Source organism: Nocardia sp. bgisy118, assembly GCF_057708605.1.
Genome location: NZ_JBYISM010000009.1, coordinates 114,010 through 170,564 on the forward strand (window position 1 = coordinate 114,010; position 56,555 = coordinate 170,564).

A 56,555-nucleotide genomic window follows, 5' to 3' on the forward strand; every position below is an offset into this window, starting at 1 on the left:
CCACACCGAGGTCGCCATCGCCACCCAGGCCACCTTCGGCTACGTGCAGAATCGCGTCCTCGAGGCGGTCACCGACACCGCCCCGGACATCACCGCGGTGGTCGAGGAACTGTTCCCCCTGGAGGCGCTGCGCGACCCGCACGCCTTCTACGGCAGCGGCGGCGACGATGCCGAACTGAACCGGCGCATTCAACGCATGATGACCAGCGTGGCCGCGTTCGGCGCCGACCACGACATCGATGTCGTTCCCACCAGCCGGTACGTATTGCGCTGAGCCGCAAGGGATCCGGACACCATCTCAGCGAGGCAGCTCTGCCGCGACAGCGGTGTAGGGCGTGGTCGGCTCGGGCGGGGTGTCGAAGCGAGCGTTCGGCAAGTACAACCGACCCGCGAACGCGGCGACAGTGGCCGGTACGTCGAAGCGCGGGTCGATGATTCGCCGTACCAGCGTGCCCTTCGTGCCCTCGGGATCGAGGGCGATCACGGCGATCGCATTGCGCCGGTTCTGGACGACATACAGTGTGCTGCCGTCCAGGAGCAGTCCGTCGCCGTCGGGCAGCTCCTCGCCACCGAGGTCGACGTGGCGCGCCTCGCCTGTCGCGGGGTCGACGCGGAACAGACGTCCGGTCACCGACTGCACGACGATCAGGCCGGCGCCATCGGGCGTGCGCGCGATGCCGTTGGCGTTGAACGCGTTCGGCACGTAGGTGAGGTCACCGGTCAGCGGGAGCCGAACCACCTCCTCGGGCGCGGGCAACTTACCGTCCGGCCCGATGGGCAAGTGATACAGCACGGGCGCGCGCGAGTCGGTGAACCACGCGCCCGACGGCGTGAACACCACATCGTTGACGAAAGTGTCCGGCGGGGTTGCCAGTTGGTAGTTCGCCAGCACCGCGCCCGTCCAGGCGTCCACGATTCGGACGTCACCGCCGGTGCCGCCCGCGACGAACAGGCGACCGCGGTGATCGAGCCGCAGGCCCAGCGCCTGCGTCCCCGGGCCGCGGCTCAGCAGGTCACCGTGCCCGGTCACCAAGTCGACGCGATAGATGGAACCATCGGCCATGGAACCGAAATAGGCCACCGGCAGCGCACCGATCGCGATGCCCTCCGGACGGAATCCGGCAGGCAGGGCGATCGTGGCGGGGAACACCGGGCTGTCCGCCACCGCCCGGTGCGCGGGTGCCAGCACGGTCCCTCCGAGGCAGACCAGCGCGGCCGCCGTACCGAGTGCACGCTTCATCTCATCGGCCTCTCGTCCGCGGCTCCGTCGACGGCGATCTTCATCGAGACGTCCTTTCCCGGGTGGGTGGATCGGGAACCCGCTGCGCTGCTGGACTTTTCATACTCACGATCTCAGCCGAGATCGATTGATGAATCCAACACATGTTTGTCACTCCATAGATCGTGATTCACGATTGATCCATGGAGCTTCAGCAGTTGCGCTATGTCGTCGCCGTCGCCGAGACGAACAGCTTCACCCGCGCCGCCGCACGGTGCCTGGTCGTCCAGTCCGCCCTCAGTCACCAAATCGGCCGCCTGGAAAGGGAACTCGGCGCACGACTGTTCGAGCGCACCAGCCGCCGAGTGCGGCTGACTCCGGCAGGCGCGGCCTTCCTCCCGGCCGCCCGCCAGTGCCTGGACGCCGCCGAGCGCGCGGCCGCCGAGGTCGCCGCGGCCGTCGGCGAGGTGCGCGGGCGGCTCGCCGTCGGCCTGATCCCCACCGTCGCCGCCGTCGACGTCCCCGGCGCGCTGCGCGAATTCCGCAAGCTGCACCCGCACGTGCGCATCGGCCTGCGGGTGGGCGCGAGCGAGGATCTCGTCGATCAGGTCGAGCAGGGAGCCATCGACGTGGCCTTCCTCGGGTTGCCGACCACCGCGCGACCCCGCGGTGTCGCCGCCCGCGAACTCGCCCGTGACCGGCTCGTCGCCGTGGTCGCGCCGGACCATCCGCTCGTCGGCGAACCGACGGTCGACCTGCGCAGACTGTCGTCCGAGATCTTCGTCGACCTGCCCGCCGGGACCGCCGGACGCGCCCAATCCGACCAAGCTTTCGCGGCCGCGGGCCTGCACCGTGACGTCGCCTTCGAAGTGACCACCGCCGACTACATCGCCCGGCTCGTCGGGCAGGACCTGTGCGTGGCCATGCTCCCCGCCGCCTACGTGCCGCAGCTCACCGGTGTGGTCACCGTCGAGGTCGACGACGCGCCTGCCCGCGTCGAATACGTCGTCTGGAACCGCTTCAGCCGCACGCCCGCGGCGACCGCCTTCCTCGCCGTCATCGACATCCCGAATCCGCATACTCCCGCCGACGATTCGGCGGGCGACGCGGTTCACTGACGGGCGATCGCTTCCACGGATCGGGGCTGCACGGCGATCACCCGGTCCAGCGCCCGCAGGTCGGCGTCGAGCGTCCTGAAAAGCCAGTACGCGGCGACGAAGGCGAGCCCGCCGCCCGCGCACAACCCCAGCACCGAATCGCGAACGAGCGCGAGCTCGCCCGATTCGAGGGCACCGAATCCCGCCAGCACGCCGACCACCGGCACAGATGCGGTGATCGCGAGATAGACCGTGGTTCTTCGGCGCAGCCAGTGCAGATCGGCCGAGTCGCGCTCCGTTGTGCGGCCATGGCGCAGATGGATGGGATAGACGCAGCGCACGATGTAGAAGGTGGAGAGGAAGAACGTGTAGGCGACGGAGATGGTGCCCGCCACCAGCACGGTCATCGCCGCGTGGATCTGTAGCCGCAGCGAAACGTCGGTGAACGCGCGCAGCAACATCACGCCGGTCACCGTGGCGATAACCGCGGCGAGAAGGGTGTTCAGCGCACACAGGTCGCCCCACAGCAACGTTCGCGACCGCACCCGCGCGAGCGTCGACTCGTCGTAGCGCCTGCCCTCGCGCAAGCCACGCAGAACCGCGAGCAGATCACGCGATATGTACACGTAGATGACGACGGCCAACGGCAAGACGCCGAGGATGCAAGCGATCACGCCCCTGTCCATCTGCGTGTTGACAGCGTCGGGCACTCGCTCTCTGATCAGTTTCTGAACGTGTGTCGCCAGATAGATCGTCGCCAGGCCGATACCGATCAGCGAAGACAACCAGAGGATCGGGGTCGGCCACCGAGAAAGCCGCGCCCGCCAACTGTTCGGTGGCGGATAGACGAGGTCGCGAGCCCTCGCCTCGAGGCACAGGTCGAGCTGCTGGGCCAATTCCGAACCGCACGAGTAGCGATCCGCGGGGTCGGGCGACAGGCACTTCAGCAGCACCTGGCAGAGCGCCGGGGGGCAGTCCGGCGGTAGATCGGACAGGAACTTCGAGTCGATGGGCCTGCGCCGCAGTTCGAGCATGCGGGCCAGCGACGTCTCCGACTCGCCCGCGGATGTTTCGTCTGCGAAAGGCCGCCGTCCGGTCAGCAGTTCCCACAGCATGACGGCCAGCGCGAAGATATCGCTTCGCGTGTCGAGATCGGCGGCGGACGCGGGCAGCTCGGGATGACAGGCCTCGAGCTGTTCGGGCGACATGTACGCCAGCGATCCGCCGAAGTACGCCAGCGGGCTCGCGCCCTTGACGCGTTTGCTGAAGCTGACGTTGAAATCGGCCAGTTTCGGGATGCCTTCGGCGCTGAGCAGCACGTTCGCGGGTTTGATGTCGCGATGCAACACCCCGCGTTCGGACGCGTGCTGCAACGCGTCCGCGAGGCGGCGGCCCAGCCAGGCGACGGTCTCGGGCCAGGTCAGCGCGGCGGTCCGTTCGCGAACAGCCGAATCGGCGGGCCGCACCTCGCCCTTGTCGGCGAGCACGGCGTCGACCGCGTCGAGCAGCAGCTGCCCGCTGTGCTGCCCCTCGGGCGTCGCGCGCCGCAAGCGCAGCACGTCGAGCAGCGTTCCGCCCGGGAGATACTGCATGTAGAGCAGCTTCAGCTCGCCGTCGCCGATCAGTCGCTGGTCGAAGATGCGCACGATGTATTCGTGGTCGAGCTGGGCGAGGGTCTGCGGCTCGATGCCGTGGTTGTGGGAGATCTTCACCGCGACCAGTCGCTGCATGGATTGCTGCCTGGCCAGATACACCTGGGCGAAGGCGCCCGCGCCGATCCGCATCAGGAGGTCGAAATCGTCGACCCGGTCGCCGACGTCGATGGAGTCGAGCAACACCTGGGCGCCGGGGCGGGCGATCATCGTGCTGTGGTAGTCGTCGGCGATCTGCGCGAGCTCGGAATCGGCCGCGGCGGCTGTGGCAGCGGTGACGGCGGCCGCCGTCTCGGGCGCCTCCCCGCCGCGGCGCCGGGCGTGGAATTCCTCGTAGACGAGCTCGGCCGGGAGCGGCCCCTCGCGCAGCTCGGTGAATTCCGTGCGGTAATCGGCCAGTCGTTTGGGATAGTGATGACGCAGCCAGCGGTATTCGAGATCGATCTTGATCAGTTCGATCAGTACCGTCCGCCGCGCGGCCGGCTCACGCGGTAGATACGCCGACAGGTCGGGCGGTGCCCCTGACGCCCAGGCTTCGGAGAACCGTGCCACGGCGGTGGCGAGCACGGTGCGGGTCCGTTCGGCTGAATCGACCAGGTCGATCGGCTCGTACATCGGTAGCTCGGGATCAGCCCAGGGCGATCACACGGCGGGCTACGTGTGGTGCGGCCGCTCCTCGCGATTGCCCCACATCAGCTCCTTTCCGCCAACCTCCCCGCTCCAGCGTATCGCTCACCCACCGGCGAATGGATGGCAAATGGCGTGCGGCGAGCAGCGGCCGCCCGAGCTCACCTCATCGCTCCGGGACCGCCATCTCGGCCAGGACCACGTCGATCGGGGTCGGTGTGACATTCAATGTCGTCGCTGTCGATGACGCGTCGAGGATGTTGGGCCGGTCGTACAGGTACAGCATCTCCGGGAACTCCGCCATGATCGAGTCCGTCCTGCCGATTTCCTCGAGCTCGGCCCTCGTCATGCGATTCAGGCGCGGCTCGGGCGCGCCTGCCGCCGCGGCCAGGTGTGTCGCCAGTTCGCGCACCGACTCCTCAGCGCTGGACGGCACGTGCCAGGCGCGGCCCCAGGATTGTTCGTGGCTCGCTGCGGCGACGAGCATGCGCGCCGCGTCACCGGTGTAGGTCCAACTGTGCGGGGCATCGAGGTCCCCGGGGTAGAAGGCGGGCGAACCGGCCAGCACGTGCGCACCCACCATGAGAGTGAACGGCGAGTAGGCGCGTGCGCCCAGGAAGTCGCTGGCCCTGATCTCGGTCACCCGCACCCGGCCTGCCTCGTAGGCCGCGCGCGCGTCGTGCCAAATCCGAGCCCGGACACGGCCTTTCGCGCTGGTTGCCGCCAGGGCGAGATCTTCTGTCACGGGGCCGTCCACCGGGCCATAGCCGTAGGTGTTGCCGAGCATGACGTAGTCGGCGCCGGTGCGCTCGGCCGTTGCCAGCAGGGCGGCGGCCAAGGGAGGAAAGTCGGTCGGCCAGCGATCGTAGGGCGGCATGGCGCAGTTGAACAGGGTGGCCGCGCCGCGCGTCAGCTCGGTGAGCCGCGCGGTGTCGGTGGCATCGGCGGCAACTCGCTCGATCCGCTCGTGCACCGGCCCGCTACCGCTGCGGGTGACGAGCCGGACCCGCTCGCCGGTGTCGGCCAGCAAACGGGCAGTGGCCGAGCCGGTGGCTCCGGCTCCGATGACGACGTGCAAGGACATCCCAGCTCTCCTGATTCGCGGTGGTGTGAACGGCCGCAGGCGCAACAGCCGCGCCGACGCGCCATTCAGCTTCCGCCGCAGGAGATCCGTACGATAGTGGCCCACATGCCAAATATCCGGAGGTTCGGGCCATGCACCGGGTAGCTGTTGTCGCCGTCCCCCCAGCCACGACGTTCGACCTGTCCATCCCCGAGTTGGTGCTGGGCGAGACGCTGGTCGACGGCGTCCCCGGCTATCAGGTGCGCGTCTGCGCCGCCCGTCCCGGGCCGGTCGCCACCAACGGCAGCCTGGAGATCACCGTCGCCCACGGCCTGGACGCGGTCGACGACGCCGACACCGTCATCGTCACCGGCACCGGCGCCCGCGACGACATCGACCCGCGCATCCTCGCGGTGTTGCGCCGCTCCGCCGCCGAGGGCAAGCGGATCGCCTCGATCTGCACCGGAGCTTTCGTACTCGCCGAGGCCGGGCTGCTCGACGGACGCCGGGCCACCACCTATTGGGCGAAGTCCGACGAGTTCTCCAGCCGCTTCCCCGCGGTGGACCTGCGCCCCGACGTGCTGTACATCGAAGACGGCAACATCCTGACCTCCGCCGGACTGTCCGCGGGCATCGATCTGTGCCTGCATCTGGTGCGCAGCGACTACGGCGCCGCGACAGCCAACTCGGCGGCCCGGCTCATGGTGGCGGCGCCGGTGCGGCCGGGCGGACAAGCTCAGTTCATTCGGACACCGCTCCCGCCCGAGACCGGCATCTCCCTGGCGGCAACCCGTAGCTGGGCGCTCGCCCGCCTGCACGAGCCACTCACCCGCGCCGCCCTCGCGAACCATGCCCGCACCAGTGTTCGCACCTTGACCCGCAAGTTCCATGCGGAAACCGGCCTGAGCCCGCTCCAATGGCTGCTCCATCAGCGCGTCATCCGGGCCCAGGAGCTCCTGGAAACGACCGACTTACCGATGGACCAGGTTGCCCGCCTCAGCGGCCTGGCCACGACAGACTCTCTGCGCCAACATCTTTCGCGACGGACGGGGCTGACCCCCAGCGCGTATCGCGCCGCGTTCACCCAGAACCCGGACCGAACGTCGGAGACGAACGCGACGGTGTGAACGTTCGCGCCTTCGAAGAATCACCGTCGGCCCGTCCGCATTTCGTGCTCGAGTGCAGCCCGGCCGATACAGCGAGGAATGGGCGATCGCTCTCCCCTATCGCCGCGCGGGCGACGCCTCGGATTCGGGCCGGGAAGCCATTCGATGTTCGAGTTCGGCGCCTTCGATGTCGAGATCGGGGACGTAGCGGGCGAACCAGCGCGGGTGGTACCACATGCGGTTGCCGACGAGGGCCATGACGGCGGGCACCAGGGTCAGCCGGACGACGAAGGCGTCGAGCAGGACGCCGACGGCGAGGGTGAACGCCAGCGGTTTGACGATGGGGTTGTCGACGGTGGCGAAGGCGACGAACACAGCGAACATGATCAGCGCGGCGGCGGTGACGACGCGGGCGGAGTGCGCGACGCCGTTCTGCACCGAGGTGACCGCGTCGGCGGTGCGGGTGTGTTCCTCCTTGATCCTGGAGACGACGAAGATCTGGTAGTCGCTGGACAGGCCGAAGATGATGGCGAGGGTGATGATCGGGAGGAAGCTCAGCGTCTGCGCCTTGGTGACGCCGAAAAGTTCCGCGCCCCAGCCCCATTGGAATACGGCGACCTGTGCGCCGAGGGCGGCGAAGACCGAGAGGATGAAGCCCGCGATCGAGGACAGCGGGACCAGGATCGTGCGGAACGCGATCGTCAGCAGCACCAGCGCCAGGCCGACCACGACCGCGAGGAAGATCGGCAGCGCTTCGGCGAGCCGGTTCGAGGTGTCGATATTCGCGGCGGTGGTGCCGCCGACCAGATACGTTGCCCCGGTGCCGCTTTCGATCGCGGCGCGGTCGTCGCGCAGCCGGTTCACCAGATCGGCGGTGGCCGGGTCGTCGGGGCCGGTCTTGGGGACGACCTGGATCAGCATCAGACCGTCCCCGGTGCCCGCGGGCTGCACCGCGGCCACGCCGGGTTCCTGTCGCAGCCTGCCCATGAGCGTTTGCGCCGCGTCCGGGCCGGTGGCTCGCGACAGGTCGGTCACCACCAGCAGCGGCCCGTTGAAGCCGGGGCCGAACGACTTCTCGACCAGGTCGTAGGCCTTGTGGGCGGTGCTCGAGTCCGGTTGCGTCGCGCCACTGGGCAACCCGAGTTCCATGCGGGAGACGGGGATCGCCAGGGCGACGAGCAGCGCGACGCCGAGAATCAGCAGCGGGATACGGAATCTCGTGACGAATCGTCCCCACGAGTGCCCGAATGTGCGCTCGGGCTCGTAGGCGGCGATGCGCGCGATCTCCTCCGGCCGTCCCGGGTGCAGCGGCGGCGAGATGAACCGGGCGACGGTGTCACCGGCGAACATGAGCAGGGCGGGCAGCAGCGTCAGCGCGACGAGCATGGCCACCAGCACCGCGCCCGCCGCGGTCAGACCCATGACGGTGAGGAACGGGATGTTCGCCACCGTCAGCCCGCACAGCGCGATGATCACGGTGACCGCCGCGAACACCACCGAACTGCCCGCGGTCCCGACGGCGAGTGGAACCGATTCCGCCGCGGCCATTCCCAGCACGATATGGTGCCGGTGCCGCGACAGAACGAACAGCGCGTAGTCGATGCCGCAGGAGAGGCCGAGCATCAAGGCCAGCGACGTCGCCGCCGAGGGCACGTCGACGAACGCGGCGACCCCGAGAATTCCGGTGAATCCGATACCGACGCCGACCAGCGCGGTGACGATGGGCAGGCCCGCCGCGACCGCCGCGCCGAAGGTGATCAGCAGAATGATCAACGCCGCGATGACGCCGAGAAGCTCTGGCGTATGCGGGATTTCGGCGGTGAAGCCCGGATAGACCGCGCCGGAGAACTCCACGTCGAGTCCCGCTTCCCGCGCGGGATCGGCGACGCGGTCCACCCCTTCGAGTGTGTCCTCGGCGACCTCCCCCGCCGACACCGAGAACTGCACGCTGCCCAGCGCGACGCGCTGATCCCGCGACACCGCCTTGGCCTGGAACGGGTCGACGACCGCCGCGACCTGCGGCAGCCCGCGCAACCCCGCCATCACCTGCTCGATCTGACCGGCGACCTGCTGGTCGGTCACCTTGGCCAGACCGGGCGTGGCGAAGACCACCTGCATATGCGCGCCACTGAACGCCGGCATCCGCTGGTGCAGCAACGACACGGCATCCTGCGATTCGGTGCCGGGGACGGCGAAGTTGTCGTTCGTCTTGCCGCCGGTCCCGGCGGCGAAGCAGACCGCACCGACCAGCAGCACGATCCAGATCACCAGCACCCACCAGCGGCGATGGACTACGACCCGCCCGAGCGCGAACAGATACCGAGACATGCGGATCCTCTCACCGAGCCAGCGAGCGACGGAGCGACTGACGCACTACTGGCACGATAACACGAGAAGTGATGATTTCCTCAAAAACGTAGTAATGGTCAGCAACCCTTCGCGCGCTCAGGCTCGATCGTCGGGCGCGAATCGCGGCGCCGCCGCGCACAGGGCGGACGCGTTCGCTCCCCAGCTCTGCACGGCTCCGTCCGGCCGGACCAGGGCCGCCGACGCGCGGCCGTGCCGAAGCCGGCGGTGCCGAAGCCAGCGGTGCAGAGCCGTCCCCGGCACCGCGCGAAGCACGACACCGCCGCGGCGCTCGATCCGGTTCTTGTCGGCCTGCGGCAGGTCGGCCGTCGTGAGGATCGCGAAGCGTCCCGCGATGAGGTCGTCGACCCGGCGCCCGTCGGGGAGGCGATCGTTCGGCGGCAGCCGACCGGCGAGGCCACGCCGCAGCAGCGGCGCGACCACCAGATCGGAACGGCGCAGCGGCGGGGATTCGCCGCTGGTGACCGTGCGGGCGAGGCCGGGCACGCGAGGTAGCCGCGGTGCGATCAGGCCGCGCAGCCGGTTGCCGAGCTCGCCGCCTGCGGTCATGGCCATGCCCGTGAGCTGGGCCAGCCGGATCATCGCGCGCGCGTGCGGTTTTCGCTCGGTCTCGTAGGTGTCGAGCACACCTTCCGGGAGCTCACCGCGCAGCACCCCGGCCAGTTTCCAGGTGAGATTCGCGGCGTCGCGCAGACCGGCGCCCATGCCTTGGCCGATGAACGGCGGTGTCAGGTGAGCGGCGTCGCCGAGCAGGAACACCCGTCCCGCGCGCCAGCGATCGGCGAGCTGGGCGCGGAAGGTGTATTCGGCGACCCGCACCAGCTCGAGGCGCTCGAACGCGGCGGTGTCGACCCACGGCGCGATGAGCGGTCGCAGCGGGGACAGATCGCGGAAATCGGCGGCGGTCTCGCCGGGGCGAAGGCGAAATTCCCACCGGTAGCGGGTCTTTCCGATGCGCATGTAGGTGGCTGCGCGCGTCGGGTCGCAGACCTGGTGGACGCCTTCCCAGTGGCCGAGGTCCGCCGTCGTGGCGATGTCGACGACGAGCCAACGCTGCGCGAATCGCAGATCCCGCATCCGCGCGCCGATCGCGCCGCGGACGAGACTGTTGGCCCCGTCGCAGCCGAGCAGGTATCCGGCGCGCACCGATTCGGTTCGCCCCGTCGCCCGGTCGGTGAAATCGACTCGGACGCCGCCGCTTTCCTCGGTCACGGCGGCGACTTCGGCGTTGCTCCGCAGGGTCGCCTCCGGGTAGCGGCGCAGGTTGGCGCGCAGGATCGCTTCCAGTTCCGGCTGGTCGAACAGGTTCGCCTCCGGGTGCCCGTTGCGACCACCGGCCGGGTCGCGATCGAATTGCGCCAGCACCCGCCGATCGGGATCGAGCAGCCGCAAACCCAGCGCGGGCCGGGAGATCGCGTCGAATTCCTCGCCGACGCCGAGCCGGCCGACGATCCGGCGGATCTCGCCGTCGAGGTGGACCCCGCGCGGCTGCGGATACACGCCCTCCCACCGTTCCAGGATCAGCGACTCGATCCCGTACTGCGCCAGCAAGGTGGCCGCGGTGAGCCCGGTCGGGCCCGCGCCGACGAGCACGACCGGAATCGTGCGCGCGGTCACGGGGAAACCCCGGCGAGAGTGACCACGTAGCCGACGGCGACGAGCGCGGTCGCGGCCGCGGGCGCGATCTCGGGTACGCCGTCGCCGTTGCGGAGATGGGTGACGACTGCGCCCGCCATCAGCAGCGTCAGCCCCGTGCCCGCCGCGATACCGGTCCACGGCAGAACGAAACCGAGCAGCACGCCACCGGCGGCGGCGATTTCGAGTGCGCCGATTCCCCGGTAGGCAGTCGTCGTGAAGCCGAGATGCTCGGCGCGTTCGCGCATCGGGGCGAGCGCGAGCAGCTTGGCAGCCCCGAAGAACAGGAACTCTGCCGCCAGCAGGCCCGCGAGTACCGTGGAGACGATTGTCATTGCACCACCACTTTCCAGCTGATCGCGTAGCGGCCGAGGACGGTCTCGACGTCCTGCTCGTCCGCGGCGGATTCGAGTTCGACCGTCGCGACGACCGCGCCGTCCGCGACCTCGGCCGTGACGCCGCGCAGTCCGGCGATCCCCGCGAGGGCCTCGAGCAGTTCGCGGCGGGTCGCGTCGGCGCGCAGACCGAGCTTGTAGGGCTTGCCGACGTCGGTGACCGGCAGCGCGTCGAGGACGGTGACCGTCTTGGGTGCGGCGGCCCGCTCGTGTACCCGGTCGGCGGTCCACTCCACCAACTCCGATTCGGTGACGTCCGCACCTGCGGTGATGACGACATACGCGACCGGGACTTCACCGGCGTGTACATCCGGGCGGCCGACCGCACCGGCCGCCGCGACCTGCGGGTGAGCCAGCAGGGCGTCCTCGATGGTCGAGGGGTCGATGTTGTGGCCGCCGCGGATGATCAGGTCCTTGGCGCGACCGTGCAGGTGGATGAAGCCGTCCTGGTCGATGTGGGCCAGATCGCCGGTGTCCAGCCAGCCGTCGACCAGCGTGCCCAGCCCGTCGGTGACGTGGCCGTGCTGGTCCCGGCCGGTCACGTACCCGGCGAAAACCGTTGGGCCGCTGATCACCAGCACACCGGCCGCTCCCGCGGGCAGCCTCACCCACGACCCGTCCCCGGTGATGCGCACGATCTCGACGCGTTGATAAGGCATCCGCTGTCCCACCGCGCCCGGTCGCGGCGCATCCGGGAAGCTGCGCGCCGACGCGCAGGTCGCTTCGGCGAGGCCGTAGCCCTCTACGAGGGTCACGCCGGTGTGTGCCTGGAAGTTCTCGCGCACCGCGGTCGGCAGCGGCGACGCGCCGACCATCGCGTAGCGCAGGCTGGAGATGTCCGCGCCGATCGGGCACTGCGCGAGCACGGCGTACACGGTCGGCACCGCGCTCATGGCGGCGATCTCGTAGTGCGCCACGATGTTCCAGAACTCCGCGTAGAGGGTGAAGTCGCGGTAGCCGAGCGGTCCGGCCCACACCACCGACTGACCGCGGAACATCGGCGCGAGCAGCGTGACGACCAGGGCGTTGACGTGGAACAGCGGCAGCGCGGCGAAGACGACCGCGTCCTCGTCCAGCAGGGAGTTGGCGGCGATCATCCACGCGTTGGCGACCTCGCCGGAGTGCCGGTGCGCGGCCAGCTTCGGCACGCCCGTGGTGCCACCGGTGTGGAACAGCGCGGCCAGATCCGAGGCCACGGGCGGGATACCGACGAATCGGGACGAATCCTGTTCTCCGGCAAGGAGATCGAGGTAGCCGACCCGGATACCGGCGATCGCGGGCAGCTCGGGCGCCTCGTGCGCCGCAGCGGTGGGGCGCAGCACCAGCAGCGCGTCCACGAGGCCTCGCGCGGCCAGGTGACGGGCGGATGCCCAACTGTCGGCGGCGAGTTCGGGCCCGGCGACGATCAGGATCCGTGCACCGGAGCGGCCGAGCAACTTGGCGATGTGATCACGCGAGAGGCCACCATTGATCGGCGCGGCGATGCCCGCCAGCTGCGCGGCGAGGGTGGCGGGAATCAGCTCGGCGCAATTGGGCGCGATGAGCGCGACCGCGCCGCCGCGGCGCACGCCGAGTTCGTGCAGCAGGTTCGCGTACCGGTGCACGTCGGCGAGCAGTTCGGCGTAGCTGCGCCGCAACGGTTCCCGCCAGCGCGCGGCCTCGGGCAGCACCGTCAGCGCGTTGCGCTCCGGCCACCGGGTCGCGGCGCGGACGAGCAGAGCGTAGGTCGATTCGGGCAGACCGCGCTGCTCCAAGGGCACGGATTCGATGGCGGCCAAGTCCTCCGGCCCGGCGTAGCGGGGCCAGAGCAGGTCTTCGGCCGCGGCCTCGAGCGTTGTCTCGGTCACCGGGCGTACCTCACGACAGTGCGCTGGCGGCCGAGATCGATGGCGCCGTCGTCGGTGCCGATCGCGGCCTCGACCACATCGCCGTCCTTCAGGTACTTCGGATTCTTGGCCTGGCCTTGGAAGAACAGCTTCCACTTGACCGCGGACGGCAGCAGGTTCGCGACGAACTGCACCGCCTTGGGCGGGGCGCTGATGGCCGTGCCGATCGGCGTTCCGGTCAGCAGCAGATCACCGGAGTCCATCCGCTGGAAGCGCGTCAGTTCGCGCAGCGTCTCGACCGGCCGGTAGATCATGTCGGCGACCGTCATATCTTGACGGACTTCACCGTTGACCCACAGCCGCAGCCGCAGGTCGGTGAACCGCTTCAGTTCGTCGGCGTCGAGCAGCACCAGCGCCGGTCCGACCGGAGTGAACGTCGGATACGACTTCGCCTCGTAGAACTGGGTTTTCGGCAGCTGGACATCACGGGCGGAGATATCGTTGGTGACCACGAGGCCCGCGATATAGTCGGCGAGGCGCTCCGCGTCGATCGGCGAGCCGACCGGCATTTCGCGGCCGAAGACGAGGCCGATCTCCACTTCGTAGTCGAGCAGGCGCACGTGGGCGGGCCGGACGACGTCGTCGTGGGGGCCGCTGATCGATCCGGAGGTCTTGCGGAAGAACGTCAGCGGCACGGTCTCCGGGTCCAGGCCGGAGTCCTTCACGTGCGAGGCGAAGTTCGTCATCTGCGCCACCACCCGGCACGGTGCGGTCACCGGTGAGATCAGCGAAAGGCTCTCCACCGCAACGACATCTGTACTGGCGGCGGCCGCGGCGATGGCGTCACGGTCGGCGAGCAGCTCCCGCGTGGTCGTCGCGGCGGTCTCGATGCGGGCCGCACCCCGCTCCAGCACATCGTCTCGGCGCGTCCGCACCCACCAGGCGTCGGCGGTGCGAAGGACGGAAAGGGTCATGACTTGGCTCCCTTCAACAGGCCGCGCAGGCGGCGGAGATCGAATTCGTTGTCCTCACACAGCGCGTCGGCGATCGCGCGCAGTTCCCGCAGCGATTCGGCTCCGGGCGCGAGGCCGAGGAAGTCCTTGGTGGCGGGCGGACCCCACTGCGCGAGACCGGAGGCGCTCATCGGCGCCCAACCCGGCTCCAGGGTGGAGTCGAACATGTCGCCGTCGCTGAAGTGCTCGACCATGAAGCCGTCCGGATCGCGCCAGTAGTCGAAGATCTGGCTGCCCTGGATGTGGCGGCCGATCCCCCACGACCGGTGGTAGCCGCGTTCGCGCAGGTATTCGCCGCCCGCGGCGAGCGCGTCCAGATCGGCCACCTGGTACGCCGAGTGCACGTACCGGTTGGACGGTCCCAGCGTGAGCGCGAGCGTGTGGTGATCGGCCGGAGTGGCGCCACGGTCGCAGCGGATGAAGCTCATCACCGGCCCACGCTCCCGCTGGCCCGGGTAGTAGAGGAAGTCGCTGACGATCATGCCGAGGTTGCGCAGGTACCAGTCCAGCGTTTCCCGGTACTTGGTCGTCTGCACGACGACGTGCCCGAGCCGCTGCACTCGCGCGGGGATTCGCGGCGGACGCTGCGTGCCGTTGATGCGCACCACCTCGTGGCCGAGATTGAACGCGTGCGGCCGCTGCGGCGACAGCGCGGGCAGCTCGTGCGTCTCGGCGACGACCCGGACGCGCAACCCGCTCGGGTCGACCAGCTCGACCCCGAGCCCGCCCAGCGACTCCGGCAGCGGAGTCACCCGCGCGTCCATGGCCTGCGCAAGCCGCAGCAGGTCAGCGGAGTCGGCGGCCAGAAATGCTGGACCGATGAAGCGCGACCGGGGACCGCGGCGGACGAGCACGCAGGGCGAGCCGGGGTCGGTGCCGCGCAACCGCACCTCGTCGGCTGTCCGGCCCGCGGTCGTGAAACCGAATGCGTGCGCGAAGGTTTCGGCGCGCTCCAGGTCCGGCTTCGCGAATTCCAGCCACGCCAGATCGAGCACCTTCACCACCGGGTTGCCCGCGCGGCCCGGATGCTCGCCCGCCAACGCGCCGCGCGCGCTGTGCAGCCCTCTGTGCACATCGTGATGGCCGCTCATCGACCACTCCCTTCCACTTACTGACGATATCGTCACTCACGAACGAGTAGTCAGTCAAGAGGTTCTGACAAATTCGTCAATACTGACCGGACCGCTACGATGGCGTGCGAAGACGTCAGGGAGGAACAGCGATGACCGCGCAGACCGGCTCGGAACCCAACCGCCTCGAGCGGCGCAAGGCGCGAACCCGCGCGGCGCTCGTGAGCGCGGCGCAGGCATTGCTGGCGGAGGGGAAGCTCAACGTGCCGATCCTCGAGATCACGCAGGCGGCCGACGTCGGCATGGGGTCGTTCTACAACCACTTCCACAGCAGGGAGGAGCTGTACCAGGCTGCCATCGAGGAGGCGCTGGACCAGCACGGCGCACTGCTCGACGTGCTGTGCGAGGACATGGACGACCCGGCCCAGGTGTTCGCGCAGAGCTTCCGGCTCACCGGCCGCCTGCACCGGCTCAACCCCACCCTCAGCAAGGTCCTGCTCAACGACGGACTCAATCTCGCGAGGTCGAGCAGGGGGCTCGCACCGCGAGCCCGTCGCGACATCGAGGCGGCGGTCCGCGCGGGCCGCTTCCACGTCAGCGACCCGGAACTGGCCATGACCATCGTGACCGGCGCCGCCCTGTGCCTCGGCCAGCTGCTTCACGACCGCCCCGAACGCGACGACGCCGAGGCCGCCGACCAGGTGACCGAGGACCTGCTCCGGATGTTCGGCCTGCCCGCCGACGAAGCCCGCGAGATCTGCGCGCGACCGCTGCCGATCTTCGCCGCGGCACCCCGGGACGATTCCGCCGCCTGAGGCGCGGTGGCCGCTCAGCTACGTCTCAGCCCTCGGTGGCAGACTGTCGGAGAGAGACGACAGCTTCGAATCAGCGGGATGCGGATGTGATGGATTCACCGAACATTGTGCGTGACGACGACCTGGCTCATTTTCGCACCGAATTCTCCCGCTTCATGATGTCGTACCAATTCGTCATATCCGAGTTGATGACCAAGATCAATATCTTGAAAGACGAATTCACCTACATCCACAAGTACAGCCCGATCGAGCACGTCCGGTCGCGGCTGAAGTCCCCGGAGAGCATTCTGCACAAGCTGCAGCGCAAGGACATACCGGTCACGCTGCCCGACATCAGGAAGAACATCGTCGACATCGCCGGTGTGCGCATCACCTGCAGCTTCATCCAAGACACCTATCGGATCGCGGACATGCTCACCAGCCAGTCCGACGTCACCGTCACCGAGGTGCGCGACTACATCGCCAACCCGAAGCCCAACGGCTACAAGAGCCTGCACATTCTGCTCGAGCTGCCGGTGTTCATGAGCGACCGCGTCGAGTACGTGCCCGCGGAACTCCAGATCCGGACCATCGCCATGGATTTCTGGGCCAGTCTCGAACACAAGATCTACTACAAATACGGCGGCGACATTCCGGAGGAATTGCTCGCCGAACTCACCGACGCCGCGGACGCCGCGAACCGGCTCGACATGCGGATGGAACACCTCCACGAGCGGGTCGCCGCCTCACGCCTCAGCGCGCCCGGCGAGGAAGGCGTGATCCCGCTACCCACCCCACTCGAACTGATCGAGTCCCTCGCGCGGCAACACCACCTGAGCAGCTAGCGCGCCACCCACGGCCGGAGTTGGGCCGATGCGGCGTGGCCGCGCCTGGCCTCACTGCGCTGCGGACTGCCGCGTGACCATCCGGCGGGCCCGTTCGATGTCGTTGATGTTCCGCTCGGCCCACTGGCGCAGGGCGGTGACCGGCTCGGCCAGGCTGCGGCCGAGGTCGGTGAGCTCGTATTCGACACGCGGGGGAATCGTGGGATGCACTGTGCGGGTGAGGAATCCGTCGCTCTCCAGGCTGCGCAAGGTTTGGGTCAGCATCTTCTGAGAGACGCCGCCGATGCGGCGCGACAGGTCGGTGTAGCGCATCGCGCCCTGCTGGAGGAGGGCGTCGATCACCAGCACCGTCCACTTGCCCGCGATGTGGTCGAGGACCTGGCGGGTGGGGCACTTGGCGGAGTACACATCGGCGGGCAGACCCGATGATTCCACGATCGTCACACCCAGGAGAGTAGCGCACTAATTAGTGCCCTCTTCCCAATGGAGAGTCACTCTTCAATAGTTAGTGTCATGATCAAGACGCTGTCGGTCGCCGACGCGATCCGCACCCGCCGCACCGTCCGCCATTACCTGCCCGATCCAGTGCCCGCCGCCCACCTCGACACCCTTCTCGACTTGGCGATGCAAGCGCCGTCGAGCTGGAACCTGCAGGACCGGTCCATCGTGGTGGTCGCCGATACCGCGGGGCGGGAGGGCCTGACCTGGGCCACCGGCGGTCAGCCGCAGCCGCAGGAAGCGCCGGTCGTGCTCGTGTTCGTCGCCGAGCCGCACGCGTGGCGGGCGGACAGATCCGATGTCTACGAACAGGCGCGCCGCAACGGGGCGTGGAGCGACGAGTTCATCACCGGATTCTCCGCCGCCGCCACCGAGTTCCAGCAGGGCCTGACCGAACGCGGTCTCGACCGCGAATACGCGGTGAAGGACGCCATGATCGCCGCGACGTACGTCATGCTGGCCGCCACCGAACTCGGGCTGGCCACCTCGCCGATGAACGGCTGGGACGAGGACAGGGTGAAGAAGACGATCGGCATCGAGGACCGCGCCGACCTCGCCATCGCCCTGCTCATGTCCATCGGCTACGCCGCCGAGGAACGGATCCACCCGGGACGCAGGTCCCTGGACCGCACCGTCTTCCGCGGCCGCTATCGGGCCGCGTGAGCCGCGGCCCCGCGGGCTGACCCGTCAGTCGCAGACCGCGCCGCCCGAGGCCGAGCCGACCAGCTTCGTGTACTTCGCCAGCACACCGCGGGTATAGCGGGGCGGCAACGGTTTCCAGCCGTCGCGGCGGCGCGCGAGTTCGCTGTCGTCGACCTGGACGTCGAGGGTGCCCGCGGCGACGTCGAGGCGGATGCGGTCACCGTCGCGCACGAACGCGATGGGCCCGCCGTCGACGGCTTCCGGGGCGACGTGCCCGACGCACAGACCCGTGGTGCCGCCCGAGAACCGTCCGTCGGTCAGCAGCAGCACGTCCTTGCCGAGGCCCGCGCCCTTGATGGCGGCGGTGATGGCCAGCATCTCGCGCATTCCCGGACCGCCCTTGGGGCCCTCGTACCGGATGACGACCACGTCCCCCGCCGTGATCGTGCCGTCCTCCAGTGCGTCCATCGCGGACCGTTCGCGGTCGAAAACCCTTGCTGTGCCGGTGAATACATCGGAATCGAAGCCCGCCGACTTGACCACGGCGCCCTCGGGCGCGAGTGTTCCCCTGAGGATGGTGATGCCGCCGGTGGGATGGATCGGCGCGGCCATCGCGCGGATCACCTTGCCGTCGGGATCCGGCGGCGTGATCTCGGCCAGGTTCTCCGCCACCGTCCGCCCCGTCACCGTCAAGCAGTCGCCGTGCAGCAATCCGGCGTCGAGCAGCGCCTTCATCATCACCGGCACGCCGCCGATCCGGTCCACGTCGGTCATCACGTGCCTGCCGAAAGGCTTGACGTCGGCCAAGTGCGGCACCCGGCGGCCGATGCGGGCGAAATCGTCCAGCGTCAGGTCGACGTTCGCCTCGTGCGCGATGGCCAGCAGGTGCAGCACGGCATTGGTGGAGCCGCCGAAGGCCATGACGACCGCGATCGCGTTCTCGAACGCGGGTTTGGTGAGGATGTCGGCGGGGGTAATCCCCTGCCGGATCAACTCCACCACCGCCTCGCCGCTGCGCCGGGCGTAACCGTCGCGGCGGCGGTCGGTCGCGGGCGGGGCCGCGCTGCCCGGCAGCGACATGCCGAGTGCCTCGGCCGCGCTGGCCATGGTGTTGGCGGTATACATGCCGCCGCAGGCGCCCTCGCCGGGACAGATCGCGCGCTCGATGGCGTCCACGTCCTCGCGGCTCATCAGCCCGCGGGCACACGCGCCGACCGCTTCGAACGCGTCGATGATCGTCACCTCGCGCTCGCTGCCGTCGGAGAGTTTCGCGATCCCCGGCAGGATCGACCCCGCGTACAGGAACACGCTCGCCAGGTTCAGCCGGGCCGCCGCCATCAGCATTCCGGGCAGCGACTTGTCGCAGCCGGCCAGCAGCACCGAACCGTCGAGCCGCTCGGCCTGCATCACGGTCTCGACGCTGTCGGCGATCACCTCCCGCGACACCAGGGAGAAGTGCATCCCCTCGTGCCCCATGGAGATGCCGTCGGACACCGAGATGGTGCCGAACTGCATCGGAAAGCCGCCACCGGCGAACACGCCGTCCTTGCACCCTCTGGCGAGCCGCTCCAGCGACAGATTGCACGGGGTGATCTCGTTCCACGAGGACGCCACCCCCACCTGGGGCTTCTCCCAGTCCGCATCACCCATGCCGACCGCTCGCAGCATCCCGCGCGCGGCGGACCTCTCCAGGCCGTCGGTGACGTCACGACTACGCGGCTTGAGATCGGAGACCTTCGGATTCTCGGGCACGATTCCCCATCATTCCCGTTCTCTCCCGATTCCGGCGGCGACCACGCCGAACCGCCGTCGATCCCGTGAGAACGCGGCGGCCGCAATCGACAGCCGTCATCGATTTCAGTAGTCGTACGACGCCACACCGACCGGGCCCACTCCGATGCAGAGTGCGAGACCCGTTGTGTAGGAACCTATTCGGAGGCTCGATCCGCCGCCGACGACGCGCACGTACACGGTGTGCACCCCGGCTTCGACCGGGACGACGACCGGACGGCCGTGCTCGAGGCCGACCGTGATGTGGCCATCTCGATCGGCGAGATAGTTCAGCTGCGCGGTCCAGTTGTTGTCGAGCATGGGGCCGTCCAGCGGGAGTTCGGCCGGCGTCGAGCCCGCGATGCGGTAGTCGCAGGCGGGGTCGGGACCGGGACGGATGTGCCGGTTCCACCAGACGACCGCGTCCACGATCTCGCCGGTATCGGTGATCATGCGCAGCCGGGGAGTCGAGTCGGCGAACGCGCCGGGCCGTGCGACGGGCGCGAGCACCCGATCGGCGAGATTCCGCGGATAGGCGTAGGGGGCCAGGACTTCCCATGGCACCTCCTGCTCCAGCATCGGTGTGTCCTGCGCGCCGAGCGCGGCGGTGACATTGGTGAGGTAGGTCCGGGTCGGGCTCACCGCCCACGACCGCGCGAACATCGCCGAGGACCACAGGCTGCTCACCACGAACACCACCGTGAGCCCCACCAGCGCGGGCGCGGCCATCCGCCGCCGTCCCGCCCACGCCGACGAACAACGCGGGTTCGATTCGCGAGGACGCGCACGGAGCACCAGCGCCCCGGCCAGGGCCATCACCACCGCGACGTCGGCCAGATACCGCAGGGATTGCATGATCTCGGTGGCGGTGTGCGGACCGCTGCGGATCAGCGCCAGCGGCAACTGCGCCACCACCACGTAGACCGCGACCGTCACCAGGACCGCCGCCACCCGCCGACGCGCCGACAGCGCGATCACCGCCAGCGCGCCGAGGACGACCCACGCCGCGGCGACCGCCCAGCCCGGCGGCGCCGCCCAGGGAGTGGCGGGCAGCCACCGTTCCCACACCCACGGCCCGCCCGACAATGCGGGCACGACACCCAGCGATGTGGCGCTGCGCAAAAGCTCCCCCACATCGTGCCCGCCGCCGTGGGCTCCGACGTCCACGACGCTGAGGTAGACGCCGAGCCAGGCCGCCAGCACCACACCGGAACCGATCCACAGCGGGGCGCCGCGCCTGGCGACCGCGCCGACGACACCGCGGTGACCGTCCACGTGATGCGTCAAGGCCGCGGCGGCGAACGCCACGAACGGAACCACCACGGACTTCTCGAAGAACAGCAGCGCCACGACCAGGACGACGATCCCGGACACCGCGTACCGGCGACGCCCGGTCCGCACCAGCAGCACCGCGTCGCCTGCCACCCAGGCGAGGGCGAACTGCAACGGCAGCGCGTTCAGCGCCGCCGACCACCACGCGAACGCGGGCAGCGTCAGCGGACATGCCAGATAGAGCACGAACGGCGCCAGGATCGCGCGACGCGGGCCCGCCACGGCGATCAGCATCCGCAACACCGCGAGCGAGGCCGCGAGTTGCAGGACGATCAGCGTGATCACCGGACCCGCCCACGCCAGGGGCGCCGCTCTGGTCACGACCCACGCCGTCACGAACGCCAGCGGCATGAAATGACCGTCGTGGTCGTAGAGCAGCAGATCCGCGGACAGCAGCTCGTAACGGCCCGCGCGCCCGACCAGGACGAGATCGTCCCAATAGAAGTAGCCGCGACCCGCGATCCACCCCCGCAGCGCCAGCTGGGCCACGACCAGGCAACAGGCCACCAAGATCACGGCGTGAGGACCGGCGGCGATCGGCACCGAACGCCCCCGCAGCGGGAAACTCCGCTGCGACACAGGCTCGACCGGCCTCGCACGCTCGATCGTGCGGACGCCGTCGGTCATCGCCTGCGCTCCTGTTCACGGTCATGCTTCGGGTCGGTCCGGAAATCGCTCACCGCAGTGATCGATTCCCGCGCCCAGTCTGCCCCAAACCCGGCCGCCCTCGCTCAGCCCCAGCCGTGCGCCACCACGGGACGGAGGGCGAGCTCGCACGGCGTGTCGCGTGGTGGGGCCTGCCGCCGAGCCACGGGCGTTCGCATCGACACGGTCCGGCAATCGTGAAGCATCGCCGTGCACAACCGAAATTTTCCGCCACAATATGTCTGTCCGCCCCGGACGTTTTCCGACGAACTCGTGCCTACCTGAAAGACAACGACACCCGGCGCTCGCACCGAGCGCCATCGTCCTCGCCCGCAGCGAACACACGGAGTACGCCATGTTTCCACGATGGACGAACACTGCAGCCTGCGCGGCGGCGACAGTCGCCGCCGTTCTGTCCTACGGCGCCGCCACCACCGCACAGGCGGAGCCACCGAACTGCCCGGACGTTTACGTCGTAGCGATTCCGGGCACCTGGGAGACCTCGAAATCCGAACCGGGCAAGGGGATGTTGGCCGCCGTCGCCGACGATCTGCCCGGCGATGCCTGGACCGACTACGTCGCCTACACCGCGACCGCTTTCCCCTGGGAAGGCGAGGTGTACGGCCGGTCCAAGCGCGAAGCCGTCGACGGCGCCCGCGCGCTCATCGCGGACACGGCCCAGCGCTGCGCGACGACGCGATTCGCACTGCTCGGCTACAGCCAAGGCGCGGACGCCGCCGGCGATCTCGCCGCCGAGATCGGTACCGGACTCGGCGTGGTGACGCCCGACCGGGTCGATCTCGTCGGGCTGATCGCCGATCCCCGGCGCTCCCCCACCGACACCCTCATCGGCCCCCCGGTGCCGGGCGCGGGAGCGGGCGGGCCGCGCCTGGGCGGGTTCGGCTGGCTCACCCCGCATACCTACACCTTCTGCGCCCCCGGCGACCTGTACTGCGCGACGCCGGACGGTGACTTCGCCGCCCGGATCGCCGGATTCTTCGCCCAGGTCTCCAATCCGGACCCCGCCCTGTTCGGCAACTACCAGCAGCAGGCGGGCCAGCTCATCGACGACGCCCTCGCCGCGGGCGGCTTCGGACTCCTGCACGACCAGCTCAACAACTCGGCCTACGAGGAACGCAAGCGGCAGATCGACGACTTCCTCGCCTCCGGCGCCCACCAGAGCTATCCCTCCTACCGGATCGCCCCCGGAGGCGCCACTCCGCTGACCTGGTTGCGCCAGCGTCTGGTCGGACTGGCCCAGCGCTAGGCCCTTCGGCCCTGGGACGCCGGGCGGAGCATCGGCTCTGCCCGGCGTTCGTCGTTCCTGCGGCAGTCACTCGATATAGCGGCCGAGGAACAGTGACCGATCTGACCGGCCAACGCTGCCTTCTCGAATTCCAGCTCGCGTCCGCGCGCTAGGCTCGACTCGTCACGGGCACGATCATTCGATGCGACCGGCGCAGGGATGAGGCCAGCATGTGTCGACTTTTCGGGATGACAGCAGCACCACGGCGGGTCATGGCGACGTTCTGGCTGCTCGACGCGTCGGACAGCCTCGATCACCAGAGCGAGACGAATCCGGACGGCACCGGGCTCGGCACCTTCGACATCGCGGGGCGACCGCGGGTCGAGAAACAGCCGCTGGCCGCGTACGAGGACCGCCAGTTCGCGGTGGAGGCCAAGCACCGCGAGTCGGCGACCTTCTTGGCTCATGTCCGGCACGCGTCCACCGGCGCGCTCACCCCGAACAACACCCACCCGTTCACCGAGCAGGGGCGGATCTTCGCGCACAACGGCGTCATCGAGGAGCTTTCCCGGCTCGACGAGGAACTGGGCCGGTATCGCGAGCTGGTGAAAGGCGACACCGATTCGGAACGCTTCTTCGCGCTGATCACCGAACATATCGACGCGCACAGCGGAGACATCACCGCCGGAATCACCGACGCCGCGCGCTGGGTCGCCGACCAGCTGCCGATCTTCGCGATCAACCTGCTGCTGACCACCGCCACCGAACTGTGGGCGCTGCGCTACCCCGCCACGCACGACCTCTACGTGCTGGAACGCGAACCCGGCGAACACCTTGCGCACCGGGGCACCAAGGGAACCGTTCGAGTCCATTCGACAGATCCGGCGCAGACCCCGACCGTGGTGGTAGCCAGCGAGCCGATGGACGACGATCCCGGCTGGCAGCTCGTGCCGACCGGCGAACTCCTCCACGTCGACGGGGACCTGCGCGTCCACCGCACGACGATCCTCGATCGTCCCCCGGCCCATCCGCTCTCGCTGTCCGACCTCAGCGCCGAGGCCGCCGCATCCCAGATGCACCGCTGACGCCCGCTCGCGGTCCCCCTGACCCGCTGCGTTCCGGTTGGCCCGCAACGCTTCCCGGTGTTCGAGACGACCGCCGCGCTCGCCGGAGCTGTCGCAGTGACACGCCGACGAAGAATTCAGCAGATCCCGTACTCGTAGCCGATCTCACGGGTCGTCAGCGTGATCAGTGCCCCGGTCGCGACCTTCGTGCCCGCCGCGGGCTCCTGTTCGGCGACAACGCACTGGCCGCCGCGCGGTCCACGGCCGGTGCCGCCCATGACCTTCGCCGTCAGACCGGCATTCGTCAGCAGATTCTCCGCCGCGGCGGGCCGCTCACCGCGCACATCGGGCACCGTGACCGACGCGCTCTGCCGCTGTGCGCCGTCGAGGGTGAGAGCGCTCGATTCGCGTGAGACTCGGAATCCCTTGCCGTTCAGGTTCTCGGAGCAGCTCACGCCATTCTGGGCGGAATGGCAGGTGTAGCCGTTGGCGGTCAGCGACGAGCCGTAGGGCAGCACCGTGCTGGTGGTCGTGAACAGCGGTGAACCCGCGATGCAGAAGAAGTTCGTCCCCGACGGACCCACTCCCAACCCCGGGACGGGAGCTTGCAGCCCTTCGGGTTGCGCGCAGTCCTGCGCTCCGGCGGGCGTGGCGGCACGGCCCTGACAGGCCGCTCCGACGGGCACGCCGTAGGCGCTCACCGATGCGTCGAAGATGGCGCAGGAGAACGCGCCGCTGGGCGAGGTGAAGAAATAGCCTGCCCGTCCGAATCCGTCATCGTCTTGACGATATTCGGCGGTATCGGCCGGTTTCGCACTGGTGGTGGGGGTCGCCGCGGCAGCGGGCGCTGCGGGCACCTGGGTGGTCGTCGTGGGAGCTGTTGCCGTATCGGAGTTTCCGCTGGAGCAGCCGGACAACAGCACGGTGAGTGTCGCCGCGAACGCAGCGGCAGCACGCATCACACTCTTCCGATCGAAGCGCGGCTGCCCAGCTCCCACTCCCAGTCCCCGGTCCTGCTCGATGCTCACGTCTATTCCTCCCGGTGGGGTGCCCAGCCATCCTGCCGACTTCGGCATGAACCGACGAAGAGCGTAATGGATTCTTGCCCAATGCCTTTCTGTGACGTGGGACTACCCCGGCAAGATGCCCTGCTCCACTCGGCGTGCCGGCCGCAGCGGTACTGGCGCTGGTGGTGCTGTGGCCGCACCGGCCCGCACAGGCTGAGGCCATCACATCGCCGACATGAGGTCGGCGGGGTCGGTGTTGGCGCCGCAGAGGACGAAGGCGATGCGTTCGCCGGGGTGCGGGCGGTAGCCGCCCGCGCGCACGGCCGCCAGGCCGGTGGCCGCGCCGTGTTCGACGGCGATGCGGTGGCGGTCCCAGAGCAGGCGGCGGGTGGCGATGATGGCGGGGTCGTCGACGACTATGGAGTGCACGTCGGCGGCTCGGGCTCACGCCAACGCCGCACCGCAGATCCGGAGCGCGCCGAGGGAATCGGCTGCGACGGAATCGATGTCGACCTCGAGCACCGCGCCCGCGGCGAGCGCGGCGTGCAGCGCCCTGCTGCCGTCGGGTTCGGCTCCGACGACGCGGATGCCGAGGCGGTCGGCGGCGGCGGTGATGCCGGAGAACATGCCGCCCACGCCCACCGCGACCACCACGGTGTCCAGATCGGGGACGGCGGCGGCGAGTTCGAGCAGGATCGTGCCTGCGCCCGCGGAGGTGAGCAGGTCGTCGTGGGTGTAGGCGTCGATCGCGCCGGTCCGCGCCATGAAGGTGCGCGCCGCCCGCTGCGCGTCGGCCTGGCCTGCTCCGCCGACACGGACCTCCGCGCCGTAGCCGCGCAGCCGGGCCACCTTCGCCTCCGGCGCGTCAGCCGCCAGGAACACGGTGGCTGGAACGCCGAATTGCTGTGCGGCCCAGGCGAACCCGAGATCAGCGTTGCGGCCGGTCGCGGCCACTATGCCTGCCGAGGGCACGGCACGCGAATGCACGAGCGCGGCAACCAGATTGACCGCGGCGCGCGCCTTGAACGAGCCGGTGTGCTGGAGAAATTCGAGGGCGAGGTAGGCCTGCGCTCCCGGCACCAGGTCCCGGTCGGCGGCGATGACAGTGAGCGGCCGGACGACCCCGGTGACGCGATCCGCGGCGTCTTGGACGTCGCCGAAGGTCGGGTTGAGCATGCGATTCACCTTAAGACCGAACGGCCGGGCGAACGCAGGGCGCGGGACCCGAGGGTCCGCGGCCTGTCTGCGCCCGGCTCGGCGGTGCGGCCGATTCCTATCCCAGCACCGGGTAGTTCGACCGGATCACTCCCTGCGGATCTCGCGCCCGCTTGATCTCCCCGAGCCGCGCCAGCGTGCCCGCGTCGAACGCGCTCGCCGCGGTCTCCTCCGGCGTGAGGAAGGTGTAGGGCTTGCGGCCGCTGATGCTGCCGCCGAGCGCGTCGACGATCTCGCCGCGGCGGCCCTTGACCGCGTCGGCCAGGTGCGGGAGGCCGAGGCCGAGCAGATACAGCAGGTAAGGCTCGGCGACGGGACCGCGCGCGCCGCCGCCGGGACGGGTTGCGGCCAAAGCGCCGCCGAGGTGGCGGATCTGGATGTCGACCAGCGGGGCGACCGGGCCTTCCAGCACGGTCTTGACGACCGCGTCGTCGAGGGCGGTCAGCAGTTCGCCGCGGGACAGCGAGGGACTCGGGTCGGTGGGTTCGGCGGTGATGGCGCCGAGATCGGCCATCGCCAGCGCACCCCGCGTGTCCGTGATGGCGCCGACGATCGTGTCCAGCGCGGCGAGCAATTCCCGGCCCGCCTCCGGATCGCCGAGGTAGGCGGCATCCAGCGCGACCATCGGCGGCGCGTCCGGGAACTGGAAACGGTGGAACCACAGTGTCAATTCGGCGGGCGCGTCCGAGGTCAGCCGCTGGAACAGCTCGAACACCTCGGCGGTGCGGGCGGCCGGCCACATCACCCGGCCGCCGTAGAGTCCGGGCGCCGGGAACAGGTCGAACTCCATGCCGGTCACCACGGCGAAATCACCGCCGCCGCCGCGCAGCGCCCAGAACAGCTCCGGATCGTCCTCGGCCGTCACCCGTGCCACGGCGCCGGTCGCGTCGACGATGTCGAAGGCGCGCACCGCATCCGACGCCCAGCCGTGCTTGCGCCCGAACCAGCTCAGACCGCCGCCGAGCGTGTAGCCGGTCACCCCGACCACTGGGTTGCTGCCCGCGAGTCCGGTGAGCCCGTGCGTACCGGCCGCGGCCTGCACCGCACCCCATTGCGCGCCCGCGCCGACCTTCGCGATCCGCTGTCCTGCGTCGATCTCGATGCCGTCGAGCCGCCCGGTGCGCAGCAGGATCGCCTCCGGAATCCCGCCTGCCGCACCGTGTCCGGTCGGCTGCGCCACCACCGGGAGGGCCGCTCGCGCCGCATGGGTGACGACGGCGGCCACGTCGGCGGCGTCGGCGGCCTCCACCACCGCGGCCACCGGCTGGGTGACCGTCACATTCCACGGCCGGGCGGCTGCGTCGAATCCCTCGTCACCGGGCAGCAGCACCCGGCCACGCACCGCGTCTCGGAGAACTTCGAAAGACATGGTCTTTTCCTAACTTTCAGTCGTATACAAAGAGGTGGGGGCGCGGTCGCCTTTGCCCGCGCCCACCGGAATTACGCGCGGCGGAACTTCAACGCGAGGGGCAACGGCTTCGGGTCGCGCTGGGCCGGGGCGCGCAATGCCCACGAGACCAGCGTGAGTCCCGCGAAGACCAGCGGGGACACCACTTTGGCGGTCGGATCGCCGACCGCGAGATGCGAGGCGGCCGCACCGGCGTAGACGAAGAACAGTCCGGCGTAGGCCCATTCCTTCAGTCGCGGGAATCCCGGCGTCACGACGGCGGCGACCGCGGCCACCTTGGCCGCGCCAAGGATCGTCGCGAAGTACATGGGGTAGCGCAGCCCGGCGAAGGTCTCCTCGACGTACGGGATGCGGGCCAGATCCCAGTACGCGCCCACGACCGACTCGGTCAGCACCAGGCCGGTGGTCGCGGCGAAGACGGCGAACTTGGTTCGCGATGCCGCGGTGCGGCCCGCCACGGAGTCGATCAGGCTCCGCACGTGGTGTGCCGGGGTCGCGCCGGGCAGCGCGGTCGGGGTCGCGACGTGTGTGTTCATGGTCGGTGTTCCTTTCGGATCTGCTTTCGATGGGTGGCCGCCCGGTACCTCTCTGACGACGCCGGGCGGAAAACTGTGACAGGGCGGGAAAGCCGCGGTTCAGGCCTCGTCCGTCCGGATGTCGTGGCGGACGAGCGGCCAGTCGTTGGCGACCCGCCCGACCAGCGCCACGTAATCGCCCGAAGACGCCCAGCGCGACCTGCGCGACCACCTCGACGATCTGGGCGACGAGCACCGCGATCCTGGCCCTCGTGCTCTCAGTGACAGCGCTGTCGCGCAACGCTTTCGCCAGTTCGACGTAACCGCGCAGCGCGGCCGGGCTGTTGCCGATCGTCTTGATCAGATTGGGCGTGAGGCCGCACAGCTGCTGAGCCGCGTCGAACAACGCCGCGGTCGGGCCCGGCAGGCCGCCGAGCTGTGCCGGTCGACCGGCATCGCCTACGAGGAGGCCCGCGCCTACAACACCCTGGGCAACGTCGCCTCCCGTCGCCGCGACTTCGCCGCGGCCAGAGACCTTTTCGGCCGCGCGCTCGAACTCACCCACGCGGCGGGCAACCGGGTCGGCGAGGCACATGTGCTCGGCAACCTCGGCGTCGTCCTCGATCACTGCGGCGAGCCCGAGCCGGCCGCCGACCACCTGAGCCGCGCCCTCGCCATGCACCGCGAGCTGGGCAACCGGCGCGGGGAAGCCCTGGTTCTCAACCACATCGGACTGCTGCACCGCCGTGACGGCCGAACCGGCCCTGCCTTCGACCACCACCTCCGGGCCGCGGAACTGTACGCCGAGCTCGGCGACCACCACGATCGCGCGGCCGCGATCAACGGCCTCGGCGAAACCGCCAGGGCGGCAGGCGATCCGCGCCGCGCACTGGCCGACCACACCGCCGCGCTGCGGCTGGCCGAGGACCACGGCAACCGACCCGAGCAGGCGCGAGCGGAGGAGGGCTTGGCGCACACCCACCACGATCTCGGCGACACCGGCCGCGCCCGTCACCATGCTCGACGGGCCTTGGCGGGGTGGCGGGCGCTGCACGTCCCCGACGCCGAGGATGTTCGCGAATTCCTCGACGGCTTGGGTTGATTGACGGACGGTTGACCGAACGAGCGAGGTCAAACGCGACGCCTGATCCACTGGCTGACATGTGGTCTGCCTGAAGAGAGGACGGGGCGTCATGTCCACCGACGTCGGGAAAGCGGCCGCGGCGACTCGCAGCGGCGGCGCGGTGGCGCTCGCGCTCGCGGCGCTGTCGGCGGGCGGATTTCTTTCGGTCGCGATCTGGGTGTCGACCCGCGTGCAGGTGAGTCCGGAGCTGCATCGCCTCGCGCTGTTCGTCCACCTGGCGGCACTGGTCGTCGGGCTCGGCGCGGTGCTGGTCGGCGACTATTCGGCCCTGCTGTGGCTGACCGGGCGGGTGAGTACGGTGCAGATGCTGCGCGACATCGGCCGGTTGCACCTGCCGATCTGGGTCGGCCTCGCGGGGTTGGTCGGCAGCGGGATGCTGCTCGAGCCCCAATTCGAGGTCTTCGCGACCAGGGTGAAACTGGCTCTGGTCGCGATTCTTCTGGTCAACGGGATACAGGCGATGGCGCTCGAACGGCGCATGGTCGCGGCGGGCCCGCGGCTCGGCGTCGCGCTCGTCCTGCGCGGCGCGGTGACCGCCCTCGTCTCCCAGGCATGTTGGTGGTGCGCGATGTGGATCGGCTTCACCGCGACGCAGTCTTGAACATTTGACCGGATTTGATTGTCCTGCCGCACAGCGTATTACGGTCAATGCACGGCGCTGCTGCACTGAACACGGGCGTCATCGACGACACGCATCGATCGCGCGCCCGGCTTCACGCAGGAAAGGCAGTACCCGATGCGAAAATCCCGACTAGTGCTCAGCGTTCTCACCGCTTGTCTCACGGCTCTCGGCGCGGTGGGTTGCGGCGCGGACACGAACTCCCCCGGCCGAGACGCCGGTCTCCTCAGACTCAACACGACCGAGCCGGAGAACCCGCTGGTTCCCGGCGACACCACCGACGCCGGTGGATCGAAGATCCTTCGGACGATGTTCAAGGGCTTGGTCGACTACGACCCGCGCACCGCGGCGCCCCGCAATGCCGTCGCCGAATCCATCCAGACCGACGACTCCCGTGTCTTCACCGTCCGGCTGAAGCACGGCTGGACCTTCCACGACGGAACACCGGTCACCGCGCACAGCTTCGTCGATGCCTGGAATTACACCGCGTACGCGCCCAACGAGCAGCAGGGCGCCGGGTTCCTCTCCGTGATCGAAGGTTTCGACGCGGTCAGCGCACCTGACCCGGGCGCCGCGCCTGCCGCGCATTCGGGCAATCCCGCGACGCGCACGATGAGCGGCCTGCGCGTCGTCGACGATCACCAGTTCACGATCACGCTCGCCGCGCCGCTGCCGAGCTTCGTCAATCGCCTCGGCTACCTCGCCTTCGCGCCGCTGCCGAGGAAGTTCTTCACCGACCGTGCCGGGTACCTGGCCCATCCGATCGGCAACGGCCCCTTCGAATTCGTCCACCACACACCGGGTTCGAGTCTGACCATCCAGCGCGACGACGACTACTCCGGCCCGAACAAGCCGTCCATCGAGCGCGCGGAATTCCGTTTCAACGCGACCCTGGAAGCGGCCTACGCGGACGTGGTGAACAACCGGCTCGATTTCCTCGAGGTGCTGCCGGGCGACGCGCTGGTCGGCGCGCGCTACAAGCAGGACCTGCCCGGCCGCCACTTCACCCGCGCCGGAACGGGATTGCAGACGATCACGTTCCCGCTGTACGACCCGCGTTTCGCCGATCCGCGTGTACGCCAGGCGATTTCGATGTCCATCGACCGGCAGCACGTCATCGACACGGTGTTCACCGGCGATCGCGCCCCGGCCGACGGACTCGTGCCGCCCACCGTGCGCGGCGGGACCACCGGCCAGTGCGGAACACTGTGCCAGCACCGGCCGCAGCAAGCGCGGGAGTTGTTCGACAGCACGGGATTCCAGGGCCCGATCGAGATCGCGTCCAATGTCGATTCGGCCAACGAGAAGTGGCTCACCGCGGTGTGCTCGTCGATCACCGCCGCCCTCGGCCGCGAATGCCGGTTCCGGCCGGTGCCGACGCTCGGCGAGTTCCGGCGGCAGATCAATGCGCACCAGATGCAGACGATCTACCGCACCGGCTGGGTCGCCGACTATCCCTCGATCGAGAACTTCCTGAATCCCCTGTACCGGACCAGCGGCTCGTCCAACACCGGCCGCTACAGCAACCAGCAGGTCGACGCGCTGCTCGCCCGCGCGGACGCCACGGCGAACGAGCAGGACTCGTGGGCCCTCTACCAGGAAGCCGAACGCCTTGTCCTGCAGGACATGCCCGCCGTTCCGCTGGTGATCCCCGGCGTGCAGACCGGCTGGTCGGAGCGCCTGCGGAACGTGACCGTCACGCCCTTCCGTGACCTCGACCTGGAAACGGTGACGATCGCCGAGCAGTGATACGCCGATCCGTCGTGCCTCGATGGCGACCCCCATCGAGGCACGACACCGCGGCGACTTGACCCTGACGTTGCGTAAGGCTCGACGATGACGTCATGACCGACACATTCCCCGCCTTCGATATCGGCCCCGTCCCGATCCCCGCCCTGGACGCCGCGCCACCGGAGCTCTTCCGCGGCATCTACGGAATGCCGATGTTCGTCACCGCGCCGACGCCGGATCTGGCCGCGTCGGTCGACTTCTGGACCAGAGGACTCGGGTTCTTCGATCTGTTCTCGGTTCCCGGCCGTGTCACCCACCTGCGGCGCTGGGCGTTCCAGGACGTCCTGCTCGTCCCGAACGAGGACACCCCGGTGAATTCGGCACTGAGCGTGAGCTTCTCGTGCGTGCTGAGCCAGCTCGACGAGATCGCGTCCGCCTGTGCGGAATTGCTGCCAGGCTGCACGACCGGACCGCGATCGATGCCGTGGAACTCGGTGGAGCTGGAGATCCGCACCCCGGAGCACACCAGGGTGATCATGACGGCGGCCCGGCCCTACGATCCGAACAGCCCGGAGGCCGACATGCTGCGGTCCATCGGAATCGAAGCGCCGGAAGCGTGACCCGGCCGTGGCCGACGAGGGCTGACACCGCGTGACTGCCAGACTGGCCGGTGTGACGCACCGACCTCGCGACGACGCCGACCCGGCCGACGGGCTCACGGTCGGCGCCGTCGCCGCGCTGGCGGGCGTCACGGTCCGTGCCCTGCACCACTGGGATTCCATCGGGCTGGTCCAGCCGTCCGAGCGCACCGACGCCGGTTACCGGCGCTACACCGCGGCGGACCTGGCCCGTATTCGCCGGGTGCTCGTCTACCGCGAGCTCGGTGTGCCGCTGACCGACATCGCGGAGCTGCTGGACGCGCCGTCGGCCGAGGCGATGGCCTCGCTGCGCAGGCAGCGCGCCCAGCTGCGTGAGCGCGTCGCCCAGCTGCACCGGATGGGCGACGCGCTGGATCGGGTGATCGAAGCCAGGACGTCCGGCATCCTGCTGTCGGACGAGGAACAGGTGGCGTTGTTCGGCCCGCACTGGCAGCCGTCGTGGCCCGGACAGGCACGCGACCGGTGGGGCGACACTACGCAGTGGGCGCAGTACGCCGAACGCGCGGCGGGCCGCACCGCCGCGCAGTGGCAGCAGATCGCCGACAACGTCGCGGCCCTCGACGCGGAGCTCGCCGCGGCACACCGCGCCGGGGTGGTTCCAGGAAGCGACCGGGCCAACGCGCTGGCGGAGCGGCATCGGGCCTCGATCGGCGCGTACTTCGACTGCACCCACGCGATGCACGTCTGCCTGGGGCGCACGTTCGCCACCGATCCGGGGTTCGCCGCCCACTACGACCGCATGGCGACCGGCCTGAGCGCCTGGCTGCGCGACGTCATCGACGCCAATGCGCGCGCCAACGGCATCGATCCCGCATCGGCGCGGTGGGCCTGACGAGGCGCGCTCGGCCTGCGGCCGGAATGTGTCGGTGGGCGGCGCTACGGTGACGGCGTGAACCGCACGGATCGGTTGTACGCGATAGTCGAGGAACTGCGGGCGATCTCGCCGCGTCTGCGCAGCGCGCGCGAGCTGGCCGAGCGATACGAGGTGAGCGTCCGGACGATCGAACGCGACATCTGCGCGCTACAGCAGGCCGGTATCCCCATCTACGCCGATGTCGGCAGGCGCGGCGGGTACGCACTGGACAAGAGCATGTCCCTGCCGCCGTTGAATTTCACGCCCGCGGAGACCGTCGCGCTCGCGGTCGCGCTGGCCCGCCATCGCGGTGGCCCGTTCGAGCGGGCGGGTCACAGCGCATTGCGCAAGATCGTCGCGGTGCTGCCGGAACGCAACGCGGTCGCCGCCCGAGATCTCGCCGCCCGCATCCGATTGCTGGATTCCGTTGACGCGGAACAGGATCACCGGATTCCGGCGGTGATCGAACGGGCCATCGAGGTCGGCAGGGTGGTGCGGATCGGCTATCTCGACCGGTTCGGCGCTCGCACCGAACGCGACGTCGAGCCGTTCGCATTGGTGAGCGGGATCAATGGCTGGTATCTGGCGGCCTGGTGCCGGATGCGCGACCGTCCGCGCTGTTTCCGGCTGGACCGGATCGCGTCGGCGGCGGCGACCGAACTGCCCGCGCCGCACCGGCCGTTCGACGGCTCGGCCTGGGACATTCCGGACGACGGGCTTCGGGTCGTCGCGCTCTGAAACCGTTTCGAAAACACCGACAGGGGGTTGTCGCTGCGGCGGGAGATCGTGATCGGGCAAGGCAACGACCCGAGATTCGGAGACGATAGATGAGCACTCCCCCGTACAACACGGTGACCTGGTTCCAGGTCGGCAGCGACAAGCCCGAGCAGATCAAGAAGTTCTACGGCGAGCTGTTCGGCTGGTCCTTCGCCCCCTACGGGAGCGACGACGAGGGCTACGAACTGATCCACTACCCCGGCAACGACGCGCCGAGCGGCGGCGTCGCGCACACCCCGGACAGCGCGGCCAATCACGCTACTTTCCTGGTCATGGTCGAGGACGTCGCGGCCACCGTGGCCGCCGCCGAGGCACTGGGCGCCAAGGTGCTGACCCCGCCCGCCACCACCTCGGACGGTCTGGTGTCGGCCGATCTGCTGGACACCTCCGGCAACCATTTCGGCGTCTTCAGCCCCGCGCCGTCGGCGTGATCGAACGGTGAGCACGGCTCCCGGCGCATCGAGGACGATGCGCCGGGAGGCGTGACGAACCACTGATCGAGGCGGCCCCGGAACGCGCGTGGCCGGAACGAAGGCGAAGGTACGTCCTAGCCGAGGTCGGCCAGCTGCGAAACGGCCGGCGCGAAATCGTCGATCCACGCGGCAGGCGATCCGGTCGTCGGGATGACCATGACGGCCTGCACGCCGAGCTTGGCGTAATCGGCCATCGCCCGGACGAATTCGTCGCGGGTGTCGAGGGTCGGCCGCGGACTGTTCGCCATGATCGTCTTGCGGATCTCGTCGTAGTCGCGACCGACCTCGTCGCAGTGCCTGCGCAAGACGTCGAGCTTGTGTTCGACATCCTGGGGCGTGCCGAACAGGTTGCACGCATCGGCGTACTGCGCGACCAGTCGCAGCGTCTTGCGTTCCCCGCCGCCGCCGATCATCACCTTGGGACGGTTGATCGGCTGCGGCGAACACAGTGTCTCGGCCAGCTGGTAGTGCTTGCCCTCGAACGGTCCGTTGTTCGCCGGATCCCACATCTGTCCGCAGATGCGCAGAGCCTCCTCGAGTCGCTCGAACCGTTCGGCGACCGAGGGGAACGCCACGCCGAGCCCGCGGTGCTCGCGCTCGAACCAGGCGGCCCCGATCCCGAGCACGGCCCGCCCGCCCGACAGCACATCGAGCGTGGTGACGATCTTCGCGAGCAGACCGGGATGCCGGTACGTCACGCCCGTGACGAGCAGGGCGAGGTCGATCGTCGAGGTGTGCGCGGCAAGGAAACCGAGCGTGGTGTAGCCCTCCAGCATGTTCGCTTCCGCGGGACGGCCGGTCGGCTCGATCTGGAAATAGTGATCCATGAAAGACAACCAGGTCGCGCCCGACGCTTCGGCCGCCGCGCCCACCCTGGCCAATTCACCGGCGATGGCGGTGGTCCCACCGTCGATGTCGAAGATCGGTATGTGAAAGCCGAGCTCCATCTTGTGATCTCCTCGTGTGTCGGCAAGCTTCGGCAAGCCTGCGCCCTCACGCTACGACTTGGAGTGCACTCCAAGGCAAGTCGAGCCCAATGCCGCGAGGACCTCGTCGGCGGCGCGTTCACCGGAGACGACCGCGCCTTCCAGGTAACCGCTCCACCGCGACGCGGTTTCGCTGCCCGCCCAATGGATCGGCCCGGTCGGCAGCGCCGCGTCGGCGAGCGCGTCGAGCGCGCCGGGGCGCGGAATCGCCGTGTAACCGCCGCCGACATGGGGATCGAGGTGCCAGGACTTCTCGTGCCAGCTCAGCGGATTCATCGTCGCGTACCCGAGCTGACCCGCCACCGCGGCCAGCACCGTGTCGCGCCGCTCGGCGGCGGTGAGCCGGTCGAGCGCTTCGGCGGCACGGCCGGGAATCAGCACGCACAGATGGCCGGGGCCGCCGGGCGGTGAAACGTCGAAGGCCGCAGGCACCGGCCCGTCGAGGGCGACGATCGCGCCGCTGAGCCCGCGTTCGCGCCAGAACGGCCTGTCGTAGACGGCGATCGCCTTGTAGATCGTGCCCATCCTGAGGTTGTCCTGAACGTATGCGCGCTCGCGTGGCAGCGGTGGATGGTGTCGTATTCCGGCGGCGACCGGCGCGGGCACGGCGACGATCGCCCGCGCCGCGCGCACCGAACCCGCCGGGGTGGCGATGGTGACGCCGTCGGCCGACCGGGTGACCGCGGTCGCGGGCCTGCCGAGATGGACGGCGGAGCCCAGCTCGGCGGCCAGCTTTTCGGCCAGCCCGCCCGCCCCGCCCGAGAGCAGCGATTCCTGTGCGCCGCCCGCCGTGCCGAGCAAGGTCCGCAGCCCGCCCGCCGAGCGAATACCGACGGCGAGCGCGCCGACGGAGATGCGGTCGAGGTCGCAGGCCGTCGCCTCGGGCAGGACCGCCTCGACCAGGCGACGCGCGCGACCGCCGAGAATCCCGGCCACCCAGTCCGCCACCGTGACGTCGTCCCACCTGGGGCCTGCACCCGTGCGCGCCAGCAACTCCAGCCGCAGCAGCGCCGCCGCGGCCGCGGCCATGGTGAGCGGGCCGATCCGTATCCGTCGCCCGCCTTCGAGGACGACAGCTTCGCCGATCTCCGGAGTCGGGAACAGAGTCATGCCGAATCCCTCTGCCAGCGAGATCATTCGGGCGTGGTGGTGGCCGATCCAATGGCCGCCGAGATCCACCGGCGTACCCGCCGCCGAACGCTCGGTCTGCGCCCGTCCGCCGACCCGATCGGCCGCTTCCAGGACGCGTACGTCGATGCCGTGCGCGTGCAAAGCGCGTGCCGCGGTCAGGCCCGCGAATCCGGCGCCGATGACCGCGACGGTCGCCTGCTCCATCGCCAACTCCTTATATGAAACGCTTGTTGTAAAACAAGTGTTGCACAAATGCTAGACTGCGGCCATGCCCCGCACGGTCGATCGCACCGCCCGCCTCTCCGCGATCGGCGACGCCGTCGTCGCCCTCGCCGTCGACTCGGGATTCGCGGCGGTGACCATCCGCTCGGTGGCCGAACGCGTCGGCGCGTCCACCTCGGTGGTGACGCACTACGTCGGCGGCCGGGACGAGATGCTGCGCGTCGCGGTGCGGCGCGAGATCGAAGCGCGTCGCGAGCAGGCCGAGAACGCCATGGCGGGCCACCGCGGCGCGACGGCCGCGCGCGCCCTCATCGAGTGGGCGGTGCTCACCGCCGACGAAGCGACGCACCGGTTCTGGCTCGCGCTGATCGTCGCCGCCCCCACCGAACCGGTCCTGCGCGCGGAACTGGACGCGTTCAACGCCTGGTGGGACGCCCGGCTCCGAAACATGTTGCGCGAGGCGGGAGTCGCGGAGCTCGAGCACGCGGCCGATCTGCTCAACGTCGTCGTGGACGGCCTCGTCGTCGGCGCGTTCGACGAGGGCGCGCCGTGGCCGCAGGACCGCCGTCGGCAGGTTCTCGCCACGACGTGGGGCGCCTTGGGCCTTACCGGGTAGCCGCAGCGCCCGCACCCGCGGGCCGCACACCGACGACGTAGGTGTCGAAATGCTGAATGTAGTCCGCCGATACCGGGGCGCCGCAGCGGGATATCTCGGCCTGATTCGCCGGGTGCGACTCCAGTCGATCGAAGATGGACTCGACGGCGGTGGGCACGCGGAATCCGGGCCGGTCCGCCATCGTCAGCGTCGCGCCATCGGCCGAATGATTCGCGCCCGCGTCGTACCACGGCCTGATGGCCGCCGCATTGCTTCCGGTTCCCTGGGGCGGCAAAGTGTCGACGTGCCAGGACAATCGACCGGAATCGATCGACCACACCGGGTCGCCATAGGCGGAGGAATCACCGTTCGCGCCGTGCACACGTAATTCGTGCGCGGCGAATTGCAGGAAATGCACCTGAGTCGGGCGGCAGAGCCGCGTTCGACTCGAACTCGAGAACGATCGCGTCGTCGAAGACCTCCCCCGGCGCGTCGATCGAGCGGACCTCCGCGTCGTCGCGAACGGTCAACCGACCGTATCCGGGGACCTCGAGACTCTGCCACACGCCCATGGGAATCCTCTGTCCAGCAGGGGGTTTCACCATAGATCGGCAGAGTCGCGATGACCGTTACCGCGATGGCGGCATGCCGCGAGGACCCCTCGGCCAGAGGGGCCCTCGCGGGTTGCGATCGCGGCGCGCAGCGGGCGCTCCGTCGACGCCGGGTCTGCTCAGAGCGGCGCGCGAGCCGCAGTCAGGAATTCATCCCTGCTGATCCTGCCGTCGCCGTCGATGTCGACCTCGTCGAACCGGGACATCAGGATGTCGATGTCCCGAACCTGGTCGCCGTAGTGCTGAATGAACTCCTCGCGGTCGATGTAACCATCGCCGTCGATGTCCATCGCATCGAATTTCCGGTGAATGTCCTGAATATCCATGCGGTTCTCTCCCTAGCTTCTAGGGGGCGGCTGCTGCCACCCCGAGAGGACAGGTATCGAGCCGTGTTGGAGAAACTGACCCGTCAAGGATAGTCGGGCGCGGTATTGCGTGTGCGAAAATCGCGCGACCGCGACATCTACCCGCCGACCTCTTTGGTGGCCGACCCCGCGATCGCCGATACCCGCCACAATTCGACGGCAAGCAAGAACGCCTGCACGCGCCCCTCGACTTCGTCGAGCACGACTCCGTCGGGCCAGGACACCCGGCAGTGATACCAGCAGCGCCGCGCGCGATCGCAACGCCGCGGCTCCGGCGAGAGGAGATCTCGGCAGACGCGCCTGGCGAGTTCGGCGAGCGCCGCCGACGTCTGCGCCGGTGTGCCCACGTTGCCGACGCGCCACCACAGCTCCTGCGTCCGGCCGGGGCGGGAGATCTCTACGAGGTAGATCAGTTCGGTGTCCTGATCGCTCATACCCATGCACTTTGCCAGAAACCGACCGGTCTTCCCGGGTCTCGGTGTACGCGTGTTGTTCCCCGGCGAAACGCGAGCCGTGTTGATTACCGGTTCGCCCCGAGAATGCGGTTACTTTTCAGGACGGCGCCGGACACCGAGGTTCGGCGCGAGTGATTGGACCCTGAACGGAACGCGATGAGCACACCTGTTGTTCCCGGTACTGCCGGTTCACCGCCCGGGTACCTCTGGCGGTGGGTTTGGCCCGAATCCCGGGCCGTCGCATGGTTGTTGGCGTCCTCGGCCGCGCTCGTCGGCGCGGCGGCGGCCTCGGTCGCGGGAATGGTGGCCGACAACGACTTCGTCGTGCGCGTCGCCGCGCTCCTGCTGCTGCTGGCCGCGATGACCGGGGCGATCTATCGCGTCACCAGCATCGAGGATCGCCCTTGGGTGCACCAGGGCGACGGGGCGTCCACCTTCGTGCTGCGATACCTGCCGACCCGTGTCGCGCCGGTGCTCGCCGCGCTCACCGCGCTGGCGGTCGCGGCGCTGTGGATCGGCGTCCTCGAACGAGCGCTCGAACCGATGTTCTTCGGGATCGCGCTGCTCGTCTCGGTCCTCGTCCTCGCCTGCCTCGGAATCCGGTATCGGCGGGCCGCGCGGCTCTGCCTGTCCCCGCACACCATTCGCGTCACCACCCGCAACTTCGATTGGGAATTTCCCTGGGAGGCGATCGATTTCGAGGCCGGGTTCGACGCGAAGGGCACCGAGACCATCGCGATCCGCTGCCCGCGCGCCGCGGTGACCACCCGGCCGACGCCGGGAAGGACCCCGACCCACCTGCGGCCCCCGAAGGACAGCCCGAACGGCCCGTGGAAGGTCGCGCCGATCATGTGGGGCGTCAGCCCGAACTCGCTGTTCTCCGCCCTCGACCATCTGCGGACCGACCCCGGACTCCGCGCCGAACTGACCCACGCCCAACTCACCGCCATGCTCACCCCGCCACCGTGGCAGACCCGGCGGCCGCTCGACATCGATCCGCTGTGAGATAGCTCCGACGTCCTCGACCGCCGCCCGCGCGTGCGCTCCCACTCGGAGAGACCCGGCTGCGCGAGCCGACCGGGCGGACGGATCGGCGCTGACATCATGGACGGATGTCGTCGCAACGGGAACCGTTTTCTTCGGATGATCGAGCAGCGTCACGCCTGAGCACCGAGTGGTCGCGAGCGATGGGCTTGCGCGTGCCGGTGGTCAACGCGCCGATGGGCGGCGTCGCGGGCGGGCGGTTGGCCGCCGCGGTGACCTCGGCGGGCGGGCTGGGGATGATCGGCATGGGGAGTGCCGGATCGGCGGCGGCCCTGCGCGAGGAACTCCGGCACACGACGGCGCTCGCCGGGCGATTCGGCATCGGCCTCGTCGAGTGGGTCGTGACCGCCGATCCCGAATTGCTGGACGTGGCCATCGCGGCGGCTCCCGCCCTGATCTCGGTGAGTTTCGGGACCGATCCGTCCTGGATCGCCCGCGTGCGCGACAGCGGAATCCGCACGGCCACACAGGTTTACAACGCGACCGAGGCGCGCCGTGCCGAAGACGCCGGGATCGACGTGCTGGTCGCGCGTGGCGCCGAGGGCGGCGGCCACGGCGCGGTGGAGATGGCGACGCTGCCCCTGCTGGACGCGGTACTCGACGCCGTCTCGGCGCCGGTCCTGGCCGCGGGCGGCATCGGGTCGCCCGCGAGTCTCGCCGCCGTACTCGCCACGGGGGCCTGCGGCGTATGGCTCGGCACGCGCTTGGCCGCCTGCGCGGAGTCGTCGCTGTCGGAGGCGGGCCGCCGCGCGCTGCTCGCGGCCGACGGCACGGACACCGTCGTCACCACGGCGTTCGACGTGGCGATGGGACTGCCCTGGCCCGCCCGATTCCCGGCGCGGGTGTTGCGCAACGACTTCACCGCGCGGTGGGCCGGTCGCGAGGACGCGCTGCGCACGGACGAGCAGGCGCGAGCCGCGCTGGCGGCCGCTGTCGCCGCCGACGATCCGCGGACCGCACCGATCGATGCGGGTCAAGGGGTCGGCGCGATCACCGCGGTCACCCCGGCGGCCCAGGTGATCGACGAGCTCTGCTCGGGCGCGGCGGAGCTGCTCGCTCGCACACCGTGAGTCCGCGACGCTCGCGGACCGCGCCCTCAAGCACTTGATTCAATCAAGTGATTGAGGCAGACTCCAGCCGTGAAAGGAGCTGCCGATGTCCGCTGATGTCGACGAGGGCCTGCGCGCCCCGTATGAGATCGAGTTCCCGTTCGAGCGAACGGTGGGACCGGTCGTCGGAACCTTCCTCGCCGGTCTGCGCGAGCGGCGGTTGTTCGGCGCGCGGACCGAGCGCGGCACGGTGGTCTGCCCGCCGCCCGAGTTCGATCCGGTGACCGGCGGGGGGCTCAGCGAGCTCGTCGAGCTCGCCCCGGTCGGCTCCGTCGAGTCGTGGACCTGGGTGCGTGGCCGCCCCGGCGATCCGGTCGACGGCGACTTCGCCTGGGCGTTGATCGCCGTCGACGGCACGGAGGGCACGTTCTTCCACGCCCTCGACGTCGGCGGCGATCCGGCGCGAATCCGGCGCGGCCTGCGAGTACGGGCGCGGTGGGCGGACGAACGCCACGGCGTGCTGTCCGACCTGCGCTGTTTCGAGCCGGAGGAAGGCGATGAATAGCCCACTGCCGGAACCGGTTTCGCTGATGCCGACCCCGCTGCGGATGGAATACACGTTCGTCGCGGGCGTCGGGCGCTCGCGGTTCCTGCGCGGCCTGTCCGAGCGCAAGCTGCTGGCGGCCACCTGCCCGTCGTGCCGCCACGTCTACCTGCCCGCGCCGGAATTCTGCGCACGCTGCCTCGTCGAGCTCGGCGAACCCACCCCACTCGACGGGCGCGGAGTCGTCTCCACCTTCTGCGTCGTCAGCTTCCCCTTCCCCGGGCAGGAGATCGATCCGCCCTACGTGGTGGCCTACATCCAGCCGCACGGCGCCGACACCCGGCTGATGCACCTGATTCGCGAGGTCGAGATCGCCGAGGTCCACATCGGCATGGAGGTCGAACCGGTCTGGCGCGAGGGCGCCGATCTCGAGCCGTCCTGGATGAGCATTCGCCACTACCGCCCCGTGTCGAGCCAGGAGGTTCCGCATGCGTGAGGTCGCCATCGTGGGCTCGGCACAGTCCGCGTGCCTCGCCGCGAACCGGCGCGACGACATGGCGGGCATTTTGCTTCCGGTGATCCGCGAGGCGCTCGCCGGAATCCCGCTCGACCGCGACCGGGTCGATTTCGTGTGTTCCGGCAGCCACGACTTCCACGAGGGACGCACCTTCGCCTACATTGACTCGCTCGACGCCGTCGGCGCGTGGCCGCCGATCGTGGAGTCCCACGTGGAGATGGACGCGGCGTGGGCGTTCCACGAGGCGTGGTCGTGGCTTCAGCTCGGGCACGGCGATATCGCCCTGGTGTACGGGATCGGCCGCGGGTCCCTGCCACGCGACCTCGACCAAGTCGTGCCCGCCCAGCTGGATCCGTATTACCTCACGCCGCTGCGACCGCACCGCGACGCGATCGCGGGCATCCAGGCCTGCGCGCTGCTCCAGTCCGAGCTGACGACCGAACGCGAGATGGCACGGATCGTCGCGCGCAGCCTGGCGGATGCCACGAAGAATCCGCACGCGCAGGTCTCGGGCGACTACGAGATCGACGAGTTGCTCGCCGAACCGTATGTGGCAGCGCCTCTGCGCCGCCACGACGTGTCACCGGTCGGCGACGCGGCGGCCGTGGTCGTACTCGCCGCGGGCGACGTGGCGAGATCGCTGTGCGAGCGTCCGGCCTGGGTGCGCGGCATCGACCACCGGATGGACGGGCACTATCCGGGGTCGCGGGATCTGACCAGGGCTCCCTCCGCCGGACTCGCGGCCGTCCGCGCGGCGAAGGCCGCGGGCTTCGACGCGGGCCGGGTCGAGATCGCCGAGCTGCACGTCGAATACTCCGCGCAGGAACCCCTCTTGGTTCGCGAGCTCGGCCTCGGCGCGGCGACGGCGATCAATCCGTCGGGTGGGCCGCTGGCGGGCAGGCCGACCACCGCGACGGGCCTGATCCGAATCGCCGAGGCCGCCAAGGGGATTCGCTCGGGGCTGGCGCGACGCGCTCTCGCACATGCCACGAACGGTCAAGCGCTGCAACAGAATCTGGTCTGCCTGCTGGAAGGAGACCCGGCATGAGTGAACCCGTCGCCGTCATCGGCATCGGTCAGGGCAAGCAGGCCAAGCGCCGCGAGGTGACCATCGGCGCGCTGGTGCGCGAAGCGGTCGCGGCCGCGATGGCCGACGCGGAGCTCGAACTGGGCGATGTCGACGCCGTCGTGCTGTCCAAGACACCGGATCTGTTCGACGGGGTGATGAATCCGGAGCTCTATCTCGCCGACGCGCTCGGCGCCCGCGGGCTCCCGGTGACCAGGGTCTTCACCGGCGGCAGCGTCGGCGGGCACGCGGCCATCTACGGCGCGCACCTGATCGAGGCTGGGTTGGCGAGGCGCGTGCTGGTCGCGGCGTATTCCAAAGAGTCCGAAGGCAATTTCACCTGGGCCCTCTCGCGCGGTCTGCCGTTCAGCGCCAAACTGGGCGCGGGCGCGGGCGGTCATTTCGCGCCCGTCATCCGCGAGTACATCCGCCGGTCCGGTGCGCCCGAGCACATCGGCTGGCAGGTGGCGGTCAACCACCGGCGCAACGCGATCCGCAACCCGTACGCGCACGTGCACATGCCCGACATCACCGTGGAGAAGGTCAAGGAGTCCCGCATGCTGTGGGACCCGATCCGCTATCTGGAGTCCTGCCCCTCCTCCGACGGCGCCGCGGCGATCGTGCTGTCCGCGGAATCGGAGGTCGGGAGTCCGGCCCGCCCGCCCGCGTGGATCCACGGCATGGCGTTCCGCACCGAGACCGGGCACTTCGCCGGGCGCGACGAGGTCAACCCGCGTGCGGGCGCCGAATGCGCTGCCGACGCCTACCGGCAAGCCGGAATCGCCGACCCCGCAAGGGAAGTCGACGTCGCCGAGCTGTACATCCCGTACAGCTGGTACGAACCGATGTGGCTGGAGAACATCGGCCTCGCCCCGCTGCACCAGGGCTGGAAGCTCGTCGACGACGGCACCACCCGTTTCGGCGGGGCGCTGCCGATCAACCCGTCCGGCGGCGTACTGTCCGGCAACCCCACCGGGGCGACCGGGCTGATCCGCTTCCTCGAGGCCGCCCTTCAGGTCCGCGGCCTGGCGGGCGAGCATCAGGTCCCCGACGCCCGGCTGGCCATCGGCCACGCCATGGGCGGCGCCTCCCAGTTCCACGCGCTCTGGGTCGTCGGCGCCGAACGGCCCACCACGTGAACCGGATTCCGTGCAGACCTTCCACACGCCTCGCAGCGGCCACAACCCGTGCGAGGCGTGCGAAACCGCTGCGAGAGCGGCGATGAACCGAGACAGGAGTGCGAGGATGCGACGGGTGTTCGTCGTCGGCGTCGGCATGACGCCGTTCGTCAAGATCGGGTCCATGGCGTGGACCTATCCGGAGATGGTCGGCGCGGCGGTGCGCGACGCGCTCGGCGATGCCGGGCTCGGTTACGACCGGGTCCAGCGCGCCGCGGTCGGCTATGTGTTCCAGCCCTCCGCGGCGGGACAGCGCGCCCTCTACGACGCCGGCATGACCGGCATTCCGGTGGTCAACGTCAACAACAACTGCGCCACCGGCTCCACCGCGCTCATGCTGGCGCGCGAATGGGTCGGCGCGGGGCTCGCGGACGTGGCGCTCGCCGTCGGATTCGAGCAGATGACCAAGGAAGCCATGGCCGGGCCCGCGACACCACCGAAGACCACCACCGTCGACGCGCACCTGCGAGTCATGGCCGCCCAGTACGACTTCGGCCGCGCGCCGATGACCACGCAGTTCTTCGGCAACGCCGCGCTCGAGCACGGCAAGCGCTACGGCACGACGCCCGAACAGCTGGCCGCCGTCGCGGTGAAGAATCACGCGCACTCGACGCGTAATCCCTTGGCGCAGTTCCAGAATGCCTACACCCTGGAGCAGGTGCTCGGCGACGCGCCGGTGCACGGCCCGCTCACCCGTTCGCAGTGCTCGCCGATGTCGGACGGCGCCGCGGCGGCCGTGCTGGTGAGCGAGGACGTGGTGCGCGAGCACGGGCTGGAGGCGCAGGCCGTGGAGATCCTCGCGCAGGAACTGGTCACCGACGACGAGACCGCGTTCTCCACCGCGTCGATGATCGATGTCGTCGGAGCTCCGATGACCCGCATCGCGTCCCGGCGCGCCCTCGACACCGCGGGGATCGCCATCGACGAGGTCGACGTGATCGAACTGCACGACTGCTTCTCGATCAACGAACTCATCACCTACGAGGCGCTCGGCCTGTGCGGGGAGGGCGAATCGGGCGCGCTGGTGGAATCCGGCGCCACCACCTACGGCGGCGACTGGGTGGTCAATCCGTCCGGCGGGCTCATTTCCAAGGGACACCCGCTCGGCGCGACCGGACTGGCGCAGACGGCCGAACTCTCCTGGCAGTTGCGCGGACTCGCCGCCGAGCGGCAGGTACCGGACGCGCGGATCGCTTTGGCGCACAACCTCGGTCTCGGCGGCGCGTGCGTCGTCACCCTCTACGCCGCGCCGGCCTGAGCCGGGCCGAACAATGGTCAACGACGAGCCTTCGGAGCTGAAACATCCATGACGACAATCGATCACGACACTCACCTGCGACTGCCGGTGCACAACGGTCACAGCCTGCTGGCCGGTCTTCGCAGGCACCGGCACGATCCGGTGCTCACCCTCGGCGACACCGTCCTCACCGGCGCCGACGTGCTCGATGCGATCAGCCGCTACGCCGCCGCGTTCGCGGCCAACGGCGTCGGCACCGGCACGCCTGTCGGTGTTCTGGCCATGAACCGGCCCGAGGTGTTGTTCACCATCGCCGCGGGACAAGTCCGCGGCTATCGGCGCACCGCGCTGCATCCGATGGGCGGACTGGACGACCACGCCTACGTCTTGGACGACGCGGAGATCACCACCCTGGTACTCGATCCGGTACCCGCTTTCGTCCAGCGCGCCCGCGAACTCGTCGACCGGGTGCCGCGGCTGAATCGCGTCCTCGTGCTCGGCGCGGTGCCGCCGGAGCTGGCCGACGTCGGCATCGATCTGACGGCGGCCGCCGCGGCGGTCGATCCGGAGCCGATCGAGGCCACCGACCTGTCGCCGGACGACGTGGTCTCGATCAGCTACACCGGCGGCACCACGGGAAAACCCAAGGGCGTCATCGGATCCGCGCTCACCATGGCGACGATGACCCAGATCCAGCTGTCGGAATGGGAATGGCCGCAACGACCGAAGTTCCTGATCTGCACGCCGCTGTCGCACGCGGGCGCCGCCTTCTTCCTCCCCGTGGTCCTGCTCGGCGGGCAGTGCGTGGTACTCCCCCGCTTCGAGCCGGGCGAGGTGCTGCGCGCCATCGAGGAGCATCGGATCACCGCGACCATGCTGGTGCCGTCGATGCTCTACGCGCTGCTCGACCATCCGGATCTCGCGACCCGCGACCTGTCCTCGCTGGAGACGGTGTACTACGGCGCCTCGGCCATCGACCCGACCCGGTTGACGCAGGCGATCGAGCGTTTCGGGCCGATCTTCGCGCAGTACTTCGGGCAGTCCGAGGCGCCGATGGCCATCAGCTATCTCGGGAAGCGCGAACACGATTCGCAGCGCCTCACCTCCTGCGGACGTCCCTCGGCCGCGCTGCGCGTCGCGCTGCTCGATGGCGACGACAAGGTGGTCGCGCCCGACGAGGTCGGCGAGATCTGCGTCTCCGGGCCGCTGGTCGCCGCCGGCTACCTGAACAAGCCCGAGGCGACCGCGGAGACCTTCCGCGACGGCTGGCTGCGCACCGGTGATCTCGCCCGCCAGGACGCGGACGGCTTCCTGCACATCGTCGGGCGCAGCAAGGACATGGTGGTCACCGGCGGATTCAACGTCTTTCCCCGCGAAGTCGAAGACGTCGTCGCCGAACACCCCTTGGTCTCGCACGTCGCGGTCGTCGGCGTGCCCGACCCGCGCTGGGGCGAGGCGGTCACCGCGGTCGTCGTGCTCGACCCTGCCGCGCACAGCGATTCGACCGCCGTCGAGACGATGATCGCCGAGATCCAGGAGACCGTCCGGCAGCGCAAGGGTTCGGTCCAGGTGCCCAAGCACGTCCTCGTCATCGACGAACTGCCGCTCACCGGACTCGGCAAACCCGACAAGAAGGCCGTGCGTGCCTTGGCGGCCGACTGGCTCGGCAACTGAACGACCAACTGGCGAAACCGGCTGACACTCAGCCGGTTTCGTTTCGTTATTGCGACTGCTCCCGCCACGGATTCGCGATCACCGGATGCGGAAGCGGCGCAGCAGCGACAGCGTGGTGAGGGTGCGGTCGAGGTATTCGTCGTACGGCTGACCCGGCTTCGGTCCGAGTACCTGGCGCTTCAAGGTGGCCACGTTGGTCGATTCGGTGAACTTCAACAGGCCCTCGTCCCCGTTGCGCACGCCCATCCCCGAGGCCTTGAAACCGCCGGAGGGCGCGCTCTTTCCGGCGTAGGCGAGCGCGGCGCAGTCGTTGACGTTCACGTGTCCCGCGGCGAGGCGCGCACCGACCGCGCGCGCTGCGGGCAGGTCGCGCCCCCACACGCTCGCGCTCAGCCCATAGCGCGTGTCGTTTGCGAGCTCGACCGCCTCGTCGACCGTCGCGAAGGGGTACAGCGCGACGACGGGACCGAACGTCTCCGCGCCGAAGACGTCCATCTCCCCGGTGACACCCTCCAGCACCGTCGGCGCGTAGAAGGTCGGGCCCAGTTCTGGTAGCGCCCGGCCGCCGGTGAGCACGCGCGCCCCTGCGGCCTCGGCTTGCTCGACCTGCGCCGCCACGCGGGCGCACTGATCGGCCGAGATCACCGCGCCCATGTCGGCAGCGAAGTCGTAACCCGGCCCGACCCGCAGCGCCGAGACGCGCGCGGTGAACTCGTCACGGAAAGCGGCATATACCGATTCGTGAATGTAGATCCGCTCGATGTGCAGGCACAGCTGACCGGTGTTGGCGAAGACGCCGTTGATCGCGCTGTGCACCGCCGCGGGCAGGTCGGCATCGGCCAGCACGATCATCGGATTCTTGCCGCCCAGCTCCAGGCACGATTCGACGAGGCGCTCCCCCGCCTGTCTCGCCACCAGCCGCCCGGTCGCCTCGGAGCCGGTGAACATCACGAAATCGGCGCCGTCCACCACCGCGGGCCCCACCACCGGACCCTCGCCGCACACGAGCTGGACCAGCCCCTCGGGAAGCCCGGCCTCGAGCAGCAGCCGCAGCCCGAACGCCGGGCTGAGCGGGGTTCGGTTGTCGGGTTTGAGCACGATTCCGTTCCCGGCCATCAGCGCGGGGATGGCATCGCAGTAGCCGATGGCGAACGGAAAGTTCCACGGCGCGATGACGCCGACCACGCCGCGCGGCTTGCGGATCTCGGTCGACGAGCTGACCAGCGGGATAGCGCCGGGATGCCGCACCGGTCGCAGCACTCGCGGCGCGCGCTTCAGATAGTGGCTGATGACCATCGGAATATCGCACAGCTCTTCGAAAGCCATCCGGCGCGCCTTGCCCGTCTCGATCTGGATCAAGTCGGTGATCGTCCGGTGATTCTCCAGGACCAGGCGGTGGAAGCGTTCGAACACGGCGAGGCGACGCCGCACCGGCAGGCGCGCCCATTCGGCCTGGGCGGCGCGGGCGCGGACGAACGCCGTGGCGACGTGGGCGGGCGAGGACTGCGGCAGGTCCGCCACCACGGTTCCGGTGAAGACCTCCGCCACCGGAACGGTGTCGGAGGGATCGCCGGTCACCAGGCTGGTCAGTGCCGCGAAGTCGTGGGCGGGGACGGTCGGCGTGCTCACGCACCGCACTCTATCAAGTGATTGCATCAGTTGATAGAGATTGCGTTTACGCTGGGCGAACGGTGATTACAATGCAGCAGGTGACCAGCGCAGCGGACCGTGCCGAGCTTCGGATCAGCGAAGCGGAACTAGCCATGCCGACCGACCAGCGCCTGATACTGGCCGCCGAGCGACTGTTCGCCGAACGCGGCATCGACGCGGTGTCCTTGCGTGCGGTGATGTCCGCCGCGGGCGCGAATGTCGCTGCGGTGCACTATCACTTCGGCTCCAAGGAAGCCCTGATCGAGGCGTTGATCCGGCAGCGAAGCGATGCGGTCGCGGCCCGGCGCGCCGCCCTGCTCGACGACGTGGAGCACTCGGGCGCGGTCACCGCCCGCGGCTTGGCCGAGGCGTTCGTGCTGCCCGTGTGGGAGATGGCGACCGGCGAGGGCGGATCCTGGGTCAAGTTCATCGCGGGCATCCTCGGCAGCGGCCATCCGGCACTGTCGACCGTCGCCGAGGGATTCGCCGATCAGGCCGTCCGCTTCATGACCTTGCTCGGCCGCGCCTTCCCCGACCTCCCCCGCCACACCATCCGCTTCCGGCTCGCCCAAGCCATGACATTGACCTTCCAGGTCCTCGGCGACGTGCACCAAACCCAGGACCTGCTCGCGATCTCGGGAGTCCAGCTCAGCCCCGAGCAGGTGATGACGGAACTCGTGGACGTCGTCACGGCGATCCTGGCCGGACCACCGTCGGACTGACGCGCACAACTCGGTGAACCCGATTTACTAAATGGTGTTCACAAAAAAGGTGTGGTGTGGTTCACTCCTGTGGAACGTGTTCCAAAGGAGGTACCGTGTCCGCGCCGTCCATCTCACACGATTTCGACTTCACCGATCCCGACCTGCTCGCCACCCGCCTCCCCGTCGAGGAGTGGGCCGAACTCCGCCGGACCGCTCCGGTCTGGTGGGTCGACCAGCCCACGGGCGTCAGCGGCTTCGACGACGGCGGGTACTGGGTGGTCAGCAAGCTCGACCACATCAAGGAGATCTCCAAGAACTCCGAGGTCTTCTCCACCAACGCCAACACCGCGGTGATCCGCTTCAACGGCGACATCACCCGCGACGAGATCGACATCCAGCGCGCCATGCTGGTCAACACCGATCCGCCCATCCACGACAAGCTGCGCCGGATCATCTCGCGCGGCTTCACGCCACGCGCGGTGCAGAGCCTGCGCGACGCGTTGCACGAACGCGCGGAGCGAATCGTCCACGAGGCCAAGAAGACCGGCGGCGGTGACTTCGTCCAGCAGGTGGCCTGCGAGCTGCCGTTGCAGGCCATCGCCGAGCTGCTCGGCGTGCCACAGTCCGACCGCGGCAAGCTGTTCGACTGGTCCAATCAGATGATGGGCTACGACGATCCCGATTTCGACGGCAACCACAAGCTGGCCACCGCGGAGATCATGGGCTACTCCTGGAATCTCGCCGAGGAGCGCCGCAAGTGCCCGGCCGACGACATCGTCAGCCAGCTGGTCACCGCCGACCTCGACGGGGAGGCGCTCGGATCGGACGAATTCGCCTGGTTCGTCATCCTTTTGGCGGTCGCTGGCAACGAGACGACCCGCAACGCCACCACCCACGGCATGAAGGCGTTCATCGACTTCCCCGAGCAGTGGGAACTGTACAAGGCCGAGCGGCCGCGCACCGCGCCCGACGAGATCGTCCGGTGGGCGACGCCGGTGATCGCCTTCCAGCGCACGGCGTTGCAGGACACCGAGATCGGCGGCCAAGCCGTGCGCCAGGGCCAGCGCGTCGGCCTCTTCTACGCCTCGGCCAATTTCGACGAGGAGCGCTTCACCAAGCCGTTCGAATTCGACGTCACCCGAAACCCCAACCCGCACGTGGGTTTCGGCGGCACCGGCACGCACTTCTGCGTCGGCGCGAACCTGGCGCGGCTGCAACTCGACCTGATCTTCAACGCCATCGCCGACGTGATGCCGAACCTGCGAGAGATTTCCGAGCCGGTGCGGCTACGCTCGGGCTGGTTGAACGGCATCAAGAGCTGGCAGGTCGCATACGAATGACACAACCCGCACGACGGGGCCGGATGCCCGCGGTGAACGACGCGGACATCCGGCGAGTGGCCAGGACGGTGCTGGCCGAACACGGTCCCGAGGCGCTGACCCTGCGCGCCATCGCGCGCGATCTCGGCATCACCGCGCCCGCGCTGTATCGCTATTACGCCTCCCGCGAGGACCTGGTCGCGGCGCTGCGCCGGGACATCTGCGTGGACCTGGCGGACGATCTCGCCGGGCAGGTGGCCGAACTCCCCGACGACGGCGTGGTGCAGTTGTTCGCCATCTGCAAGGGTTTTCGGCGCTGGGCCCTCACCCACCCGCACGAGTTCACCCTGGTGTTCGCCTCGCCGACCGGCGAAAACCCCGGCGGGATGCGGCAATTCGACGAACCGTTCGGCCGCGTCTTCCTCGGCGCGGCGGGCAGGCTGCTCACCACCTACGACCTGGTGACCCCCTCGACCGACACGATCCCCGGCGCGCTGCGCGAGGATCTGATCGAGTTCCAGACCGAACTGCTCGCCATGCTCGCCGAATCGGGTCAGAAGTTCCCCGCCGAGAAACTCGACCTGGGGGTGGCCTACCTGATGATGACACTGTGGGCACGGTTGTACGGCCACGTCACCCTCGAGGTGTTCGGCAACTACCCGATGCCCGTCACCGATCCCGACGCCCTCTTCGACGCCACTCTCGCCGACCTCGCGGGCAGCATCGGCCTGACCGGCCCCCAGCTGCCCTAGGCGCCCGGTACGCGGCCACACCGCCCGGCCGCCGGGGAAGAGAAGTAGTGCACTACTCGTGACAGACGCGGCCGCTTGGCGGATAAAGAAGACATGCGTTCCCCAGGCGACCGCGGCGCGTCATGAGCGACGACTCGCTCTGGACCGACCGTGTGCTCTGCGCCCTCGGCGAGCTCTCCTCGCTGTACGTCAAGATCAGCGAGCAGGCGGTGCTGACGATGGTCGCCGCCCGGTTCGCGTCGCGATTCGATGCGCAGGCGCGGCTGTACGAGGCGGACAAGCCCGCCTGGCATCACCGGGTCACCGAGGCGCTGGCCGAGCTCACCGCACGGGGGCTCGTCGACGCCATGCGCCTGACCGCGGCGGGCGAGGAGGCGTTCCCCGCCGCCTGCACACGGTCGCGCGAGGTGCCCGAACGCGAGCTCGGCGTCGCCGAGCCGAGCTCCGACCTGCTTCTCGCGGGAGTGCTCACGCCACCGTTGCGGGAACAGTTCGCCAAGCGCGACGGACGCCCCGAACGTTCGCGCGAGCCGATTCCCGTGATGATCGAGTTGAACCTGCGTTTCCGCGGCGGGGCGCGGTCGGCGATCGCCCGTGTCGAGCAGCTGTGGCAGTACGTCGACGCCGACGGCGTACCGCGTGGGCTCGCCGACGAGTACGCGGTCGGCGAGCTCACCACGACCCAGATCGAAGGACTTGTCGCGGCCGACGCCGTCGGTATCGACTGGCCCGACCGCGCGATCTACCGCATCTGGCCCGACTTCGAGATCCGCGCGCAGATCGATACCTCCGCCAGGACGATCAAGGCCACGGCCGCGCAGCGATCGTTCAACAGCTACGGCGACGGAATCGTCTGGGCCGTCATCGATTCCGGCATCCAAGGCGACCATCCACACTTTCAGGGCTACCACACGCTCGACGACCCGGCGCTGCTCGGCCTGCACAAGGATTTCACCGATCCGCACGGCGACCCGCTGCACGACGAGAGCGGGCACGGCACCCACGTAGCAGGCATCATCGCGGGCGGACTCCAGCTCTGGGACGGTAACCCCGACCAGATCCTCGTCACCGAGCGCCGGTTCAACGTGGCCGAACCGGGCCTGCCGATCGTGAAACCCCGACCGGTCGGCAGCCCGGCGACCCTCGCAGGCGTCGCTCCGCGTGCGAAGCTGGTGAGCCTCAAGGTACTCGGCGGCGGCGGCAATCTCGTCGCACGCACCACGCGGGTGATCGAGGCGCTCGCCCACGTCCGTGAGGTCAACGCCGCAGGCGGGAAGCTGTCCCGCATCCACGGCGTGAACCTCAGTCTCGGTTACGAATTCGATCCCGAGTGGTTCGGCTGCGGACGCAGCCCGCTGTGCCTCGAGGTGGACAAGCTCGTGCGCTCCGGCGTCGTCGTGGTGGTCGCCGCGGGCAACTCCGCCTACATCACGCTCGATCCGAAGATGTCGGACGTGAAGAAATTCAGCGCGGCGATGACCATCAACGACCCCGGCAACGCCGAGCGCGCCATCACCGTCGGTTCCACGCACAAGGACGCGCCGCATTCGTATGGCATCTCGTACTTCTCGTCGCGCGGACCGACCGCGGACGGGCGGTGCAAACCCGATCTCGTCGCGCCCGGCGAGCGGATCGCCTCGGCCGCCGCGGGCGAGATGCTGTTGCCGGTCGAGCGCACGCTCGAGCACGGCGTCGACGGCATGGCGATCTATGTCGAGAACACCGGCACCAGCATGGCCGCCCCGCACGTCTCCGGCGCGGTCGCGGCGTTCCTCTCGGTGCAGCGCGAGTTCATCGGCGATCCCGAAGCCGTCAAGCGTATCTTCGTCGAGTCGGCGACCTCGCTCAACCGCGATCGCGCGTTCCAGGGCGGCGGACTCGTCGATCTCATGCGCGCCCTGCAGTCAGTGTGAAACTCCCGGAAGGACTGCGACAATGACCGATATCATCGCGGGCCGCCCGTTCTGGCGGCTGATCTTCGACAAGGACGGCGACCCCGACCAGCAGCTGGTCGCCACGCTGGCCCAGGAGCGCGCGGCGCTCGGCATCACCGACCTGGTGATGTTCTCGCACGGCTGGAACAACGGTCAAGACACCGCGATTCGGCTCTACCAGCGCTGGTTCGACCTGCTCTCCGCCCACCTCGGCACCGAGCACAAGGTGGGTTTCGTCGGAATACTCTGGCCCTCCCAGCTGTGGCGCGACGAGCCGATTCCCGACCTGGAGCCGACCCCGCGGCCGACCGAGGGCGGTGGCGCCGCGGCGCTCGGGACGACGGCGTCCGTGCCCGCGGGTGCGCCCACCCTCGAACCCGAGATCCTCGCCGACCTGAAGAGCGTCTTCCCCGACGGTGCGGCCCAACTCGACACGATCGCCGAGCTGCTCGCCGGGCCGCCGACGCACGAGACGGCCACACAGCTGTTCACCCAGCTGCGCTCCTTGTACTCGGTCACTTCGGAGGGATTCGACGACGGCGAGAACCCGGTGGACGAGCCGGGCATGCTCGACACCGACCGCGATCCGGAGGACCTGTTCACCGAGTTCGCCGACAAGCTCGCCGACACCGGCGTGCAATTCGAGTCCGGCGGGGGTGCGGCAAATGCATTCAGCGACTTCGTGTCCCGCGGCCTCCACGGCGCGAAGGAGGCACTGCGGCAGCTGAGCTACTGGCAGATGAAGAACCGCGCGGGCGTGGTCGGTCGCACCGGGCTCGGCCCGGTCGTCACGAAACTCGCGGCGGGCGACAGCGGTGTGCGGGTGCACCTCGTCGGCCACAGCTTCGGCGGCCGCGTCGTCGCCTACGCGCTCGACGGACTCGGCGACGCCGACGGGTCACCGGTCAAGTCGGTCACCCTGTTGCAGGGCGCGTTCTCCCGGTTTGCCTTCACCGACGCCCTGCCGTTCCGCGACGGTGGCGGCGCGCTCGCGGGCCGCCTCGCCAGGCTGGACGGCCCACTGTCGGTGTGCTTTTCGAGTCACGACTCGGCGCTCGGCGTCATGTACCCGCTCGCCTCGCTCGCCGCACGTGACGACGCGGCCGAGGCCGAGGACAAGCTCTTCCGGTACCGGGCCATGGGTTCGCACGGCGCCTTCGACTCCGACCGGATGGTGCTCGAGGGCCCGGGCACCGCCTATCCGTTCCAGACGCACCACATCCTGAACCTGGACGCTTCCAATGTGGTCACCGCGGGCGGCCCACCCTCCGGCGCCCACAGCGACATCTTCAAGACCGAACTCGCCTGGGTCGTCGCGGCCGCGGGCGGACTGACGTAGCCGAAACTCAGCCCGCCGCCATCCGGCTGAGCTGCTCCCACTCCCGGTACAGCTCGCCGCGCACCCGGTCGAGGTCTTGGACCATGTCGTAGGACTGGCCGCCGACGATGAGGCGGCGGGGCGGGTCGGGCAGGTCGGCCAGCTCCATGATCACGGGGGCGGCGGTGCTCGGATCGGGACCCGCGTCGTCGCCCCACATCTCGGCGAGTTCGGCCCGCAGTCCCTCGTAGTGCGGAAGGGATTCGGTCGCGGTGATGCCCGCGGTGAACAGCTCCGTGGCGTAGCCGCCCATCTGCACGATGGTCACCTTGATGCCGAATCGCTCGACCTCCCGCGCGAGCGCCTCGCTGACCGAGTCCAGCGCCGCCTTGCCCGCGCCGTAGAGGCCGACGGATGCCATGCCTCCGCTGGTGCCCATCGAGGTGACCTGCAGGATGCGACCGGATCCCTGCGCGCGCAGGTGCGGGAGCACGGCCTGCACCACCCACACCGCGCCGAGGAAATTCACGTCCAGGTGGGCGCGGATCTGCTCCTCGGTGGCCTCCTCGACCATGCCGTACAGCAGCCCGCCCGCGTTGTTGACCACGATGTCGAGCCTGCCGAAGACCGCCATCGCGCGCTCGACCCCGGCGAACACGGCTTTGCGATCGGAAACGTCCAGCGACAGCGGGAACAGCTCGTCCGGATAGTCGGCGGCCAGCGCGGCGAGCGGCTCGATATTGCGGGCGGCGGCCACCACGTGGTCTCCGGCGGCGAGCGCCGCCTCGGTGAACGCCTTGCCCAGGCCCCGCGAAGCGCCGGTGATGAACCACACTCTTGCGGTCGTCATGGAAAGTCACCCTTCTCTCTGCGAGACGAACCGTCTCGTTTCGCTAAAGAGTGCACCGGCGACGGCCGATTGTCAATACGAACCGTTCCGTCTCGTTGTCCTGCTAGTCTCGGGTCATGTCCAACGCGGAGAAGCCGGATCGCTCACGGCGCAGCGAACGTTCACGGCAGGCGATCCTCGCGGCGACCCGTGCGCTGATCTCCGAAGTCGGGTACGCCAAGGTCTCGATCGAGGCCATCGCGGCGCGGGCGGGCGTCGGCAAACAGACGATCTACCGGTGGTGGCCGTCGAAGGGCGCGGTCATCTTCGACTCGTTCCTCGCGCTCGGCGAGGACGCCGACGGGCAAGGCATGGCCCTACCCGACACCGGCGATATCGCGGCCGATCTCAAGCTCGTCCTGCGCGCGACGGTCGCCGAGTTCGCCGACCCCGACTTCGAGCGGCCGATCCGCGCGCTGAACACCGAGATCGCCAACGATCCCGAGCTCGCCGCCCAGTATCGCGAGAAGCTGGCGGGCCCCATGGACGACGTCAAGAAGGCCCGTTTACGCAGCGCCCAGCAGGCCGGCCAGCTCGCCGCGGACGCCGATCTCGACTTGGTGCTGGAGGTGCTCTACGGCCCGCTCTTCCAGCGCTGGCTGCACCGTTCGGGCCCGCTCACCCCCGAGTACGCCGACTCGCTCGTCGACCTCACCCTCCGAGCCTTCCGGCCCTGACCGCGCCCCTCAGATCTGCGGCAGCGGAGGCAACTCGGTCGAGGTGAGCTTCTGCGCCGCTCGCTTGTTCATGCCGAACATGCGCAGCACATGGAAGGCCATGTCGTCCGAGAGTGCGTCGCCGTCGGCGTCCGGCTGGGCGTCCAGCAGTTGCAGCAGGCCGAGCAACGACCCACCCGCGGCCATCACGGCCAGGTCGGGGTCCATCGGCTCGAAGCGGCCCGCCTCCTGAGCCGCGATGATGTCGCGGCGGGCGCGCGGCGCGAGACCCTCGTCCCGCAACATGATCGACATGCCGGAGTTCAGCACGACCCGGACGATCTCGGGGACC

The 56,555-nt window shown here is 69.4% G+C and carries 55 protein-coding genes (2 of these 55 only partly in view); 30 read left to right on the forward strand and 25 right to left on the reverse strand.

What is annotated here, in order from left to right; genetic code table 11:
* Positions 1–274 carry the 3' end of a hypothetical protein gene (locus AC3EO7_RS13855; RefSeq protein WP_435591378.1) on the forward strand. 395 nt of this gene lie to the left of the window's left edge, so 274 of the gene's 669 nt are visible here — the last part of the coding sequence; the start codon falls outside the window, past its left edge; the stop codon is at positions 272–274.
* A 24-nt stretch (positions 275–298) separates the two neighbouring features.
* On the opposite strand, the gene AC3EO7_RS13860 is transcribed toward AC3EO7_RS13855, so the two are convergent.
* Positions 299–1,240: an SMP-30/gluconolactonase/LRE family protein gene (locus tag AC3EO7_RS13860; RefSeq protein WP_435591379.1), complete on the reverse strand. Its 942-nt coding sequence runs from the start codon at positions 1,238–1,240 to the stop codon at positions 299–301.
* A 182-nt stretch (positions 1,241–1,422) separates the two neighbouring features.
* On the opposite strand from AC3EO7_RS13860, the gene AC3EO7_RS13865 reads away from it, so the two are divergent.
* A complete protein-coding gene (locus tag AC3EO7_RS13865) occupies positions 1,423–2,337 on the forward strand; it encodes a LysR family transcriptional regulator (RefSeq protein WP_431969897.1) in 915 nt (304 codons plus the stop codon).
* On the opposite strand, the gene AC3EO7_RS13870 is transcribed toward AC3EO7_RS13865, so the two are convergent.
* A complete protein-coding gene (locus AC3EO7_RS13870) occupies positions 2,331–4,583 on the reverse strand; it encodes a serine/threonine-protein kinase (RefSeq protein ID WP_431969898.1) in 2,253 nt (750 codons plus the stop codon). The two genes, AC3EO7_RS13865 and AC3EO7_RS13870, sit on opposite strands and share 7 nt — an antisense overlap.
* Positions 4,584–4,761: 178 nt before the next feature.
* On the reverse strand, positions 4,762–5,679 hold the full coding sequence (locus tag AC3EO7_RS13875) for an NAD-dependent epimerase/dehydratase family protein (protein WP_435591380.1): 918 nt from the start codon (positions 5,677–5,679) through the stop codon (positions 4,762–4,764).
* Positions 5,680–5,810: 131 nt separating this feature from the next.
* Between AC3EO7_RS13875 and AC3EO7_RS13880 the strand changes: the two genes are divergently transcribed.
* Positions 5,811–6,785 carry a GlxA family transcriptional regulator gene (locus tag AC3EO7_RS13880; protein WP_435591381.1) on the forward strand — a complete coding sequence of 325 codons (975 nt, stop codon included), beginning with the start codon at positions 5,811–5,813 and terminating at the stop codon, positions 6,783–6,785.
* Positions 6,786–6,881: 96 nt separating this feature from the next.
* Here the strand turns inward: AC3EO7_RS13880 and AC3EO7_RS13885 are convergent, their stop codons facing one another.
* The 6 genes from AC3EO7_RS13885 to AC3EO7_RS13910 form a co-directional block, all read right to left on the reverse strand.
* Positions 6,882–9,092, reverse strand: coding sequence for an MMPL family transporter (locus AC3EO7_RS13885; protein WP_435591382.1), 2,211 nt, complete (start codon positions 9,090–9,092; stop codon positions 6,882–6,884).
* Positions 9,093–9,209: 117 nt separating this feature from the next.
* Entirely contained in the window at positions 9,210–10,748 is a 1,539-nt protein-coding gene (mhpA, locus tag AC3EO7_RS13890; RefSeq protein WP_435591383.1) for a bifunctional 3-(3-hydroxy-phenyl)propionate/3-hydroxycinnamic acid hydroxylase MhpA, read from the reverse strand.
* Positions 10,745–11,101 (reverse strand): DoxX family protein, encoded by a 357-nt coding sequence (locus AC3EO7_RS13895; protein WP_431969903.1) that lies wholly within the window; start codon positions 11,099–11,101, stop codon positions 10,745–10,747. Before AC3EO7_RS13895 ends, mhpA begins: the two co-directional genes overlap by 4 nt.
* Entirely contained in the window at positions 11,098–13,008 is a 1,911-nt protein-coding gene (locus tag AC3EO7_RS13900) for an acyl-CoA synthetase (protein WP_435591384.1), read from the reverse strand. The genes AC3EO7_RS13895 and AC3EO7_RS13900 overlap by 4 nt, the downstream gene beginning before the upstream one ends.
* Complete coding sequence (locus tag AC3EO7_RS13905; RefSeq protein ID WP_431969905.1) at positions 13,005–13,961, reverse strand: fumarylacetoacetate hydrolase family protein; 957 nt, start codon at positions 13,959–13,961, stop codon at positions 13,005–13,007. The genes AC3EO7_RS13900 and AC3EO7_RS13905 overlap by 4 nt, the downstream gene beginning before the upstream one ends.
* On the reverse strand, positions 13,958–15,091 hold the full coding sequence (locus AC3EO7_RS13910; RefSeq protein WP_431969906.1) for a VOC family protein: 1,134 nt from the start codon (positions 15,089–15,091) through the stop codon (positions 13,958–13,960). The genes AC3EO7_RS13905 and AC3EO7_RS13910 overlap by 4 nt, the downstream gene beginning before the upstream one ends.
* A 131-nt stretch (positions 15,092–15,222) precedes the next feature.
* Here AC3EO7_RS13910 and AC3EO7_RS13915 point away from each other — a divergent pair, with 131 nt between their 5' ends.
* Positions 15,223–15,885, forward strand: coding sequence for a TetR/AcrR family transcriptional regulator (locus AC3EO7_RS13915; RefSeq protein WP_435591385.1), 663 nt, complete (start codon positions 15,223–15,225; stop codon positions 15,883–15,885).
* Between the two features lie 89 nt (positions 15,886–15,974).
* Positions 15,975–16,709, forward strand: coding sequence for a GTP pyrophosphokinase (locus AC3EO7_RS13920; RefSeq protein ID WP_431969908.1), 735 nt, complete (start codon positions 15,975–15,977; stop codon positions 16,707–16,709).
* Between the two features lie 51 nt (positions 16,710–16,760).
* Here AC3EO7_RS13920 and AC3EO7_RS13925 read toward each other — a convergent pair whose 3' ends face one another.
* The gene (locus AC3EO7_RS13925; protein WP_431970017.1) at positions 16,761–17,144 is read right to left on the reverse strand and encodes a winged helix-turn-helix transcriptional regulator; all 384 of its coding nucleotides are present in this window, start codon (positions 17,142–17,144) and stop codon (positions 16,761–16,763) included.
* Positions 17,145–17,222: 78 nt separating this feature from the next.
* Between AC3EO7_RS13925 and AC3EO7_RS13930 the strand changes: the two genes are divergently transcribed.
* The gene (locus tag AC3EO7_RS13930) at positions 17,223–17,870 is read left to right on the forward strand and encodes a nitroreductase family protein (RefSeq protein WP_431969909.1); all 648 of its coding nucleotides are present in this window, start codon (positions 17,223–17,225) and stop codon (positions 17,868–17,870) included.
* Between the two features lie 24 nt (positions 17,871–17,894).
* Here the strand turns inward: AC3EO7_RS13930 and ilvD are convergent, their stop codons facing one another.
* Positions 17,895–19,601 carry a dihydroxy-acid dehydratase gene (gene ilvD, locus AC3EO7_RS13935; protein ID WP_431969910.1) on the reverse strand — a complete coding sequence of 569 codons (1,707 nt, stop codon included), beginning with the start codon at positions 19,599–19,601 and terminating at the stop codon, positions 17,895–17,897.
* A 105-nt stretch (positions 19,602–19,706) separates the two neighbouring features.
* Complete coding sequence (locus AC3EO7_RS13940) at positions 19,707–21,578, reverse strand: hypothetical protein (protein ID WP_435591386.1); 1,872 nt, start codon at positions 21,576–21,578, stop codon at positions 19,707–19,709.
* Positions 21,579–21,951: 373 nt separating this feature from the next.
* Between AC3EO7_RS13940 and AC3EO7_RS13945 the strand changes: the two genes are divergently transcribed.
* Positions 21,952–22,863, forward strand: coding sequence for a cutinase family protein (locus tag AC3EO7_RS13945; protein WP_431969912.1), 912 nt, complete (start codon positions 21,952–21,954; stop codon positions 22,861–22,863).
* A gap of 209 nt (positions 22,864–23,072) precedes the next feature.
* Positions 23,073–23,927: a class II glutamine amidotransferase gene (locus AC3EO7_RS13950; protein WP_435591387.1), complete on the forward strand. Its 855-nt coding sequence runs from the start codon at positions 23,073–23,075 to the stop codon at positions 23,925–23,927.
* Between the two features lie 116 nt (positions 23,928–24,043).
* Here AC3EO7_RS13950 and AC3EO7_RS13955 read toward each other — a convergent pair whose 3' ends face one another.
* From AC3EO7_RS13955 to AC3EO7_RS13975, 5 genes are all read right to left on the reverse strand, one after another.
* Positions 24,044–24,934 (reverse strand): PASTA domain-containing protein, encoded by an 891-nt coding sequence (locus AC3EO7_RS13955; protein WP_435591388.1) that lies wholly within the window; start codon positions 24,932–24,934, stop codon positions 24,044–24,046.
* A 201-nt stretch (positions 24,935–25,135) separates the two neighbouring features.
* Positions 25,136–25,342: a hypothetical protein gene (locus tag AC3EO7_RS13960; RefSeq protein WP_435591389.1), complete on the reverse strand. Its 207-nt coding sequence runs from the start codon at positions 25,340–25,342 to the stop codon at positions 25,136–25,138.
* 15 nt (positions 25,343–25,357) lie between these two features.
* Positions 25,358–26,089, reverse strand: coding sequence for a pyridoxal-phosphate dependent enzyme (locus tag AC3EO7_RS13965; RefSeq protein ID WP_435591390.1), 732 nt, complete (start codon positions 26,087–26,089; stop codon positions 25,358–25,360).
* Between the two features lie 97 nt (positions 26,090–26,186).
* Positions 26,187–27,497, reverse strand: coding sequence for an FAD-binding oxidoreductase (locus AC3EO7_RS13970; protein WP_431969916.1), 1,311 nt, complete (start codon positions 27,495–27,497; stop codon positions 26,187–26,189).
* Positions 27,498–27,568: 71 nt separating this feature from the next.
* Positions 27,569–28,072: a DoxX family protein gene (locus AC3EO7_RS13975; RefSeq protein WP_431969917.1), complete on the reverse strand. Its 504-nt coding sequence runs from the start codon at positions 28,070–28,072 to the stop codon at positions 27,569–27,571.
* Between the two features lie 433 nt (positions 28,073–28,505).
* Here AC3EO7_RS13975 and AC3EO7_RS13980 point away from each other — a divergent pair, with 433 nt between their 5' ends.
* From AC3EO7_RS13980 to AC3EO7_RS14010, 7 genes are all read left to right on the forward strand, one after another.
* Positions 28,506–29,153, forward strand: coding sequence for a tetratricopeptide repeat protein (locus tag AC3EO7_RS13980; RefSeq protein WP_435591443.1), 648 nt, complete (start codon positions 28,506–28,508; stop codon positions 29,151–29,153).
* Between the two features lie 91 nt (positions 29,154–29,244).
* Positions 29,245–29,796, forward strand: a complete 552-nt coding sequence (locus tag AC3EO7_RS13985) for a hypothetical protein (RefSeq protein WP_435591391.1) — start codon at positions 29,245–29,247, stop codon at positions 29,794–29,796.
* A gap of 135 nt (positions 29,797–29,931) precedes the next feature.
* Positions 29,932–31,563, forward strand: a complete 1,632-nt coding sequence (locus AC3EO7_RS13990) for a peptide ABC transporter substrate-binding protein (RefSeq protein WP_435591392.1) — start codon at positions 29,932–29,934, stop codon at positions 31,561–31,563.
* A gap of 95 nt (positions 31,564–31,658) precedes the next feature.
* A complete protein-coding gene (locus tag AC3EO7_RS13995) occupies positions 31,659–32,165 on the forward strand; it encodes a VOC family protein (protein WP_435591393.1) in 507 nt (168 codons plus the stop codon).
* Between the two features lie 52 nt (positions 32,166–32,217).
* Positions 32,218–33,036, forward strand: coding sequence for a MerR family transcriptional regulator (locus AC3EO7_RS14000; protein ID WP_435591394.1), 819 nt, complete (start codon positions 32,218–32,220; stop codon positions 33,034–33,036).
* 57 nt (positions 33,037–33,093) lie between these two features.
* Positions 33,094–33,795 carry a helix-turn-helix transcriptional regulator gene (locus tag AC3EO7_RS14005; protein WP_431969922.1) on the forward strand — a complete coding sequence of 234 codons (702 nt, stop codon included), beginning with the start codon at positions 33,094–33,096 and terminating at the stop codon, positions 33,793–33,795.
* 89 nt (positions 33,796–33,884) lie between these two features.
* Positions 33,885–34,265: a VOC family protein gene (locus tag AC3EO7_RS14010; protein WP_431969923.1), complete on the forward strand. Its 381-nt coding sequence runs from the start codon at positions 33,885–33,887 to the stop codon at positions 34,263–34,265.
* Positions 34,266–34,381: 116 nt separating this feature from the next.
* Here AC3EO7_RS14010 and AC3EO7_RS14015 read toward each other — a convergent pair whose 3' ends face one another.
* Both AC3EO7_RS14015 and AC3EO7_RS14020 read right to left on the reverse strand, forming a co-directional pair.
* Positions 34,382–35,254: an LLM class F420-dependent oxidoreductase gene (locus AC3EO7_RS14015; protein ID WP_431969924.1), complete on the reverse strand. Its 873-nt coding sequence runs from the start codon at positions 35,252–35,254 to the stop codon at positions 34,382–34,384.
* Positions 35,255–35,305: 51 nt separating this feature from the next.
* Positions 35,306–36,628: a flavin monoamine oxidase family protein gene (locus AC3EO7_RS14020; RefSeq protein ID WP_435591395.1), complete on the reverse strand. Its 1,323-nt coding sequence runs from the start codon at positions 36,626–36,628 to the stop codon at positions 35,306–35,308.
* A gap of 64 nt (positions 36,629–36,692) precedes the next feature.
* On the opposite strand from AC3EO7_RS14020, the gene AC3EO7_RS14025 reads away from it, so the two are divergent.
* Entirely contained in the window at positions 36,693–37,262 is a 570-nt protein-coding gene (locus tag AC3EO7_RS14025; protein WP_431969926.1) for a TetR/AcrR family transcriptional regulator, read from the forward strand.
* Here the strand turns inward: AC3EO7_RS14025 and AC3EO7_RS14030 are convergent.
* From AC3EO7_RS14030 to AC3EO7_RS14040, 3 genes are all read right to left on the reverse strand, one after another.
* Positions 37,252–37,659 carry a hypothetical protein gene (locus AC3EO7_RS14030; protein WP_435591396.1) on the reverse strand — a complete coding sequence of 136 codons (408 nt, stop codon included), beginning with the start codon at positions 37,657–37,659 and terminating at the stop codon, positions 37,252–37,254. The genes AC3EO7_RS14025 and AC3EO7_RS14030 overlap by 11 nt on opposite strands.
* A gap of 312 nt (positions 37,660–37,971) precedes the next feature.
* Positions 37,972–38,178: an EF-hand domain-containing protein gene (locus AC3EO7_RS14035; RefSeq protein ID WP_431969928.1), complete on the reverse strand. Its 207-nt coding sequence runs from the start codon at positions 38,176–38,178 to the stop codon at positions 37,972–37,974.
* A gap of 137 nt (positions 38,179–38,315) precedes the next feature.
* The gene (locus tag AC3EO7_RS14040) at positions 38,316–38,651 is read right to left on the reverse strand and encodes a hypothetical protein (RefSeq protein WP_431969929.1); all 336 of its coding nucleotides are present in this window, start codon (positions 38,649–38,651) and stop codon (positions 38,316–38,318) included.
* 177 nt (positions 38,652–38,828) lie between these two features.
* Between AC3EO7_RS14040 and AC3EO7_RS14045 the strand changes: the two genes are divergently transcribed.
* The 8 genes from AC3EO7_RS14045 to fadD8 all read left to right on the forward strand — a co-directional run bounded on the left by AC3EO7_RS14045 (position 38,829) and on the right by fadD8 (position 46,981).
* Positions 38,829–39,677 (forward strand): hypothetical protein, encoded by an 849-nt coding sequence (locus AC3EO7_RS14045; RefSeq protein ID WP_431969930.1) that lies wholly within the window; start codon positions 38,829–38,831, stop codon positions 39,675–39,677.
* A 182-nt stretch (positions 39,678–39,859) separates the two neighbouring features.
* Positions 39,860–40,786 carry an NAD(P)H-dependent flavin oxidoreductase gene (locus tag AC3EO7_RS14050; protein ID WP_435591397.1) on the forward strand — a complete coding sequence of 309 codons (927 nt, stop codon included), beginning with the start codon at positions 39,860–39,862 and terminating at the stop codon, positions 40,784–40,786.
* 85 nt (positions 40,787–40,871) lie between these two features.
* Positions 40,872–41,330 carry a Zn-ribbon domain-containing OB-fold protein gene (locus AC3EO7_RS14055; protein ID WP_435591398.1) on the forward strand — a complete coding sequence of 153 codons (459 nt, stop codon included), beginning with the start codon at positions 40,872–40,874 and terminating at the stop codon, positions 41,328–41,330.
* The gene (locus AC3EO7_RS14060; protein ID WP_435591399.1) at positions 41,323–41,805 is read left to right on the forward strand and encodes a Zn-ribbon domain-containing OB-fold protein; all 483 of its coding nucleotides are present in this window, start codon (positions 41,323–41,325) and stop codon (positions 41,803–41,805) included. The genes AC3EO7_RS14055 and AC3EO7_RS14060 overlap by 8 nt, the downstream gene beginning before the upstream one ends.
* The gene (locus AC3EO7_RS14065; RefSeq protein ID WP_435591400.1) at positions 41,798–42,874 is read left to right on the forward strand and encodes a lipid-transfer protein; all 1,077 of its coding nucleotides are present in this window, start codon (positions 41,798–41,800) and stop codon (positions 42,872–42,874) included. Before AC3EO7_RS14060 ends, AC3EO7_RS14065 begins: the two co-directional genes overlap by 8 nt.
* Positions 42,871–44,031, forward strand: coding sequence for a thiolase domain-containing protein (locus tag AC3EO7_RS14070; RefSeq protein WP_431969935.1), 1,161 nt, complete (start codon positions 42,871–42,873; stop codon positions 44,029–44,031). Before AC3EO7_RS14065 ends, AC3EO7_RS14070 begins: the two co-directional genes overlap by 4 nt.
* A 106-nt stretch (positions 44,032–44,137) precedes the next feature.
* On the forward strand, positions 44,138–45,328 hold the full coding sequence (locus AC3EO7_RS14075) for a thiolase C-terminal domain-containing protein (RefSeq protein ID WP_435591401.1): 1,191 nt from the start codon (positions 44,138–44,140) through the stop codon (positions 45,326–45,328).
* 48 nt (positions 45,329–45,376) lie between these two features.
* On the forward strand, positions 45,377–46,981 hold the full coding sequence (gene fadD8, locus AC3EO7_RS14080; protein ID WP_435591402.1) for a fatty-acid--CoA ligase FadD8: 1,605 nt from the start codon (positions 45,377–45,379) through the stop codon (positions 46,979–46,981).
* Between the two features lie 78 nt (positions 46,982–47,059).
* Here the strand turns inward: fadD8 and AC3EO7_RS14085 are convergent, their stop codons facing one another.
* Positions 47,060–48,610 (reverse strand): succinic semialdehyde dehydrogenase, encoded by a 1,551-nt coding sequence (locus AC3EO7_RS14085; protein WP_435591403.1) that lies wholly within the window; start codon positions 48,608–48,610, stop codon positions 47,060–47,062.
* 80 nt (positions 48,611–48,690) lie between these two features.
* Here AC3EO7_RS14085 and AC3EO7_RS14090 point away from each other — a divergent pair, with 80 nt between their 5' ends.
* From AC3EO7_RS14090 to AC3EO7_RS14110, 5 genes are all read left to right on the forward strand, one after another.
* Entirely contained in the window at positions 48,691–49,353 is a 663-nt protein-coding gene (locus AC3EO7_RS14090; protein ID WP_431969939.1) for a TetR/AcrR family transcriptional regulator, read from the forward strand.
* Between the two features lie 95 nt (positions 49,354–49,448).
* On the forward strand, positions 49,449–50,675 hold the full coding sequence (locus tag AC3EO7_RS14095) for a cytochrome P450 (protein ID WP_431969940.1): 1,227 nt from the start codon (positions 49,449–49,451) through the stop codon (positions 50,673–50,675).
* Complete coding sequence (locus AC3EO7_RS14100; protein ID WP_431969941.1) at positions 50,672–51,406, forward strand: TetR/AcrR family transcriptional regulator; 735 nt, start codon at positions 50,672–50,674, stop codon at positions 51,404–51,406. Before AC3EO7_RS14095 ends, AC3EO7_RS14100 begins: the two co-directional genes overlap by 4 nt.
* Before the next feature lie 122 nt (positions 51,407–51,528).
* The gene (locus AC3EO7_RS14105) at positions 51,529–53,319 is read left to right on the forward strand and encodes a S8 family peptidase (protein ID WP_431969942.1); all 1,791 of its coding nucleotides are present in this window, start codon (positions 51,529–51,531) and stop codon (positions 53,317–53,319) included.
* 22 nt (positions 53,320–53,341) lie between these two features.
* Entirely contained in the window at positions 53,342–54,679 is a 1,338-nt protein-coding gene (locus tag AC3EO7_RS14110) for a serine-threonine protein kinase (RefSeq protein ID WP_431969943.1), read from the forward strand.
* Positions 54,680–54,686: 7 nt separating this feature from the next.
* Here AC3EO7_RS14110 and AC3EO7_RS14115 read toward each other — a convergent pair whose 3' ends face one another.
* A complete protein-coding gene (locus AC3EO7_RS14115) occupies positions 54,687–55,508 on the reverse strand; it encodes an SDR family NAD(P)-dependent oxidoreductase (RefSeq protein ID WP_431969944.1) in 822 nt (273 codons plus the stop codon).
* A 116-nt stretch (positions 55,509–55,624) separates the two neighbouring features.
* Between AC3EO7_RS14115 and AC3EO7_RS14120 the strand changes: the two genes are divergently transcribed.
* Positions 55,625–56,224, forward strand: coding sequence for a TetR/AcrR family transcriptional regulator (locus AC3EO7_RS14120; protein ID WP_431969945.1), 600 nt, complete (start codon positions 55,625–55,627; stop codon positions 56,222–56,224).
* A gap of 9 nt (positions 56,225–56,233) precedes the next feature.
* Here AC3EO7_RS14120 and AC3EO7_RS14125 read toward each other — a convergent pair whose 3' ends face one another.
* Positions 56,234–56,555: the 3' portion of a TetR/AcrR family transcriptional regulator gene (locus AC3EO7_RS14125; protein ID WP_431969946.1), read on the reverse strand. It continues 317 nt past the right edge of the window; the window shows 322 of its 639 coding nt (coding positions 318–639); its start codon lies off the right edge, out of view; its stop codon occupies positions 56,234–56,236.

Bases quoted from the DNA above. Each gene is read 5' to 3' on its own strand.
- AC3EO7_RS13860 (WP_435591379.1), bottom strand. From the start codon at position 1,240: ATGAAGCGTGCACTCGGTACGGCGGCCGCGCTGGTCTGCCTCGGAGGG.
- AC3EO7_RS13865 (WP_431969897.1), top strand. From the start codon at position 1,423: ATGGAGCTTCAGCAGTTGCGCTATGTCGTCGCCGTCGCCGAGACGAAC.
- AC3EO7_RS13870 (WP_431969898.1), bottom strand. From the start codon at position 4,583: ATGTACGAGCCGATCGACCTGGTCGATTCAGCCGAACGGACCCGCACC.
- AC3EO7_RS13875 (WP_435591380.1), bottom strand. From the start codon at position 5,679: ATGTCCTTGCACGTCGTCATCGGAGCCGGAGCCACCGGCTCGGCCACT.
- AC3EO7_RS13880 (WP_435591381.1), top strand. From the start codon at position 5,811: ATGCACCGGGTAGCTGTTGTCGCCGTCCCCCCAGCCACGACGTTCGAC.
- AC3EO7_RS13885 (WP_435591382.1), bottom strand. From the start codon at position 9,092: ATGTCTCGGTATCTGTTCGCGCTCGGGCGGGTCGTAGTCCATCGCCGC.
- AC3EO7_RS13895 (WP_431969903.1), bottom strand. From the start codon at position 11,101: ATGACAATCGTCTCCACGGTACTCGCGGGCCTGCTGGCGGCAGAGTTC.
- AC3EO7_RS13905 (WP_431969905.1), bottom strand. From the start codon at position 13,961: ATGACCCTTTCCGTCCTTCGCACCGCCGACGCCTGGTGGGTGCGGACG.
- AC3EO7_RS13910 (WP_431969906.1), bottom strand. From the start codon at position 15,091: ATGAGCGGCCATCACGATGTGCACAGAGGGCTGCACAGCGCGCGCGGC.
- AC3EO7_RS13915 (WP_435591385.1), top strand. From the start codon at position 15,223: ATGACCGCGCAGACCGGCTCGGAACCCAACCGCCTCGAGCGGCGCAAG.
- AC3EO7_RS13920 (WP_431969908.1), top strand. From the start codon at position 15,975: ATGGATTCACCGAACATTGTGCGTGACGACGACCTGGCTCATTTTCGC.
- AC3EO7_RS13930 (WP_431969909.1), top strand. From the start codon at position 17,223: ATGATCAAGACGCTGTCGGTCGCCGACGCGATCCGCACCCGCCGCACC.
- AC3EO7_RS13940 (WP_435591386.1), bottom strand. From the start codon at position 21,578: ATGACCGACGGCGTCCGCACGATCGAGCGTGCGAGGCCGGTCGAGCCT.
- AC3EO7_RS13945 (WP_431969912.1), top strand. From the start codon at position 21,952: ATGTTTCCACGATGGACGAACACTGCAGCCTGCGCGGCGGCGACAGTC.
- AC3EO7_RS13950 (WP_435591387.1), top strand. From the start codon at position 23,073: ATGTGTCGACTTTTCGGGATGACAGCAGCACCACGGCGGGTCATGGCG.
- AC3EO7_RS13965 (WP_435591390.1), bottom strand. From the start codon at position 26,089: ATGCTCAACCCGACCTTCGGCGACGTCCAAGACGCCGCGGATCGCGTC.
- AC3EO7_RS13970 (WP_431969916.1), bottom strand. From the start codon at position 27,497: ATGTCTTTCGAAGTTCTCCGAGACGCGGTGCGTGGCCGGGTGCTGCTG.
- AC3EO7_RS13975 (WP_431969917.1), bottom strand. From the start codon at position 28,072: ATGAACACACACGTCGCGACCCCGACCGCGCTGCCCGGCGCGACCCCG.
- AC3EO7_RS13985 (WP_435591391.1), top strand. From the start codon at position 29,245: ATGTCCACCGACGTCGGGAAAGCGGCCGCGGCGACTCGCAGCGGCGGC.
- AC3EO7_RS13990 (WP_435591392.1), top strand. From the start codon at position 29,932: ATGCGAAAATCCCGACTAGTGCTCAGCGTTCTCACCGCTTGTCTCACG.
- AC3EO7_RS13995 (WP_435591393.1), top strand. From the start codon at position 31,659: ATGACCGACACATTCCCCGCCTTCGATATCGGCCCCGTCCCGATCCCC.
- AC3EO7_RS14010 (WP_431969923.1), top strand. From the start codon at position 33,885: ATGAGCACTCCCCCGTACAACACGGTGACCTGGTTCCAGGTCGGCAGC.
- AC3EO7_RS14015 (WP_431969924.1), bottom strand. From the start codon at position 35,254: ATGGAGCTCGGCTTTCACATACCGATCTTCGACATCGACGGTGGGACC.
- AC3EO7_RS14020 (WP_435591395.1), bottom strand. From the start codon at position 36,628: ATGGAGCAGGCGACCGTCGCGGTCATCGGCGCCGGATTCGCGGGCCTG.
- AC3EO7_RS14025 (WP_431969926.1), top strand. From the start codon at position 36,693: ATGCCCCGCACGGTCGATCGCACCGCCCGCCTCTCCGCGATCGGCGAC.
- AC3EO7_RS14035 (WP_431969928.1), bottom strand. From the start codon at position 38,178: ATGGATATTCAGGACATTCACCGGAAATTCGATGCGATGGACATCGAC.
- AC3EO7_RS14040 (WP_431969929.1), bottom strand. From the start codon at position 38,651: ATGAGCGATCAGGACACCGAACTGATCTACCTCGTAGAGATCTCCCGC.
- AC3EO7_RS14045 (WP_431969930.1), top strand. From the start codon at position 38,829: ATGAGCACACCTGTTGTTCCCGGTACTGCCGGTTCACCGCCCGGGTAC.
- AC3EO7_RS14050 (WP_435591397.1), top strand. From the start codon at position 39,860: ATGGGCTTGCGCGTGCCGGTGGTCAACGCGCCGATGGGCGGCGTCGCG.
- AC3EO7_RS14055 (WP_435591398.1), top strand. From the start codon at position 40,872: ATGTCCGCTGATGTCGACGAGGGCCTGCGCGCCCCGTATGAGATCGAG.
- AC3EO7_RS14060 (WP_435591399.1), top strand. From the start codon at position 41,323: ATGAATAGCCCACTGCCGGAACCGGTTTCGCTGATGCCGACCCCGCTG.
- AC3EO7_RS14065 (WP_435591400.1), top strand. From the start codon at position 41,798: ATGCGTGAGGTCGCCATCGTGGGCTCGGCACAGTCCGCGTGCCTCGCC.
- AC3EO7_RS14070 (WP_431969935.1), top strand. From the start codon at position 42,871: ATGAGTGAACCCGTCGCCGTCATCGGCATCGGTCAGGGCAAGCAGGCC.
- AC3EO7_RS14075 (WP_435591401.1), top strand. From the start codon at position 44,138: ATGCGACGGGTGTTCGTCGTCGGCGTCGGCATGACGCCGTTCGTCAAG.
- fadD8 (WP_435591402.1), top strand. From the start codon at position 45,377: ATGACGACAATCGATCACGACACTCACCTGCGACTGCCGGTGCACAAC.
- AC3EO7_RS14100 (WP_431969941.1), top strand. From the start codon at position 50,672: ATGACACAACCCGCACGACGGGGCCGGATGCCCGCGGTGAACGACGCG.
- AC3EO7_RS14105 (WP_431969942.1), top strand. From the start codon at position 51,529: ATGAGCGACGACTCGCTCTGGACCGACCGTGTGCTCTGCGCCCTCGGC.
- AC3EO7_RS14110 (WP_431969943.1), top strand. From the start codon at position 53,342: ATGACCGATATCATCGCGGGCCGCCCGTTCTGGCGGCTGATCTTCGAC.
- AC3EO7_RS14115 (WP_431969944.1), bottom strand. From the start codon at position 55,508: ATGACGACCGCAAGAGTGTGGTTCATCACCGGCGCTTCGCGGGGCCTG.
- AC3EO7_RS14120 (WP_431969945.1), top strand. From the start codon at position 55,625: ATGTCCAACGCGGAGAAGCCGGATCGCTCACGGCGCAGCGAACGTTCA.